Source organism: Aquabacterium sp., from assembly GCF_049317225.1.
Classification (GTDB): Bacteria; Pseudomonadota; Gammaproteobacteria; order Burkholderiales; family Burkholderiaceae_C; genus Aquabacterium.
The window spans coordinates 1-49,117 of the sequence record NZ_JBMOIR010000022.1; the positions used below are offsets into that span (position 1 = coordinate 1).

Here is a 49,117-nt window from a genome sequence, read left to right on the forward strand (position 1 = left end):
ATGATGTGGTCAAACCAGGCAACGCCGTGATCACAGCCAACCCCAAGACATCGGGCGGTGCACGCTGGGCGTACCTGGCGGCTTACGGCTACGCCCTGAAAAAGAACAATGGCGACGACACCAAGGCACGCGACTTCATCAAGAAGTTGTTTGAGCACGTCCCGGTTCTGGATTCCGGCGCTCGCGGTGCCACCGTCTCGTTCGCTGAGCGGGGCTTGGGCGACGTGCTGCTGACTTGGGAAAACGAGATCGCACTGATCAAGAAGGAGTTCGGTGACGACAAGTTCGACGTGGTCTATCCGCCTCAGTCGATCTTGGCGGAACCCCCTGTGGCCGTGGTGGACAAGGTGGTCGACAAGCGTGGCACGCGTGATGTGGCCACCGCTTACCTGCAATACCTCTACACCCCCGAAGCGCAGGACCTGATCGCCAAGTACTACTACCGCCCCATCGATCCGAAGGTGGCTGCCAAGTACGCCAAACAATTCCCCAAGATCAACCTGTTCTCGATTGATGACACGTTTGGCGGCTGGACCAAGGCTCAAAAGACCCACTTCTCTGATGGCGGCGTCTTCGATCAGATCTATCTGAAGAAGTGATTTGACGACTTACTCCCGCCTGCCACCATCCACGGCGACAGGCGACCCAAAGCGGCTTTGATGCTTCGTCGTCAAAGCCGCTTCTGCTTTGAGGCTCATCGGCAGAGTCATGCACAAAGCGCACAAGTGCATGCAAAAAGGATCGTTCTGCTTGCCGGCCCCACTCGCTATCGTGACGCCTTGATGTCTGTTCTTCCCATTCATTTGAACTTGCCATGGAACGCGTATTGACCCTGCCAGAGTCGCCAGCGGCGCCGCTCTCCATTCGCGCCAAGGCGTTGGTGTTCCACGACCCTGGTTCGCTGGATCTGCTGCAGGACGTGGAGCGCATCGCCAAGAGCGAGGCCACTGTCCTGGTGATCGGCGAAACCGGCACGGGCAAAGAACTGATTGCCCGACACATCCATGCGGAGAGCGGTCGGACCGGCCCGTTTGTACCTGTGAACTGCGGGGCCTTCAGCGAGACCCTGATCGATGCCGAATTGTTTGGGCATGAGGCGGGGGCCTTCACGGGAGCATCCCATGCGCGAGCGGGTTGGTTCGAAGCGGCCAACGGTGGCACGCTCTTTCTGGATGAGATCGGCGACCTGCCCTTGTCGCTGCAAGTGAAGTTGTTGCGCGTGCTGCAAGAGCGGCAGGTCGTGAGGTTGGGCTCGCGTCGCGGCATTCCATTGGATGTGCGACTGATTGCCGCCACCAACATTGACCTCGCACGGGCGGTGGAGGCCCAACACTTCCGCGCAGACTTGTTCTACCGGCTGAGCGTGGCAACAGTACGGCTCCCGCCCTTGCGTGATCGCCCCGCCGACATCCTGCCGTTGGCCCGGCACTTCATCGCCACATACTGTGTTCGTCTGGGGAGACCCTTGCTGTCTCTCACACCGCAAGCGCAACAAGCTTTGCTGTCGTACAGCTGGCCCGGCAACATTCGGGAACTTGAGAATGTCATCCACTATGCGCTCATCGTCTCCGGAGACGACTGCATCACCGAGCGAGACATCAAGCTGATTCCACTGTCTGGCGGTGCGCCGACAGGGCAAGATCAGAAGCTCGTCGTCGGGGGATTGGGCGCAGGGTCCCTGCGTGATGCTGCAAATGTATCTGCGCCATCCAGCGAGACACAAGCTGCATCGCTCCCTCCCCCAGCCGCCGACGAGTGGACCGCATTGGCGGAGGCATTCAGCCAGCTGTTGCGCAAAGGTGAAACCGACCTGTTCAGCAGGATCGAGGAAACGCTGATTCACACAGCCTTTGCTCACGCGGGTGAAAATCAAGTCAAGAGTGCCAAGGTACTGGGCATCACACGCAACATGCTGCGGACCCAACTCAAGCGGCACGGATTGCTCACGACAGGCGACGACCAGATCGAGCCGGTCTGACGGTCGAAAAAAGGCCGCAGCGATCAACTGCGGCCAATCTGGATCATGCTTACGTCCCTTACCAGGCCGGCGCCTTTTGCTCACCTGACGCAGCCGGGGTCGCCTGGACGGCAGGCACGTCTTCCTCAGCAGGCTTGGCATGTCCCTCATGCGCTTCAGCATCTGCCGCGCTGGACGATCCGTTCGACGCCGTGACCCACACGCCCGACGCCACATAAAGCGAGGCGGCCGACACCACCAATGAAATCGTCAAGGCGCCCCAACCCGCTTGATGGGGTGTCTTCACACTGGCTGGCACATCCTTCCAGCCCGTCACCATGGGTCGGACCAGATTGTCTTTCTTGAACCGGGTGTAGAACACGATGGCGGCCACATGCAGGGCAATCAGCCCATACAGGACCTTGACCAGTTGATGGTGCAGATTGGTCAAGGCGATGGATCGCTCTTCCGAGACCAAACTGGCAAGCGGCCCCGTGAACGAAATCTCGTCGTTGCCAAACGCGCCGGTCAGCGCCTGTGCAGCGACGACGCCCAGCAGCGCCAGAACAGACAGCGCGCCCAGCGGGTTGTGCCCCACACCTTGCCATTGCCCCTTCACATAGGCCCAGACCGTGGCAGGCCCCGGCACAAATGTGGCAAAGCGGGCGTAAGTCGAACCCAGCCCCCCCCAAACCAGGCGGAAAACGACCAAGCCCATCACGGCCAGGCCTGCCTGAGCGTGCAGACTCATCCAGCCCCCTCCCGCCAAGCCGGTGGCAATCGCTGTTCCCACCGATGCCAGCAAGCCCCAGTGGAACAGGCGTAGCGGCAAATCCCACAACCGAATCCGCTTGCGCGGCGCAGACAAGGCATCGATGACCTCGGTGCGCGTCAGGTCTGATACGTCCATCGTCTTTTCAACATCCATCTCGATGACTCCCCTCACGCGTCAGGCCGGCAAGGTCTGCACACGCTCCAGTCGTTCTGCCGGCGTGGCGTAATTGATCTCATGGCTGAATTCGCTGAGCACGTCATCCTTGATGGCCGTGAATGCCGCAGACACGCGGTCGCGAGGACGCTCCAGATCCACATCCACAACGCGCTTGATGCGACCAGGCCTGGGCTGCATGATCACCACGCGGTCGCCCAGATACACCGCCTCTTCCACGTCGTGTGTCACCAGGATGGCCGTGATGCCCTCGGCCTGCCAGATGCGTTGCAACTCTTGCTGCAGCCGCGTACGGGTCAAGGCATCCAGCGCACCAAAGGGCTCATCGAGCAACAGCACTTCAGGTCGGTTGACGAGTGCTCGGGCGATCGCCACGCGCTGAGACATTCCTCCCGACAACTGATGCGGATAGGCCTTCTCGAATCCCTTCAGCCCCACCAACGCGATGTGCTCGGCGACGTTCTTGTCCTTCTCGGACTGGGTGCCCGGTGCATTCAGCAAGCCCAGGCCAACGTTTTGCTCGACGGTGAGCCAGGGAAACAGTCTGTGCTCTTGAAACACAATCCCGCGCTCAAGGCTGGTGCCCTGAATGCGCTTGCCATCCAGCAGGATGTCCCCCTGGTACTCGCTTTCCAGACCAATCAGCATGCGCAGCAGGGTGGACTTCCCGCAGCCGCTGGAGCCCACAATGCTGATGAACTCTCCGGGCTTGATGGACAGGGAGATGTTGTCGAGGACTTTCAAGGGCTTGCCCTTGACGGTGAAATGTTTGTTGACGTTTTGAATGTCGATGGTGCCAGCGTGAGGCATGACAGACTCCTGAAAAATGAACAGTGACGGGGGGCGTGCCGGTGAAGGCCTCAGTGATGCGACACACGCCAGCGCAGCAGGCGACGCTCTGCCAGTTCTGCAAGGCGGTTGAACAGGTTGCCGACCACCCCGATGGCAATGAGCCCAAAAATAATCAACTCGACATTGAAGGCCATTCGCCCTTTGAACACGGTGTTGCCAATGCCTTGGCCGTCATTGACCAAGAGGTACTCCGCACCGATGGTGGCCAACCAGGCGTAAATCAGCCCCAGGCGCAATCCGCCCAAAATCTGAGGTGACGCCGCAGGAAGAATCAACCGTGTCAACAACTGGAGTCGACTGAAGCCATAGACCTTGGCCACCTCCAGGTGTGCAGGCGTCACGCCCTTCACGCCATCCAGCGTTCCCAGTACCACCGGATAGAACGCCGAGAACGAGATGAAGATGATCTTGGCCAGGTCGCCCGTGCCCACGATGGCAGACAAAAGAGGCAGCCACGCGAACAAGGAAATCTGTCGAGCGGTGTGAAAGGTTGGCCCCAACAGTTTGTCAGCCAAGCGTGAGACACCCAGCAAAACACCGACCGTCACACCGACGATGGCGCCAATGCCAAAGCCAGAGAGATCACGCCAGAGGCTCAGCGCGATGCCGAGGTAGAAGTCAGCCTTGACCAACTCCTGTGCCCCGGTTGTCAGCACCCCCACCGGCGGCACGATCAATTTGGTGTTCACCCAATGCAGGGCGGTCACGGCATACCAGACGGCGAGAAACAACACCGGCAAGACCAGCCCGCGCAGATCAAGCCGGCTCGAAGTGGATTTGTTTTCAGACATGGCAATCCCTCTCAAAATGCGGTTCGGCGCCAGCGCTGCAGACGTGACTCAATCAAGCGCAAAGCCAACTCAATGACAATGCCCATCACCCCGATCGCCAACATGGCCACAATCACCATGTCGATCTGGCTGAGTTGGCGGCTGTACGCCATGAAGAAACCCAAGCCTTCGCTGGATGACAGCAACTCCACAAAGATGACCGACAGCCAGGCCTGCATGACCCCCTGACGCAATCCGGTAAAGAACGCCGGGGCAGCAGCAGGCAATACGATTCGGAAAATCACTTGCAGAGGCGAGAACTGATAGACCCGTCCCACCTCCAGCAATGACTTGGGAATGTTGGCAATGCCGTTGTAGGTGCTTAGCGCCACCGGCACCACCACAGAGATGGACACCGCGGTGATCTTCAGCGCCTCATCAATCCCGACAAAGATGATCAGCAGAGGAATCCAACCCAACACCGGCAGTTGCGCCAACGCATTGAAGGTAGGTTGAACATAGGCCTTGAAGGACTGGGACAAAGCCATGCCGAATCCCAGCACGGCACCCACGCCACCACCGATCAACAAGCTCCACCCCGCGCGTGCCAGGCTGTACTTGACGTGTCCTTGAAGCTCACCAGAGTCCAGCACCAACTGCAAGGACTCCCAGACAAACGCAGGTGATGGCAGGATTTGCTCAGCAATCCAATGACGGTCTGCAGCCAGCCACCACAAGCCCCAAAGCAGAATGGGAAAAATCAGTCCTAACGCCACGGTGGAAACAAGATTCAGCCCTTGCCGTGCGGCATCCACCAATGTGGATGCCACAGGCGTCACATCGGACGTTGTTACGGCTGTCGCGGGAAAGACGTCTATATCGTCAGCGGATGAACTCATGGCACGAACTCTCAAAAATGCGCAGTTGATCCCCGGCATGCCTGCCGAGGATCGCGTTACCTAAAGCGGGTAGACGCTCAAATGAACTTGCCGGAGGCGTCCTGTCGAGGCCAGTAGTTCTCCAGCTTCAAGTCATGCAAGGCGTTGTTCAGGTACTTGCGTTCGATCCAGCCATCCAGGCTGACCTCGCGGCGCGTCAGGCGGTACTTCTTGGTCTCTTCAATCGACTTTTGAATGGAGGCCACGTAGTAGTCGTCCAGCAAAGGATTGATCCGATTTCTCAGATCCTTGACACGATCCCACTCGCGCTTGTTGTCGATGTAGGTGTTACGGCCAGAGCGAGTCCACAGTTGGTACTGTGCTTCCCGGTTTGCTTCCTGGGTACTCCAGTGCGCGACCTTGACCAGTCGTGTCACGATCCGCTGGACGATGTCGGGATACTGCTGCTCAAAGGCTTCTCCCACCCAAACCGAGCCAGGCGTTGTGATGGCCCAGTCGTCCACGATCTCGGCGACGCGACGCGCCACGCCACGAGCCTCCAGCCCCCAAGGGGTGTCGAGCACGCCCTGGATGTCACCAGTGGCCAAGGAGGCACGCTGGTCATCCAGGATCTGGCTGATGATGCGGAACTGCTTCTCGGGCTCGGTGAAGCCATATTTGCCGAGCACGCGATAGAGGCGCAACTGCGTGGCGGTCCCCTTCTGGACAGACAGGGTCTTGCCTTGCAAGTCAGCCACCGACTTGGCAGTCGACGTCGCAGGCGCCACCAGATACACATTGCCGCCACGGCTGGACGACAGCAGGATCTTGTGCTTCAAACCTGTAGAGCGCCCCACGATCAGAGGCAAGTCACCGTGCCCAAAGCAAAAGTCCAACAGGCCATTGGCAAAGCTTTCGTTCAAGGCCGGACCGGCGCCGACAAAGTACTTCCACTCCACCTTGATGCCATCGGCAGCGAACTCCTGCTCGATCTCACCGCGGAAGACCGCATTGGCGGCGAAGCCGCTATCCGGCAGGGGGCGCCCGCCCGTACCTGCACTCGGAAAGCCGATGCGAATGGTGGCTGGCTTTTTGGCCGATTGCGCAAATGCGGCAGAAGTACCCAAACCCACAAGGGCTGGCGCGCCGAGGCCCGCAATCAGGGCCGAATTAAAGGAACGACGTTTCATCTTGATGTTCTCCAAAACTGGACTGAGGTCAGAAGGTGGCGCTGAACTGGGCTTGAATGCCGTTGCTGCCACGAGGAGTGCCGGCTACGGCGGGAGCTGCCCGATAGAAGTTGTGCACGTGGACGTAATTGACCTTGAACGAGGTGGTCTCCGCGAAGAAGACGTTCAGGCCGGCCGTGGTCGTGAGCGACTTGTCATCCAGGGCAGTGGCGCTGCGGTTCGGATCTGCAGAGTCAAACCGCAGGAATGCCTGATACGACTTGGGCCAGTAGTCATCAAACTTGCCTTGTTGCTTGGAGCTGCTCAGGAACTGCTCACCCCAGGTGTAGCCAAAGTTGACGTACTGATAGACGCTGCGCTTCTCGCCATCGCCATTGAGCAGCAAGTTGGCGGCCAGTGGCTGAACGTCCTGCTTGCCATACGCCCATTCGTATGAGACCGAGAACGGCAGATGGGTCCAGTTGATGTCAAAGCCTGTGCGGTCAAAGTTGCCCTTGCGGTAGACCGCCGCGGCACTGCTGGTGGTGGCCGTGTTCAGCGTTGGGTAGCCACGATAGAACGACGCACCAATCTGCAATTGACGGAACCAGCTGGAGTAATCAACCGGCAAGGTGTAGACCAAGCGGGCAGAGAAATCTCGTGCAGAGTTGTTGTCTTGCTTGTTGCTGCCGTTGCCGTTGTAGACACCAAATGCATAGCTCAACAACGGAGCCCGGTAGTTGTTCGTGAAGTCGACATAAGGATCGATGTCCCCAGCCACCACGACCCCGATCTGACGCTTGTTGAAGCCCAAGCCACCGACGTATGTGGCGGAGCTGATGGCGGCGCGAACTTCAGGGTCCAGTGCCTGTGCATCCAAGCCGAAGGGAACGGTCTGCTGCCCCACTGTGATCGTGCCCAGCGGGTCTTCCAGATTGCCAGATGCAGGCTGGAAGCTGTAGCGCAGGTAAGCGTCGGTCGCGTTGAACTGCGAGCCATCCGCGCTGGCTGAACTCAGGTTGGTCGAGCTGCCATAGTTGGACGCCGAGCTGAAAGCCAGACGATAGGTCAGATTGCGGCCTTCCGCGTAGTCACGGTACAGGTTGCCTGTGAAGTTCAAGCCGAGCACGGGCGACGTGAACCCGTTCTTGCGAGCTTGCCCGGCTGCCTCTGCGCCAAATGCTGAGGTGTTGCCCGCAGGCACCGAAGGCCCCCAGGTTTGGTAGCCCAGAGTCAGCGACCCGCCAATCTTGGTGTTGCGGGTCACGCTGGGAATGTTGCGTTCCTGCAAGCGGGACTGGTCGTACTTGTAGTTCTCCATGTCCGCACGCAAGCCCTGGATGTCGGCTTTGCTCGCTGGGGTGCGTGCGTCCAACGCTTCCTGGCTCTCTTCTTGCCCTTCAGGCACTGGGGCGGTCGCCGCCGCTGCGCCATCTTGGCTGCGCTTGAGTTGATCGCGCAGTTCATTGAGCTGCTTGCTGAGTTCTTGCACGCGCGCCTGCTCCAAAGCAGGCGTCGCGGCAGGCTGGTTGCCCTTCTTCAGCTCTTGCAGTTGCTTGCGAAGTTCTTCAACGGTCGATTTGAGCGCTTTGATTTCGCTGCTTGCCCCGGTTGGCTGCGCATGCGCCGCCGCACCAGTCAGGGCCAGCAGAACCGCCCCCGCCAGCACTGTTCTTTTATATGTTGGATACACCTTGGTAACTCCTGGACGAATGTGGATGTGAATTTGAGCTCGACATTCACTTCGCAGAATCTGTGCCAGCTTTTTCAGGCATTTCAAGGGCACTTTCACATATATAGACACACACACTGCTGCCATATCAACAACAACCCTGCTGATAAATCAACACCTCTGCATTCCAGCCAACACACAACGAGCAAATTCACTCCACAAATAAGCCGCAACACACAACAAATATCCATACAAATCAACAACTTAACATCTCAACAAAATTTCCGCCGAGAAAAGCAAAAGCTGGCCCACAAGTTGCATCAGTGCCGCCACGCCGCTTGCACTCCGGCATTTACCTGAAGACATCCACTAATCGAATTTGAATATTGGCAAATGTCATTCAGTCAGAAGTTAATTTGAAAAACGACTATCGTATTTGAGGTAATCAGTGATGAAAAAATCGATATATCTGTCGATTCTGCTGGGAAGCTTGGCCGTCTCAAATGTGGGCGTCTCTTCTGCAGCTGAGGAAGCCAAAGCCGTGGTGGATGTCGCAAAGGCTGCGACGCGCGCCTGGTCGCCTTACCAACCCATCAGCGCGCCGGCCGCTCCAGCGGTCAAGCAAAAGAACTGGGTCCGCACGCCCATCGATGCCTTCATCCTGGCGCAGCTCGAAGGCAAGGGCCTCAAGCCTGCGAAGGAAACGGATCGCGCCACTTTCATCCGCCGCGCCACGCTGGACGCGTGGGGACTTTTGCCCACACCCGAAGAGGTGCAGGCCTTTGTGAACGACAAGTCTCCCGATGCCTACGAGAAGCTGGTCGATCGCTTGTTGGCATCGCATCACTTTGGCGAACGTCAGGCCCGCCGTTGGCTGGACTTGGCCCGCTATGCGGACAGCACAGGCTTCCAGAATGACAACACCCGCCCGAACAACTGGCGCTATCGCGACTGGGTGATCACAGCCTTCAACCAGGACAAGCCCTTCAATCGCTTCATCCAGGAGCAGATCGCTGGCGATGAGTTGTGGCCGAACGACCAAAGCGCGAGGATTGCGACAGGCTTTCTGGCCGGCTATCCGGACAACTTCAACTCCCGTGACCTGGTGCAACGCAAGTACCAGATCGAGACCGACATCACTGACCTGGTGGGGGAGACCTTCTTGTCGACCACCATTGGCTGCGCGCGCTGCCACAACCACAAGTCTGATCGCATCAGCCAGAAGGAATACTTCCAGCTGCAGGCATTCTTTGCCAACACGGCGTTCAACGAAAAAACGCCTTTGGCCAAGGGGACAGAAACCGTCTACGACGCAGAGTACGAGAAGGCTCAGGCTCACTATCAGGATGTGACCAAGGATGTTCGCGCCAAGATGAAAGCCATCTTGGACTTGGTTCGTGAGGATGGCCGCAAGTACTACAACGAGCGCTACCTGACCGACAGCCGCGACTCGATCTTCAAGCCAGAGGCTCAGTGGAACGCACTGGACAAGTGGGTGAACTGGCGCAAGCAGGCGGTGGCATCGGACAACGAGATCCGCACCTACCTGGAAGACGTCGCCACCAAGCCGACGTTCCAGTACTACAACGCAGAGCTGTTGCCCAAGTGGAAGGAATACCAGGAGCTCGAAGCTCAGCTCAAGCAATATGACAAGGTCAAGCCTGCCAAGGGCTCTGACAAGTACACCACCGCCTTTGAGCTGACCAGCACCGAAGTCCCGCCCACGTACGTCCGCTTCGGCGGCATCCACGAGCGTCCGACCGAAGCTGTGCAGCCGGCCATCCCTGCACTGTGGGGCGGCAAGGGTGAGGTCAAAGTCACACCCACGACCACATCGTCAGGTCGCCGCTCTGCCTTGGCTCAGTGGCTGAGCTCGGATGCCAACCCGCTGACCCCTCGCGTGTTCACCAACCGCGTTTGGGCGCAGTATTTCGACAAGGGCATCATCGCCACCGTTCACGACTTTGGCCGGGCAGGTACCAAGCCGACCCACCCAGAACTGCTGGACTACTTGTCTAGCAATTTTGTGAAGAACGGCTGGAGCATCAAGAAGCTGCATCGCGAGATTCTTCTTTCTGCCACCTACCGCCAATCGTCCGACGAGCGTCCAGATGCCGTCAAGGCCGATCCCGAGAACAAGCTGCTGGCGTTCTACCCGCGCAAGCGCCTGGAAGCCGAAGTGCTGCGTGACTCACTGCTCTACGCATCCGGCCAGCTGGTTGACAAGGTCGGTGGCCCCTCTGTGTTCCCGCCTGTGGTCAAAGCATCCAAGGAAGCCATCGGCGCAGCCGACTTCCAGGGCAATCGCGCCTGGACGGTTTCGGACGACAAGGAGGACTGGAACCGCCGCAGCATCTACGTGTTCACACGTCGTAGCTATGCCTACCCGATCACTCAGAACTTCGACCCGGCCAACCCGAACCAGCCGCACCACAAGCGTGATGTGACCACCACACCGCTGCAGGCCTTGACCTTGTTCAACAGCGAGATCGTCTTCGACTGGTCGCAAGCCTTGGCGGGCCGGGTGATCAATGAGGCCGGTCAGGACGAGAACGCCCAACTGAACCGCTTGTACGAAATCTTGTTCTCCCGCAAGCCGAACAAGACGGAGTTGAGCACCTTGAAGGCCTTCCTGGCCGACGAGCAAATCGCCATTCGCGAGAAGGCGCTGAGCGGCAAGTTTGAGGTCGCGCTGCCCCAAGGCCTGAAGAGCGCAAAGGCCTTTGACCCCGTCAAGTCCGCTGCATTTGTGGACTTGGTCCACACCGTCGCGAACTCCAACGAGTTTGCCTACCGCTTCTGATGCGCCCGCATCCATTCATCAAATTGAGGACATTTCCATGAGCAACGATTCCCGTCGCGACTTCCTGAACAAGTCCGGTCTGTTTCTGGGCGGCGCCGCACTGAGTGGCTTCATCCCTGGCATCGGCCCCATCTCAGCTGCGACTGCGGCTGAATTGGCTGACCCACTGGCCCCCAAGTCGCCACACTTCCCGGCCAAGATCAAATCCGTGATCTGGTTGCATCAGGATGGCGCCCCCAGCACCCTCGACCTGTACGACTACAAGCCCGAACTGGTGAAGCTCGCGGGCAAGGAGGTGCCTGCATCCTTCCTGAAAGGCATCAAGACCAGCACGCAAGGTGGCGTGGGCAAGCTCTACGCATCCAAGCGCACCTGGAAGCAACATGGCGAAAGCGGCGCATGGTTCTCCGACCTGCTGCCCAATCTGGCCCAGCACGCTGACAAGATGACCTTCATCAAGTCCAGCGTGACCGTTGGCGCCACCCACGACATTTCCATCCTCAAGCTCAACACAGGTGACGTGAACCCCGGTCGCCCCTCACTGGGCGCCTGGATCACTTATGCGCTCGGCTCGGCCAATCAAGATCTGCCTCCCTACGTCGTGCTGTACAACGGCGATCGCGAACCGCAAGCCGGATCGGTGAACTGGAGTTCCGGCTTCCTGCCTGCGGTGTACCAAGGCACGGCGTTCCGCCCCGGCGCCAATCCGATCCTGTACCTCGATCGCCCCGAACTGCGTAATGGCACTCAGCAGCGCAAGTCGCTGGACTTGCTCAAGCGTCTGAACACCTTGGGCGGCCAACGCTACCCCAGCGACACCGAGTTGCAGGCACGCATCCAGTCCTACGAACTGGCTGACCGCATGCAGGCAGCCGCACCCGCCGCCGTCGACATCAGCAAGGAATCAGAAGCCACACGCAAGCTGTATGGCATTGATGACAAGTACAGCCGCAGCTACGGTGAGGTGCTGCTGCGTGCTCGCCGCCTGGTCGAGAAGGGCGTTCGCTTCGTGCAAGTGGTGTCCTCGCTGCCCCAAGACATCGACACCGATCGTCGCAACTGGGACGCGCACGATGAGCTGGAAAAGAACCACGGGATCATGGGGCGCGTGGTCGACAAGCCCATCGCGGGTTTGCTCCACGACCTGAAAGAGCGTGGCCTGCTGGACTCCACCCTGGTCGTCTGGACATCCGAGTTTGGTCGCACGTCGTGGGGCGAAAGCGGCAGCGGCCGCGACCACAACCCCTGGGGCTACACCCAGTGGCTGGCCGGCGGCGGTCTGAAGGCGGGCTTCACCTACGGCGAAACCGACGAGATCGGTCTGCAAACAGCAGACAAGGACAAGGCCGTCGACACGTATGACTTGCACGCCACGGTGCTGCAGTTGATGGGGCTGGATCACCTGAAAACGACCTACCTCCACAGCGGCCGCTCCGAGCGACCGACCGTGGTGTACGGCAAGGTTGTCAAAGACATCCTCGCCTGATGAAAGGGCCTGCCCATCCCCGATGCGATGGGCAGGCTCACGGATAGATCGGGACAGAGATCTCGACGGAGAGAAGTCACATGAAGAAAGCAAGCATTTTGTTCGGCGTCCTGCTCGTTGTGGTCAGCGTGGCCAAAGCCGCTGGCCTGGACATGGACCTGATGCAAACCGTGGAGGACACCAACAAAAGCCTCTCGTCCAACATCGCCTTGCAAGACGCTTCGGCCAGCACCAAAGACGCACAAGAGCTGCATGAACTGTTCAAAGTGGTGGAAGGCCATTACCAAAGCAAGCCCGAAGCGCCAGACGGTCTGGAGTTGTCTCGCAAAAGCCTGCAGCTGACCGAGCAAATCATCAAGCAAGTGGGCGCCAAGGACTTCACGGGTGCATCAGACAGCTCGACCGCGCTGTCGAGAACCTGCCGCGCGTGCCACACCTTCTACAAGCAATCTTGATGAAGAGGTGCTTGGTGAAGACCGCTTTGCTCATGTTCATCACGTCGGCACTGCTGTTGGCGGCTCAGGGTGCATGGTCCGCTGAGACCAAAGGTCGCTCCACGCCTGCGCGGACGGGCAAGGCGACTGAGTCCGTTGGCAATGCGGCCATGGGCAAAGTCAAAGCCGAGTCGGAGCGCTGCATCGAGTGTCATGGTGAAGACGGCAATGGGGCGGGTCACTCCAATGGCCCCGAAGGCAAGTTCCCGAAGCTGGCGGGGCAGCATCCGGCCTACATCCTCAAGCAGATTCGCGACTTCCGATCTGGCGCGCGATTGCATGACCAGATGGCCATCATGGCCCGCAGCGTGTCGGATGAGGACGTGCTGGACATCGCCGCCTACTTCGCCAGCCAGACCACGACTGCTGGAGACGGCGCAAGCCACCCCATCGGTCAGGCCTTGTTTGAGCAAGGTGATCCAGCCAGAGGTGTGGTGGCCTGTGCGAGTTGCCACGGGCCACGTGGACGAGGGCCGACTGCATCCCCGCTGACGCCGCGACTGGGGGGACAAGAGTGGCGCTACCTGGACAAGCAACTTCAGGACTGGCGTTCCGGCGAACGTCGCAATGCCCCGGACGGGGTGATGAACAAAGTCCTTCAACCCCTCAGCGCCGCTGAGATTGAGAGCCTCACCAACTACCTGGCGGCTCAGTGAACAGATCAAGGAGAACAAGCATGAAGCATTGGATGGTCGCAGCGCTGCTGTCGAGCCTTGTCGCCGCCCCCGCGTGGGCGGCGCTGAAGGAAGGTGATGCCGCACCGGACTTCAAATTGCAGGCATCGCAAGACGGCAAGGCCTTCACGTACTCGCTGAAGGACCAACTCAAGAAGGGGCCCGTGGTCGTGTATTTCTACCCGTCGGCCTACACCGGTGGCTGCAACGTGCAAGCGCACACCTTCGCAGTGAACGTCGACAAGTTCGCGGCCGCGGGGGCGTCCATCGTGGGGGTGTCCCTCGACAGCATCGCCCGCCTGAACAAGTTCTCGGCAGACCCCGACTACTGCGCCGGCAAGATCCCGGTCGCATCGGACCCTCAAGGTGCCGTGTCCAAAGCCTTTGACTTGGCCGTGACCGATCGCCCCGGTCGCAAGGACACCCGCGGTGATGACATCGATCACGCCTTTGTGGAACGCACCACCTTCGTCGTGACACCTGACGGCAAGGTCGCCGCAACGATTGGTGGGGTCGCCCCGCTGGTCAACGTCGACCAAGCGCTGGAGGCGGTCAAAGACATCGCTACCAAGCGTGCCATCGGGTCCGGATCCTGATCCCCTGTTTCCTCACATGCCTGATGAATCGTCGGGCGTTTCTGTTCGCCAACTACGAAAGACAAGACATGAACAAGCACATTCGATGCGCCACTGCGCTGGCGCTCACTCTTGGCACGCTGATCGCCTCGACCTCGGCGCTGGCACAGCAAGGCCCGAAGCCTGAACAACTGATCAAGTGGCGCCAGTCTGCCTATCAGGTACTGGCCTGGAACACAGGCCGCATCAAGGCCAATGTGGAAGGCCAGTACAACAAGGACGAGGTGGTCAAGGCTGCCAACGCCATCGCTGCCATCGCCAACTCAGGCCTGGGTTCGCTGTTTGCCCCCGGCACAGAGACCGGCAAGGGCTGGAAGGAAACCACCGTCAAGCCTGAACTGTTCACGGACAAGAAGGCCGGCGAAATCGCCGGTCAGTTCAACAAGGAAGCCAATGAACTGGCACGCCTGGCTTCCGCTGGTGATGCGGCAGCCGTGAAGGTGCAACTGGGCAAGCTGCAGGGTACATGCAAGGCCTGCCACGACGACTTCCGCAAAAAGGACTGAGCCATGAACCACCAACCAAAAACTTTGACCTCGACCCTTGCTGGCGCCCTGGTTCTGATGGCCGTTTGCGGCAGCGCTCTGGCGCAAACGCCTGCGGCACCAGCCGCACCAGCCAACCGTGAAGTCGGCCCCTTCAGCTTCTTCGTGACCAGCGTGGGCTCGGGCAAGGGCGCAGACCTGGGCGGCCTGGCGGGCGCGGATGCACACTGCCAGAAGCTGGCGGCCGCGGCCGGCGCGGGCAACCGGACCTGGCGGGCCTATCTGAGCACGCAGTCGTGGGATGGCAAACCTCCGGTCAATGCGCGTGACCGCATTGGCACAGGTCCTTGGTACAACGTCAAGGGCGCGCTCATCGCCCGTGACGTCGCGCACCTGCACGGCGACAACGTCGAAGACGCCCGCATCGGCAACGCCATCAACTGGCAAACCGCGCTGACCGAACAAGGCAAGCAAATCAACCGTGCGGGCGACACCCCCAACGAGCACGACATCCTGACAGGGTCTCAGCCTGACGGACGCGCATTTGCCAACGACACCTCTGATCGGACCTGCAAAAACTACACCAGCAGTGCCGAAGACGGTGCCGTGCAAGTGGGTCACTTCGACCGCACAGGTGGCGTGCACACCGCCCTGTCCTGGAACTCTGCACACGCCAGCCGCGGCTGCAGCCAGCCCAAGCTGGTCAGCACCGGTGGCGCCGGCTACTTCTACTGCTTCGCTGCGAAGTAAGCCCGCTTCACGCAAGCCTGTCTGATCCGCAGGCTTGCTTCATCCCTCTTGCTCTTCTCCAGCCCCTTCGGGGGCCTTTTTCGCATGTGGATTGTTCAGGTCGCGCTGCGACGCCCCTACACCTTCATCGTCGCCGCATTGCTGATCTTGTTGGCCACGCCATTTGTGCTGCGCAAGACACCGGTGGATGTCTTCCCCGAAATCGACATTCCTGTGGTGGCCATCCTCGTCAGCTACAACGGGCTGACGGCTGAGGAGATGACCAACCGGATCACCACACCGATCGAGCGCAACCTCGCCAACTCAGTGAGCGACATGGAGCACACCGAGTCGCAGACCTTGGGAGGCGTGGGCATCATCAAGGTGTTCTTTCAGCCTCAAGTCAATCAGGCCTCTGCCATCGCACAGGTGGTGGCCAGCACACAAGCCTCACTGCGCTCCTTGCCGGCCGGGACACAGCCGCCCACCATCATCAAATACAGCGCGACCGATCTGCCCATCCTGCAACTGGGCTTCAGCAGCCCAAACCGCAGTGTGCAGGAACTCAATGAGCAAGCCTTCAACGTCTTGCGCACCAAGCTCATCACCATTCCCGGCACCGCCGTGACGGCGCCCTATGGTGGCCGCTTCCGCCAAATATCGGTGGACATCAACGGCCCGGCTTTGGCGGCTCGCGGCTTGAGTGCCGTGGATGTCGTCAACGCCCTGCAAGTCCAGAACCTGCTGCTGCCCTCTGGCAGCGCCAAATTGGGCGACCAGGAAGTGGGCATTTCGCTCAACGGCTCACCAGCAACGATTGCTGAACTGGGCGACATCCCTGTCACCACGGTCAACGGCAACACCGTCTACGTGCGTGATGTGGCGCAAGTCCGAGACGGCGCCCGCCCGCAAACCAACATCGTTCGACGCGATGGCGAGCGTGGCCTGTTGATGACCGTTCTGAAGAACGGCGGCGCCTCCACCCTGGACATCATCCACACCATCAAGGCGGAGTTGCCCAAGTACATGCTGGGCGTACCGGAAGACATCTCCGTCACCTTGCTGGCAGATCAGTCTGTCTTCGTCTCTGCTGCCATCAAGTCGGTGATCGTGGAGGCCTTGATTGCCGGGGCATTGACCGCCGCGCTGTTGCTCCTGTTCCTCGGCAACTGGCGCAGCACCGCCATCATCGCCATCTCGATCCCGCTGTCCATCCTCTGCTCGCTGATTGCCCTCCACCTGATCGGTCAGACGATCAACATCATGACGCTGGGTGGGCTCGCGTTGGCCGTGGGCATTCTGGTGGACGATGCGACTGTCGAAATCGAAAACGTAGAGCGACACCTTCACATGGGCAAGCGTGCACACCAGGCCATTCTGGATGGCGCGCAAGAGATCGCCATGCCCGCCCTGGTGGCCACCAGTTGCATCTGCCTGGCCTTCGTCCCGATGTTCTTCCTGCCCGGCGTGGCGGGCAAGCTGTTTGCACCACTGGCTCAGGCTGTGGTCTTCGCCATGGCTGCGTCCTACGTGCTCTCTCGCACACTGGTCCCGACACTGGTGATGTATCTGATGCGGCACCACTCGCCGCACGCGGCCTCAGCCGGCCAGCCCGGCTACTTCCGCCGCATTCATCTGGCATTTGAGGCTAGCTTTAGCAAGCTTCAGCACGGCTATGCCGTGGTGCTGGCCAAAATCCTGCAACGCAAGATGCTGTTCGGTGGTGCTTTCCTTGCGTTTGCCCTGCTGTCGTGCGCCTTGTTTGCAGCACTGGGCAGGGACTTCTTTCCTACGGTCGATGCCGGACAGATCCGACTGCACGTACGCGCCCCGGTTGGCACCAACATCAATGAGATGCCTGCCTTTGTGGATCAGGTCGAGCGCAAGATCAAACAGTTGCTGGGCGAATCGGAAGTCGACAGCATCGTGGACATCGTCGGTGGACCTTACACCCCCTACAACACGGTCTACAACAACAACGGCACGATCGACAGCAGTGATGTCGAGATCCTCATCTCACTGAAAGAGGGGCACGCCCAGCCCACGCAAGCGCACATTCGCAACTTGCGCGCAGCCTTGCCCCAGGCGTTTCCGGGCAATGAGTTTTACTTCCAGAGTGCCGACATGGTCAGCCAGACGCTGAACTTTGGTCTGAGCGCGCCCATTGATATCCAGATTCAAGGCAACAAGACCGCAGAGAACCTGGAGGTGGCCACATCACTGATCAACCAGATTCGACAAGTACCCGGTGCGGTCGACACCGTGCTGTACCAACGATTCAACCGTCGCGCATTGCAGTTGGACATGGACCGGTCTCGCCTGGCCCAGACTGGCCTGGTCGCCCGTGATGTGGCGCAGAACGTGATGGTGTCCTTGAGCTCCAGTTTCCAGACGGCACCAACCTACTGGCTCAATGCGAGCAATGGCACGGTCTACGACGTCGCAGTGCAAGTACCTGAACACGAGGTCAGCACGCTGGGCGACATGCTCAGCATCCCCGTGAACGCACCAGCGGGGAGCAACGGACAGCAGCGGGAACCACAGCTGCTGGGCAACCTGGTACAGGTCAAATCGGTTGCACAGCAAGCGGTGGTATCGCATTACAACATCGCGCCCGTCATCGACATCTTCACCAGTGTGGATGGGCGAGACCTGGCCGGCACATACGCCGACATTGCCCGACTGGTCGAGAAGGCGAGAGAGAAGTTGCCTCGCGGTTCGGAAATCACCGTCAGAGGGCAAATCGACACCTTGCAAAGCTCCTTCTACAACCTGACCTGGGGGCTAGGGGTGGCCATCGTGCTGGTGTACCTGCTGCTGGTTGTGAACTTTCAGTCATGGACGGATGCGTTCATCATTGTGTCGGCCCTGCCTGCCGCATTGGCCGGCATTGCATGGATGCTCTTCCTGAGTGGCACGTCGCTGTCGGTACCGGCCTTGACCGGCGCCATCATGACCGTAGGGGTTGCCACGGCGAACAGCATCCTGGTGGTGTCGTTTGCACGGCAGCGTTTGGCGGAAGGTGTCCCTGCGCTCACAGCCGCCCTGGAGGCCGGTGCCACGCGCTTGCGTCCGGTGTTGATGACTGCGCTGGCCATGATGATCGGCATGATCCCCATGGCCATTGGATTGGGCGAAGGCGGTGAACAAAACGCCCCGCTGGGCCGCGCCGTCATTGGTGGCTTGCTGTTTGCCACGATCTCGACCCTCGCATTCGTTCCGCTGGTCTTTGCCGGCATCCATCAGCGTCTGAGCAACCGTCGTCGCCTGCACGACACCGCCACCGCGGATGCCTGACCCCAGACTCGATCCATCATGACCCACTCGACCCTCCCTCCACATTCGACGTCAGACGTTGCAGCTGCCTGCCAAACCTGGCGTAACGCGCGCCTGCTGACGCTGTCGGCACTGGCGCTGCTGTTGACGGGCGCTGGCGTGCGAACCTACCTCAACGTGGCGCATGCGAAATCGGTGCAGGCCCAGTCCGCACACAATGCGCAGCGAACCGTGCTGGTCACCCAAGCGAGACCCGGGCAGGGCAATCGCACCATTGCCCTGCCTGCCACCCTTCGCGGTCAAAGCGAGGTGGCGCTGTATGCACGAACCAACGGCTATGTGAAGTCCTGGACCAAAGACATTGGGGACACGGTTCGCAAGGGTGAGGTGCTGGCCATCATTGACACGCCAGAGGTGGACCAGGATCTTGCTCAAGCCAAGGCCAATCAGGCGCAAATCAAGGCTCGCCTGGCGCTGACGCAGTCGTCGCTGACCCGCTGGGAGAGCTTGCGGGGGCGTGATGCCGTCTCGCAGCAAGAGGTCGATGAACGGCGTGCGGCCTTTCAACAAGCACAGGCCGACCTTGCTGCCTCCTCCGCCAATGTGCGACGACTGCAGCAATTGCACGACTTCGGGGTGATCACCAGCCCCATCCACGGCGTGGTGGTCAAGCGCAACCTGGAGGTGGGCAACCTGATTGCTGCAGGCAGCACCGCCAACACCAAGTCGTTGTACGACTTGGCGCAGACCGACACCCTGCGTCTGACCGTGGCTGTGCCACAGGTCTATGCCCACGACATCACGGTTGGCAAGGATGTGTCTGTCAAGTTGCTGGAGCGACCCCAGTCCCCGGGCACAGGTCGCATCACCCGCATTGCGGGAGGCATGGATGTCGCCACACGCGCCCTGCAAGTCGAAGTGAGCCTCGACAACAGCGACAAACGCTTCTTGCCAGGATCCTATGTAGAGGTGGGCCTGCCACTCTCCGGCAGCAACAAGGCCATTCTGCTGCCGCCCAATGCCCTTCAGTTCCGGCAGAGCGGGCCGCGCGTGGCCGTCGTCGACGCGGACAGCAAGATCCGCATTCGGGACATCAAGCTCGGCCGCGACCTCGGACGGGCCGTGGAAGTGGTGAGTGGCCTGGCTGCCAAGGAAACCGTGGTGCTCAACCCTCCGGACACGATTGAGGATGGCGAGCGCGTTGCCACACGACAAGCCCCGGATCCCAAGCCAGAGGGCAAAGACAAGGGCGGCAAGGCCGGGGCGCCCGAGAAAGGCGGAAAGGCATGACGTTCCTGCGTCGAATGGGTCTGGCCGCCATCCCTGCGGTACTGTGCGCGTGTGCCAGCACACCACGCACGGACACCGCGCCGCCCATCAATTGGGCAAACGCATCCTGGCAAAGCACAGCGCCTGCCATCTCTGCAGCGGATGCCAGCAGCTGGCATCCTGCCCGCCCCGGTGACCATCTCCCGAAAGAGCGTTGGTGGGACATTTACCAAGACAGCGTGCTCAGCCAGCTTGAGGACGAGGCCCTGCGAGCCAATGCCAGCGTCCAGATGGCCGCGGCACGCGTCCAGCAAGCCCGCGCGACCGCAGGCATTGCGAGCGCCAGCACCGCGCCTCGCATCGACGCCGGTCTGCGCAACACACGCACTCAGACCTCCGCCAACCGGCCAGCCAACACAGCACAAGCCTCCGCCAGCGCCAGCCTGCAAAACGACACCATCCTCAATGGCACCGTCAGCTATGAGCTGGACCTCTTCGGCAGGCTGAGACTGGCTGAACAAGCCGCTGCGCAGCAAGCAGAGCAGGCCGCAGCAGAGTTGATCAACGTGCAACTCTTGCTCAGCACGGACCTCGCCTCGTTGTACTTCCAAATCAGAAGCATCGAGTCAGAGCAGTTGGTTCTGGCACGCAGTCTGGCTGCGCAGCAACGGGCGGCCGAATTGCTGCAAGCGCGTCATGATGGTGGTCTGACGGCGGGCTTGGATGTGGCGCAGCAACAAGCGCTGATCGACACCACGCAAACCCAGATCACCTTGCTCAACAAGCAGAGCACACAGTTGCGACATGCGCTGGCCACGCTCGTCGGCAGACCCGCCAATCAATTCACGCTGCCCACTGCAAGTGCTCCAGCGGTCCCCCCCAGCATCCCGGTCGCTCTGCCTTCTGAGGTCCTGCAGCGACGCCCGGACATTGCCGCTGCGGCGCGCAGCGTGGCAGCCGCCAACTTGCAGTTGGGGGTGGCTGAACGTGCCTGGTTCCCAAGCCTGACACTGTCCGGCAGCGCAGGATGGGAAAGCAAGCATCTGTCGAGCCTGCTGGACGCCCCCAGTCTGATTTGGGCGCTCGGTGCAAGCGTCACACAAGCAGTCGTGGATGGCGGGCGCATTCAGGCCGGCCGAGACCAGGCTCGCGCCACCCGAGACCTTGCGGCCGCCAGCTACCGCGCCACCGTGCTGCGGGCCATTCAGGAGGTCGAAGATGGCCTCAGCAACCTCAACGAGCTGGAGATTGCCCGTCGCCAGGCTCAAGCTGCGATCCGAAGCGCACAGCGCGTGCTCAACATTGCAGAGGCTCGCTACGAAGGTGGTTTGGTCACGTATCTGGACATCGTGACCGCACAGCAAAACGTGCTGAACAGTCAACGGCTGCTGGCCCAACTGGATGGGCAACATCGGCAGGCCAGCACGTACCTGGTCAAGGCCATTGGTGGTGGATGGTCGCCCGACACCGTTGCCGCATATTGATCTGCAATTTCATTCGTTGGTCGTCCAAGCCTCAGCCGATAGAGTCCATCGCACACAAGCTGCGCTGAGGTTTTCACCATGACATTGCAGGCCTGCGGCCTCACCTACGCCCGAGGGCGACGCAAACTCTTTTCCGGGCTGGATTTTTCTGTTCAGCAGGGTGAAGCCTTGCGTGTGGCCGGCGGCAATGGCAGTGGCAAGACCAGCCTGCTGAGCCTGCTGTGCGGGTTGGCCGATCCACAGCAAGGCGAAGTGCGATGGAAAGGACGCCCCATCCGGCGCCAACGAGACGTCTATCACCGCGAATTGGTGTACCTGGGGCATCGACAAGGTTTGAAAGACGATTTGAGCGCGCTGGAAAACCTGCAGAGCAATGCCCTGCTGGCAGGTCGCGCCTGCAGTCGTCCGCAAGCACTTCAAGCACTGGATGCTTTGGGGCTGGCGTCTCGCGCACATCAACCCGTCCGCAGCCTGTCTCAGGGACAGCGCCGCCGGGTCCTGCTGGCACGGCTGGCCCTCAAACCTTCGTCGCCCCTGTTGATCCTGGACGAACCATTTACCGCGCTGGATCAAGAATCGGTGGACCTGCTGCTCACGGTTCTGAACCAGCACCTGCAAGACGGTGGCAGTGTGGTCTACACCACCCACCAGCCGCAGCGACTGCAGGCCAAACAGCATCATGAGCTCTTCCTGGGGCAGCGCGTGATGAGCGAGGAGGCTTGATGTGGCGAGCTTTCACCGCGGTCCTCCGACGTGACGTGCTGCTGGCATTCCGCCGCAGATCGGATGTATGGACCACGGTCTTCTTCTTCACGATGGTGGTCAGCCTGTTCCCGCTGGGCATCGGGCCTGAGCGAGCCCTGCTGCGCACCATTGCGCCTGGCGTGCTGTGGGTCGCGGCCCTGCTGGCCTGCCTGCTGTCTCTGAACCGACTGTTTGCACAGGATCACGTCGATGGCACCCTGGAGCAACTGCTGCTGTCCCCTGAGCCACTTGGGCTGCTGGTGCTGGGCAAGGTGATCGCGCACTGGTTGACCTCGGCGCTGCCCTTGGTTGTTCTGACGCCCGTTCTGGCCATCCAGTTCAACGTCTCCCCCGACAGCATTGGCATCCTGCTGGCGAGCCTCTTGCTCGGCACACCCGCCTTGAGCCTGCTGGGAGCCATTGGCGCCGCATTGACCTTGGGGGTGCGCGGTGGCGGCGTCTTGATCAGTGTGTTGGTGCTGCCGCTGTACATCCCCATTCTGATCTTTGGGGCCGGCGCCGTGGCCGCCCATGACAGCGGCCTGGGGAGCGCCGCTCACCTCTACTTGTTGGCCGGATTGTCTACCGGCTCACTGGTCTTGGCCCCATGGGCCTGCGCCGCCGCGTTGCGTGTGACCGCCGAATAAAGGGTTGTTGTTGTGTCTTCCATTGGCGCTCGTTTCTGGTCCTATGCTGCCCCCAGCAAGGCGTTTGTTCTGGCAGGCAAGCTGACGCCCTGGTGCTTGGGTGCCGCGCTGCTGCTGACGTTGTCAGGGCTGTATGTCGGCTTTTTCGTGGCCCCCACCGATCACCAGCAAGGTGAGGCCTACCGCATCATCTTCGTCCATGTGCCAGCCGCCTGGCTGTCCATGCTCATTTACCTGGCCATGGCGTTCTGGTCCATTCTCGGCTGGACCCTGAATACGCGTGCATCGGCCTTGATGGCACGCGCCTTGGCCCCAACAGGTGCGGGCTTCACGTTCCTGGCACTGTGGACCGGTGCACTGTGGGGCAAGCCAACCTGGGGCACATGGTGGGTCTGGGATGCCCGCCTGACTTCCGAACTGATCCTGCTGTTTCTCTACATCGGCTTCATGGCCTTGCAGGCTGCCATCGACGATCCCGCCAAAGGGGATCGCGCTGGTGCGGTGCTGGCATTGGTCGGCGCGGTCAACGTCCCCATCATCTACTTCTCGGTGAAGTGGTGGAACACCTTGCATCAAGGTGCCTCCATCAGCTTCAAGGCGGCCCCCACCATGGCCAGCACCATGCTGCTCGGCATGCTGCTGTGCGCACTGGGACTGTGGGCGTACGCCATCGGCGTGAGCCTGTTCCGTCTACGCACATTGATCCTGGACCGCGAGCGGGATGCAGGCTGGGTGCATCAACTGACCGCACCGCACGCACAGGAGGCCAACGCATGAACTGGCTGGCTTGGGCCGACTTTTGGGCCATGGGCGGCTACGCCCTGTACGTATGGGGATCGGTCCTGGTGACCTTTGCCTACCTTGCCATCGAATTGCTTGTGGTGCGCTGGCAGCGAAACGCCACGTTGCGCGACATCCGGAGTGAACCATGAAGCCACGTCATCAGCGTCTTGCCCTGGCGCTCTTGGGGCTGATCATCCTGGCATTGGCCGCATGGCTGGTGCTCTCGGCCTTTCGGCAAAACCTGGTCTTCTTTTTCACCCCGACACAGGTGCAAGCAGGCGAAGCCCCCATCGGGCATCACTTTCGACTCGGTGGCATGGTCGAGAAGGGCAGCTACCGCCGCGAGGCCGATGGCATCACCCATCACTTTGTGGTGACCGACACGGCACGACGTGTCGACGTGACTTACCAAGGCCTGCTGCCCGATCTGTTCAAGGAAGGCAAAGGGGTCGTGGCACAAGGCCAGCTCGACCAAGATCACCAATTTGTGGCCGATGAGGTGCTCGCCAAGCACGACGAGAACTACATGCCACCCGAGGCGGCGTATGCCATCGAGCGTGCCCAGTCACCCCAGACACAAGCCGAGCCCACACCCGCGCAACTGCTTCAGCAAGGGGGCCGTCCATGACACCCGAGATTGGTCAAATCAGCCTCATCCTGGCCTTGCTGTTGTCCGTCCTGCAGGGCTGCCTGCCGCTTTGGGGTGCATGGAAAAGCCAACAGCGCTGGATTGACTCGGCTCGCCCCTTGTCCTACGGACAGTTCGCCCTGACCGCATTGGCGTTCAGCATCCTCATCCATGCCTTCGTCGTCAAGGACTTTTCCGTGGCCTACGTCGCAGACCATGCCAACTCGCTGCTGCCCGTGCAGTTCCGCATTGCCGGCGCCTGGGGGGGGCATGAAGGCTCCTTGCTGTTGTGGCAAGTGATGCTGTCTGGCTGGACCGTCGCTGTGGCGCTGCTGAGCCGACAACTGCCAGCAGCCACCACCGCGCGTGTACTGAGCGTCCTGGGGCTGGTCAGTGTCGGCATCCTGAGCTTCACGCTGCTGACCTCGAATCCGTTTGTGCGTCTGATTCCTTCGGCCCCTGACGGACAAGACCTGAATCCCTTGCTGCAAGACCCGGGCATGATCTTTCACCCGCCATTGCTGTACATGGGCTATGTCGGGTTCTCAGTGGCGTTCGCCTTTGCGATGGCGGCTCTTCTGGAAGGACGTCTCGACGCGGCATGGGCCAAGTGGACACGCCCCTGGACCCTCGCTGCGTGGACCTTTCTGACCTTGGGCATCTTGCTCGGCAGCTTCTGGGCTTACTACGAGCTGGGATGGGGCGGATGGTGGTTCTGGGACGCCGTGGAAAACGCGTCCTTCATGCCCTGGCTGGTCGGCACGGCGCTGATCCATTCATTGTCCGTGACCGAAAAGCGAGGCAGCTTCAAGAACTGGACCGTGCTCCTGGCGATCCTGGCGTTTTCCTTGTCTTTGCTCGGCACGTTTCTGGTTCGATCCGGCGTGCTCACATCGGTCCATGCCTTTGCCGCCGATCCCAAGCGGGGCTTGTACATCCTGATCTTCCTCCTGGTAGTGGTGGGCAGCTCGCTCTCGCTGTATGCCTGGCGCGCACCGACCGTGGGCCTGGGTGGCCGCTTCTCGCTGTTCTCGCGGGAATCCCTGCTGCTGCTCAACAACGTGTTCCTTGTCGCGACGATGGGGACCGTGTTGCTGGGCACGCTCTACCCCCTGGCACTGGATGCCTTCGGTTTGGGCAAGATCTCGGTCGGGCCACCGTACTTTGAAGCAGTGTTCGTCCCGCTGATGCTGCCCCTGTTGCTGCTCACCAGCATCGGCCCTTTTGTGGCCTGGAAGGCCGGATCACTGAAAGACACATTGCACGCGCTGCGCGGGGTTGGCTTGCTCTCCGTCCTGCTGGGCGTCAGCACCGCGTTGATTCACAGTGCATCGTGGCGCGTGGCTCTGGGCGTCTTGGTGGCGTTCTGGATTCTTTCAGGCAGTGTGCTGCACGCCTGGCAGCGCCTGCAGGCGGGGGCAGATCAACGCTCGATCGCGCAACGTTGGGCCCTGATTCCTGCATCGTTTTGGGGAATGGTGCTGGCGCATGTGGGGCTGGGGGTGTTTGTCCTGGGCGCCACCCTGGTCAAGGGCACCGACCATGTTCGCGACGCGAGTCTGCAGGTAGGACAGTCCACCACCGTGGCCGACTACCGATTCGACTTCCAGTCCATCGACAAACAAAAAGGCCCGAACTATCTGGCTGGCCGCGCGACGTTCCAAGTCTACAAAGCTGGTGAGCTGATCGCCACACTGCACCCTGAAAAGCGCTACTACGTTGTCCAGCGCATGCCCATGACGGAAGCCGCCATCGACCGAGGCATATCGCGCGACGTGTATGTCTCACTCGGAGACACCGCCAAGGATGGCGCGTGGGGCGTTCGGGTGCAGATCAAACCGTTCATGTCTTTCGTCTGGCTCGGTGCACTCCTCATGGCCTTGGGCGGCAGCGTCGCTGCACTCGACAAGCGCTACCGCCGCACCAAGCGCGACACCACACCACAACATCCAAATTTGCCATGAAACGTTTTCTCCTCCCGCTGGGTCTCTTCCTCGCTCTGGTCTCTACATTGGCACTGGGGCTGAAACGTCATGACCCCGATTCGCTTCCCTCTCCGCTGATGGGCAAGGTGGTCCCAGGCTTCAGCCTGAGCACCTTGCATGACCCCGCGACCAAGGTCACACCTGTTCACTTCAAAGGCCAAGTGTGGGTCCTGAACGCCTGGGCATCCTGGTGCGTGTCATGCCGCAAAGAGCATCCTCAACTGCTTGCACTGGCGCAAAAGAAGATTGTCCCGATCGTGGGCTTCAACTATCAGGACCAGCGCGAAGCGGGCCTGGCTTGGCTTCAGAAGCATGGGAACCCCTATCAAGTGACCGTGGTCGATGAGGATGGTCGCGTTGGCATGGACCTGGGCATCATCGGCATCCCCGAAACCTACGTGATCGACAAGAAAGGCGTGATCCGCCTCAAATACGCAGGAGCCATCACGCCAGAGTGGATCGAGCAGACGCTCCTGCCCTTGGTCAAGGAGTTGCAGCGTGGCTGATCGACACCACTGGCCTCGATGGATTGCACTCGCCGTGCTGAGCCTGCCATGGATCGGCACGACGCAGCTGGTGTCTGCCCAGGCGGCCCAAGAAAGCGTCGTCCTCCGCGATCAGACCGAACTGGAAGAACGCGTCAATCAACTGGCCTCCGAGTTGCGGTGCCTGGTGTGTCAAAACCAGACCATCGCAGACTCCCATGCCGAATTGGCCATCCAGCTCAAGGATGAAGTCCGCAAGCAGCTGTCTCAAGGACACAGCGACGACGAGGTCCGTGACTTCATGGTGCAGCGCTACGGCGAATTCGTTTTGTACCGCCCCACATGGCGTGCCAGCAACCTCCTGCTATGGCTGGCGCCGATCGTCTTTTTGCTGAGCGGACTGGCACTGCTGGTGCGTCATGTGCGGCAGCCATCACGCCGTACCGATGCACCGACCTCCGCGCACCCGGAGCCCGATGACGCCGAGGACACACCATGACCCCGTTCATCCTGACCAGCAGCCTCCTCGCCTTGCTCGCTTCCGCATGTGCGGTCTATCCACTGCTGCGCAAACCAAGCTCGTCAGGTCCCTTTGACGCGCGCCCCTTGCCAGGACTCGCTGCCGGGCTCACGCTCGGCATCCTGACCCTGACCGCCGTGCTTTACAGCCTGATCGGCAACCACGATGCATGGCGGGGTCCCATCCCAGTGGCACAACTGACGCCCGAAACGTCCGGCCCGGATCGACCGGACGAGCCCACCACGGCGACGCCTCCCACCCCCGAGCAAATTGAAGCGATGGTGGGCAAACTGGCCGCGCGACTGCAAGCCGATCCTGATGACGCCGATGGTTGGCGCATGTTGGCGCGCTCCTATGAAACGTTGGGACGATTCAACGACGCTGCACAGGCCTATCAACAGCTGTTGTCACTGCAGCCCCCTGACGCCGACACACTGACCGACTACGCGGTGGTGTTGGGCATGACCCAAGGCCGCACACTGGCAGGCCCGCCTGAAGCCCTGCTGCACCAGGCATTGAAGCAAGAGCCGGGGCATGTGCAGGCGCTGGCCCTGTCTGGCAGCGCGGCATTCGAGCGTCAAGACTACAACGCAGCAGTGCAGTACTGGCAGCAACTGCTCAATGTGATTCCTCAAGGCGATGAGGCGCGGGCATCGATTGAGGACAACATTGCCAAGGCTCGGCAACTGGCCCAGCCCCAGGTGCCACGCTCGGGCCAGCACCGGTGATCCTCACCATGCGTCACCTGCTCGCGCTCACTGGCCTGTGGCTTTGCGCCCTGCCCTTCCAGGCTGTCGCAGTGAGCTGCCCCGCCTACACGTCCCTGCCTTCAGGCTGGCGCGTTGCGGCCCATGCCGGACAAGTCGAAATCCAACCGGGCTCATTCATCATGGGCACCGCCTTGGGTTATGCCGACGAGCGGCCCCCAACGCCGACAGCCGTCGGTCGTTTCTGGATTGACCGAACGGAGGTCACGAACGCTCAGTTTGCATCATTCGTTCGCGCAACAGGCTACCAGACCGATGCAGAGCGCCAAGGCGGTGGCGCTGTCTTTGTCAAACCCGACGCGTCCGCAAACAGCAAAGGACTCACATGGTGGCGCTTTGTCAAAGGCGCCAACTGGCGACACCCCAGCGGCCCCGGCAGCCACATCCAAGGTCGAGAACGGTACCCCGTCACACTGGTGACGCAGGCTGACGCGTTGGCTTATGCCAAATGGCTCGGCAGGGATCTTCCGACCGAGGCGGAGTGGGAATATGCGGCCAAAGCAGGCGCATCCGGACCTCAGTTTGAAACGACGCCACGCAACGCCAAGAACCGCCCCGCAGCCAACTATTGGCAAGGCAACTTCCCACTGCTGGACACCGCCGAGGATGGCTTTTCAGGTCTGGCACCTGTCGCCTGCTTCGACGCCAATCCCTGGGGCCTCTACGACATGGTTGGGAATGCCTGGGAGTGGACCAAAGACACCTATCGAGGCGACCACCAGGCTGGACATGCCAATGGCGACCCCGAACAAGCACGCCCCGACACCCGGCGTCGAGAGACGTCACAGCCCCCAAAAGTCGTGATCAAAGGCGGCTCCTATCTGTGCTCTCCGGACTACTGCGTGCGTTACCGCGCCTCCGCGCGTGAATCACAAGAGCCTGACATGCCGACGTCCCATGTTGGATTCCGCACCGTGTCTCGCTAACTCAACCGCCCCTTGCGTGCGTCAGGGGACTCACACTCAGATGACATGAACCATCACATGCCAACTCGATCCAAGCTACTGTTCGCACTGACGGCTCTGGCGCTGTGCGCAAGCCAGACGTTTGCTCAGACCCGTGACCAGGCGCTCAATGCCAAACGCCCAAACATTCTGCTGATTGTTGCGGACGACCTTGGCTTCTCCGACATCGGCGCCTTTGGCGGCGAGATTGATACGCCCCACCTCGATGTACTGGCACGCGAGGGGTTGCGATTGACCGACTTTCACTCCGCCGCGACGTGCTCACCCACACGTTCGATGCTGATGTCTGGCGTTGACCACCACATTGCAGGCATTGGCAGCATGGCCGAACTGCTCGTGGAGGAGCAAGTGGGCAAGCCCGGCTACGAAGGCTATCTGAATGATCGTGTCGTCGCGTTTCCAGAGCTCCTGAGACGCGCCGGCTATCACACCTACATGGCGGGCAAGTGGCATCTGGGCCTCACAGAAGAGCGCAGCCCCAAGGCAAGAGGCTTTGAGAAGTCCTTTGCGCTGCTGCGCGGTGCCGACGATCACGTCGCGCAACCTTGGAACACCACTCTCAACCCGACCGAACCTTATTACCGAGAGGATGGGCAGCTGGCGACCGTCCCTGCTGACTTTTACTCGTCCAACTTCTATGCTGACAAGCTGATTTCCTACCTGAAAACAGCCCCTCAGGATGGTCAGCCATTTCTGGGCTACCTGGCTTTTACTGCGCCCCACTGGCCGCTTCAGGCGCCTGAGGATGTGATCGCCAAGTACGAAGCCCGGTATGCCGCTGGCTATGAGGCCATCCACAGCGCACGCATACAGAAACAGAAAGCGCTTGGCATCCTGCCCAACGATTTTCTGCCTGCCAAACGTTTGTCTCTCTGGCCTCAATGGCATCGTCTCAGCGAGGCCCAGCGCAAGCAGGAAACTCGTCGCATGGCCACCTATGCTGCCATGGTGGACATCATGGACCGCAACATTGGCAAGGTCATTGAGCAGCTCAAAGAATCCGGCCAGTACGACAACACGCTCATTCTCTTCATGTCCGACAACGGGGCAGAGGGCGCCAATGTGGGCACTCGCTACAGCGCCATCCCCCGAGACAACCGATTGGCCAACATTGGCAAAGCGTCGTCATACGTCTCGTATGGTCCGAACTGGGCTCAAGTGAGCGCCTTGCCGTTCAATATGTTCAAGGGATACAGCTTCGAAGGCGGCATCACGGTCCCCACCATCGTTCGCTATCCCACCAAGCTGGGACAGGGGCGCATCTCTGCAACACCTGGGCATGTCACAGACATCGTGCCCACCTTGCTGGAGTTGGCCCGAGCCAGTTACCCCAAGGAGCTCAATGGGCGAGCGCTTACCCCACTACAAGGTCGATCGCTCCTGCCCGTCCTGACTGGACAAGCGCCTTCCCAAAGTGCACGATTCGACAAGGGCTGGGAACTATTCGGGCAGAAGGCGTACCGCCAAGGCGACTGGAAAATTGTCTACTCCGTCCCACCGTATGGCACCGGCACCTGGCAGTTGTTCAACCTGAAAAACGACCGAGGTGAACAACAGGATCTGGCGACACAACACCCCGAGAAACTGGCCGAATTGGTCACAGCCTACAAGGTATACGTTCATCGCAATGGCGTTCAAGAGGTCCCCAAACTGGCCGAACGTGTCGCACAACGCTACAGCAGCCAAGCGTACTTTGAAGGGTTGGTTCCACCCTCAGAAAAATAAGCGTTCATCGCATCGAGCAGATTGGCATCGCCATATCTGTTTGACATCGGAGCACATGCGAAAGCATCAGTTCCACTGGCCAGTCACAACTTCTATGGTTGCGTCATGGCAGCGAAAGCCGCGCCGTGTCGGACACCGCGCGGCTTTTGTTTCGCTGCCCGGATCAACCATCAAAAGGAAGTTTGAATCATGGCCCTCCAACCTCTTCACGACCGCTTGATCGTCAAGCGCAAAGAGCCAGAACTGAAGACCGCGAGTGGCATCGTCATTCCCGACACCGCCGGCGAAAAGCCCGAGCAAGGCATCGTCCTGGCTGTTGGCCCCGGTCGACGCAATGACAAGGGCGATTTCATCGCGCTGGTTGTCAAGCCAGGCGACACCGTGCTCTTCGGCAAGTACACCGGCCAAACCGTCAAGGTGAACGGCGAGGACTTGCTCGTCATCCGTGAGGACGACGTCCTCGCCATCATCCAGAACTGATCTCGATCACTGACTGCAACAGGAGAACTCGAACATGGCAGCCAAACACGTTGTATTTGCGGATGACGCCCGCGCCAAGATTGTTCGCGGGGTCGATGTCCTCGCCAACGCGGTCAAAGTGACGTTGGGCCCCAAGGGGCGCAATGTGGTGCTGGAGCGCGCCTATGGTGCCCCCACCGTGACCAAAGACGGTGTCTCGGTCGCGCAAGAAATTGAGCTCAAGGACAAGTACGAAAACATCGGCGCCCAACTGGTCAAGGAAGTCGCATCCAAGACCTCGGACAACGCGGGCGATGGTACGACCACCGCCACGGTATTGGCGCAAGCCATCGTGCGAGAAGGGTTCAAGTACGTCGCGGCGGGACTCAACCCAACCGACCTCAAGCGCGGCATCGACAAGGCCGTGCAAGCGCTGGTCAGCGAGGTCAAACACATCGCCAAGCCAACCACCACCTCGAAGGAGATTGCACAGGTTGGCGCCATCTCGGCCAACTCCGATTGGGACATTGGTCAGATCATTGCTGATGCCATCGACAAGGTCGGCAAGGAAGGCGTCATCACTGTGGAAGACGGCAAGTCGCTCAACAATGAGTTGGACGTGGTGGAAGGCTTGCAGTTTGACCGTGGCTACCTCTCACCTTACTTCATCAACAACCAGGACAAGCAACTGGTGGAGTTTGATGATCCCTTCCTGCTACTGGTCGACAAGAAGGTCAGCGCCATCCGTGAGCTGCTCCCGGTACTGGAGCAGGTCGCCAAATCGGGACGTCCGCTGCTGATCATCGCGGAAGACCTGGAAGGCGAGGCCCTCGCTGCGCTGGTGGTCAATGCCCTACGCGGTGTCCTGAAAGTGGCGGCGGTGAAAGCACCCGGCTTTGGCGACCGCCGCAAGGCCATCCTGGAGGACATCGCGATCCTGACGGGCGGCAAGGTGATTGCAGAAGAGGTCGGACTCACACTCGACAAGGTGACCCTGGCAGAACTGGGCCAAGCCAAGCGTGTGGAAATCGGCAAGGAGCACACCACGCTGATCGACGGGGCAGGCGAAGCCACACACATCGAGGCGCGGGTGAAGCAACTGCGCGTCCTCATCAGCGAAGCCACCTCCGACTACGACCGCGAGAAATTGCAGGAACGGGTGGCCAAACTGGCGGGCGGCGTGGCCGTCATCAAGGTTGGAGCGGCAACCGAGGTTGAACTGAAAGAAAAGAAGGCGCGCGTCGAGGACGCCTTGCACGCCACCCGCGCAGCGGTCGAAGAAGGCATCGTGCCGGGCGGCGGCGTGGCGCTCTTGCGGGCGCGTCAAGCTGTCGGGACACTCCAAGGCGACAATGCCGATCAGACCGCCGGGATCAAGCTGGTGCTTCGCGCCATTGAAGAGCCCTTGCGCCAAATCGTGGCCAATGCCGGCGGCGAACCATCGGTCGTGATCAACCGTGTCCTGGAAGGGCAAGGCAACTTTGGATTCAATGCCGCCAACGACAGCTATGGTGATCTGGTCGAGCAGGGTGTCCTGGACCCTGCCAAAGTGACACGCACGGCCCTGCAAAATGCTGCCTCTGTGGCCAGCCTGATTCTCACCACCGAAGCCATCGTGGCAGAGATTCCCGAACCCAAGGTAGCAGCGGCCCCGCACCATGACGAGGGCGGCTTTGGTGGTGGCAGTCCCTTCTGACCCCCACGCGGTCTGAAACCCATGAGAAAGCCCGGCATGGCCGGGCTTTCTATTTGGGGGAGGACTCAGAGGATCACGTCCCCGGTCGGGCACCACCGGACGTCTTCACCTCATATCGCCAGAGCTTCCAGCACCCTGCATCGGGCTTGAAGTGAAAGGCAACGACAGAATCATTCCCATCCTGATAGACCTCCAGAACGGCCGCCTGCACACGCTGATCGCTGATGCGTGAGAGCAAGTCTCGGCTCTGCATGTAGTCATTCAACGTAGGCCACTGAAAGTACTCTTTGGCCGACAGGTACGAGCGCTCGGGACCTTTCAATGGTCGACCATCGGCATCCACGCCCTCTCGCCACAACACCATGGGCAAAGGCAACACGGTTCGCTGAAGCGCAAATGATTTGGTCGACAAAAAGCGCGGCAGGAATTCGACGAATTTTTCCGGATGAGCGACTGTGCACGTGGGCGCCGCCCACGTTGCCAGGGGGCAGCACAAGGCCGATAGCCCCATCAGCGACCACATCGAAGAAAGACGAAGATACTTCATGGCCATGCTCCAAGAATGAGAGGCTTCAGCGAGACGGCGCAGCCTGATCGGCATCCAGGATGGTCGCCACCACATTGCCTGGCGTCAGGATTTGGGGCAGCACAACAGGTTGACTGCTTCGTCCGGGAGGAAAGTAGACATACAAGGGGACCCCACTGCGACCAAAGCGACGTAGCACTGCGGTGATGGTGGCGTCCTGTCGGGTCCAGTCGCCCTTCAAGTACGCCACACCACGCTCTTGAAACACCTCTTGCACTTCAGGCTGGCTCAAGGCGACGCGCTCGTTCACCAGGCAGGTGATGCACCACGAGGCGGTGAAATTCAAGAACACCGGCTTGCCCGCTCTGCGCAAGGCCTCGAACGAGTCCTCGGAATAGGGCTGACTGGCCCAGCCGCTCTCCGCGCGGGATGCCGCATCTGGTGCGGCGGACAGCGCCCCCAAAGAGGCATGACTGCCCGTCATCACCAGCACCAGCCCTAACGCAGACATCCCCGACACGACATGGCGCACAGCATCGCGCGCCTGTCGCGAACGGTCATAGGCCCATGCGATGAATGCGATGACCACCATCCCGGATAAGCCAATGGCTGCCGCATCTGCACCAACCTGCCTCGACAGCACCCAGATCAGCCACGCCGCTGCCCCGTACATCGGGAACGCCAGCCCTTGCTTGAGATGCTCCATCCAGACACCCGGCCTCGGCAGCCACCGCTGCGCCGCGGGCCAGATGCTGAGAATCAGATAAGGCAAGGCCAACCCCAAGCCCAAGCTCAAAAAGATGGCCAGCAACACCCAGGATGACTGGGTCAGAGCAAAGCCCATCGCCCCGCCCATGAAGGGCGCCGTGCACGGTGTGGCAACCACCGTGGCCAACACGCCCGCGAAAAAGCTCCCCACCCACCCCGACCGGCTCGCCAGCCCCTGTCCGAGCCCCGTCGCCGATGCGCCCACCGACACCACACCTGACAAGCTCAAGCCCACCACAAACATCAGGTAGGCCACCATCAATACGAACAAGGGCGAATGGAACTGGAATCCCCAGCCCACCTGACGCCCTCCGGCCTTCAAGATGATCAACACGGTGGCCAGCAACGTGAAACTGCTCAACACCCCTGCGGTGTAGGCCACCCCTTGCCACTTGACCTGACGGGGCGCCTGGACACTCTGCTGCAACAGTGCCAGCGCCTTGATCGACAGCACGGGAAACACACAGGGCATCAAGTTGAGCACCATCCCGCCCAGCAAAGCCAACAGCAGCGCAGCGGGCAAGTCGATCCTTGACGATGACATCTCGGGGGCAGCATTCCCCTGACCGGCATCCCCAATCTGGGGTCGACTCGGCGTGCGGCCTTGCACCGCATAGGCCGTCTGCAGGGCCCTGTCGCCGGAGGGGGCCTGCAATACCAGCACCCCTTCCAGCACGCGACCGTCTTGCCAAGGCTGGTCTGAGCGCGGCATCGTCACAGTCCACCCCGTGGCATCTGGCTGCATCCGTTGCGGCCCACCATGAACGATGGCATCCCCTGCCGTCGGAAAGAAGTATCCCTTCGGGTCAGGAGTCCTAACCATCTCCTTGGGAATGTGCAGCAACCAACTCGCATCAGTCTGCGTCACGGTCACCCGCCCCGACACAGGCATGGGCAACTGTTCCCTGGCTTGTGCAATGCGTGCGTCTGGCACGCCCACTTCATCACGAGAGGACACCACACGCACCTGCGTGTGCAGGCTCGCTTTTTGGGGAATGCAGAGGTCACGACACACCAACCAACTGACATCCACCTGGAGCGGCACCACCGACCCAATTGGCAGAGATGCCGGCAGCACGATGTCACTGAGCAAGGTCACCTGCTCCGCGTAGCCGTAGTTGATCACCCCATCCACGTCGAACCGCTGCGGGACGGGCCACTGAATCTCGCCCGCGTCCACCTTTGGCGGGAGCTGCCATGACAGGCGCGTGGGCATACCACTGTCACCCGGGTTGCGCCAGTACGTATGCCATCCGCTTGCGATCCGCTGGCGCACCCCCACGGTCAAGCGTCCACCCGCAACGACCGCCTCGGTTTCAGGAATCAGCTGAACCTCAACCTGCTCCGTTCGGGCATGGTTCTGCCCGCCCTCAAGGGCCACAGCCCAGCACGGCCCCACCCACACAGCCAGACAGCACCAAGCCACCCAACGCCACAGGCGGGCGCGATCACACCAACAGAACATGAATGCAATAAAGAGCAAAGTGAATACGTGCGAGGCGCTTACAGCGCCGCAATGGCCACCTCAGTCGACTTGACCAAGGCGATGACCTCTTTCCCCACGACCAAATCCAGATCCTTGACAGACCGCGTGGTGATCACCGAGGTAACGATCAAGCCAGACGGAGTTTCAACGTCGATCTCGGACACGACCGGACCTTCGATGATCTCTCTGACTTTTCCGCGAAACTGATTCCGCACATTGATGGCCGTGATGCTCATGGCTAACCTCCTTGTTTGAATCAGAGTCCATCAGACCGCAAAGTGCAGTTCCAAAGGACTGGCGTTGGCAATCCGGCGCAGGCGATACTGGTCCCGAATCAGCTCATCCACCTTGGCGCGCACCCAAGGCCAGGCACCAAAGCCAGACTCGGCATTGATGTGTCCCGCCCGTCCCAGATTGATGAATCGAGAGCCCCACAACTCAGCCCATGACTGCGCACGGTCCAACGGCATCCAGGGATCGTTTTCACTGCCGATCATCTGCGTCGGAATGCCCAATCCGGATTGCGGCAAGCGATGAACCACGTTGAACTTCACCGGGTCGGCGGGCGCGACCAGCAGCGCAGCCTGAATGCGGCCACCTGCACCCAAGCCCCTGTCTCGGCGGGACGCCAGTTGATCCAGGTAATGCGCCAAAGCCAGGCAACCAAAGCTATGGGCCACCGCAACCCAGATGGTGCCGGGTTTTGCCGACTGAACGGTGCGCGCGATTTGCTCCGACCAGGCCAGCAAATCGGGCTCGGCCCAATCGTGCTGCTGCACACGCTTTGAATGTCGATACTGAGTACCCAGCCAGGTTTGCCAATGATCTTCGCCACTGTTGTTCAACCCGGGAATGATCAGTGTTCGCACCGGGCTGCATGTTGGGGCAAATGGTGAATCCATCCGGGACTCCTTTCCAATCTTCAAGCGATCACAGAGTGATCCTGTGATGCAGTCTTTCATGCATCACCGCAAAGAGGAACAAATCAATTCGACTTTGCATATGCAAGGACAGATCAGAAAAAAGGGGTGCCTGTCACGGCACCCCTTTCCAAGACGGGCATTCAACCCTGTCGATAATCAGACCCGGTTCTGACGTCCACTCAATTTGTGCAAGGTCGACACGAGGGCATCAATGTCTGCACAGTTGTTGTAGAACGCCAGAGAAGGCCGCACCGTCGCCTCCACGCCAAAGCGACGCAAGATCGGCTGGGCACAGTGGTGCCCCGAACGCACGGCAATGCCTTCCTTGTTCAGTGCTGCCCCCACCTCTTCGGTCTTGTAACCCTGCAAGGTGAACGACAGCACGGCCGCCTTATCGGGTGCCGTCCCGATCAGACGCAAGCCCGGTACGTCCTTGAGCAAACGTGTGGCGTACACCAGCAACTGGTGCTCGTAGGCGCCAATTGCCTCGATGCCAAACTGGTTGACATAGTCGATGGCCGCCCCCAAGCCAACGGCATCGGCGATGTTGCCCGTACCAGCCTCAAACCGCCCCGGTGCCGCGTGGTACTCGGTGTGCTCGAAGGTCACGTCCTTGATCATGTTGCCGCCGCCCTGCCATGGTGGCGTCTCATTGAGCAAGGCTTCCATGCCATACAAAACGCCAATGCCCGTCGGCCCGAACACCTTGTGGCCTGAAAAGACAAACCAGTCGCAGTTCAGGTCCTGGACGTCGGCGCGCATGTGTGACACCGATTGCGCCCCGTCCACCAGCACCTTGGCACCGGCGCTGTGCGCCATCGACACCATTTTCTTGGCCGGCGTGATGGTGCCCAGTGCATTGGAGACCTGAGTGAAGGAGACAATCTTCGTGCGCGGCCCCAGCAACTTGGCGTACTCGTCCAGGATGACCTGACCGTCGTCATCCACCGGAATCACACGCAACTTGGCCCCTGTCACAGCACACAGCTGTTGCCAAGGCACGATGTTCGCGTGGTGCTCCAGATGGCTGACGATGATCTCGTCGCCCTCACGCACGTTAGCCTGCCCCCAAGTCTTGGCCACCAGGTTGATGGCTTCGGTGGTGCCCCGCACAAAGACGATCTCGTTGACCGATCGCGCATTGACAAAGCCACGCACCTTCTCTCTCGCAGCCTCATACGCGTCTGTGGCCCTCGCCGCCAGCTCATGCGCAGCGCGGTGAATGTTCGAGTTCTCGTGCTCGTAAAAGTACGAAATTCGATCGATCACCGACTGGGGCTTCTGCGTGGTGGCCGCATTGTCCAGCCAGATCAAGGGCCGACCATTCACGCGCTCACGCAGGATGGGAAAGTCCCTGCGGACGAGGTTCACATCGAAGGGTGGTTTAAAGCCAGGTTGAGCCAGAACCGGATGGGCTTGCGCCAATCCTGGGGTGTTCAAGCCCGGTTGCCCCAACCCCACGTGCTCGAGGAAGTAGAAGCTGGGCGTAGCACCCGCCAAGGCCTGTCCAGTTACTGGGAGGCGATTGGGCGAGCGCAAGGCCACGAGATCCGACAAATCCGCATCCGTTGGCAGCCCCCAATCCGTTGGATTGAGCGTCAGTGCAGGTTGCAGCAAGCCAGTCCAGCCGGCTGGATTGCTGGCCGCCTGGCGCTCCAAAGGCACATCCCCGGAAAAGCCATTGGGCACGGGCGTCGCCGACGCCGGCACGGCGCCAGGGAGTGGCACATCCGGGATGTTGGCCGGTGCAATGCGCGCATCCGGCGTGGGGGAAGGCGCAGGCTGCGCGCCAATCACGTTGGACACGGCAAAGGGATGCCCAGACTGTGGATTGCCCACATGCGACAGCCCCGGCGGCAGTCCACCGCCTACGCCATGCGACGTCGGCTCGCTACCGGGGAGCGCCGTGAAAAACTGATTTGCCAACCTGGCCAGCGCCTCCACATCCGGCACGCCGAGTTGGGTGAGGTCACTTGTACTCATGGTAGTTGTCGATCACGACGTCTTCCAGCACCGCGATCGCATCGTCCGTCAGGACCGCCAGCGAGCAGTACAGCGATACGAGGTAGGACGCAATCGCCTTGTGGTTGATGCCCATGAAGCGAACGGCCAGACCTGGGCTTTGTTGCCCCGGCAGATCGGGCTGATACAGGCCCACCACGCCTTGACGGCTTTCACCTGTGCGAATCAACAAAATCTTCGACTTGTTGTTTTCGATCTTGATCTTGTCGCAAGGGATCAGCGGAATGCCGCGCCAGGTGATGAACTGAGACCCGAACAACGAGACCGTGGGTGGCGGCACACCACGTCGCGTGCACTCACGACCAAAGGCTGCGATCGCCAGTGGGTGTGCCAGGAAGAAGCCAGGCTCCTTCCAGACCTTGGTCAGCAACTCGTCCAGATCATCGGGCGTGGGCGGGCCATTGCGTGTTTTCAAATGCTGATGCGGCGCGATGTTGTTGAGCAGACCGTACTCGCGGTTGTTGATCAACTCAGATTCCTGACGCTCTTTGATCGTCTCGATCGTCAAACGCAGCTGTTCGGAAATCTGGTTGTAAGGCTTGGAATACAAGTCCGACACACGGGTGTGCACATCCAGCACCGTGTTCACGGCCGAGAGCAGATACTCGCGCGGATTCTCGATGTAGTCGACAAAGGTCTGGGGCAGCTCACGTTCGTCGCGGCCGGAGCAATCCACCGTGACGCTCGACGCATCCTTCACCTTGTTGACGCGATAGATACCGGCGTCAACAGGGACCCATTGCAGCAAGTGCGTCAGCCAGCGTGGCGTGATCGTGCCCATCTGGGGCACGGTACGCGTGGCGATGGCAAGTTGCCGGGCGGCAATGTCACCCAATGCCGTGCTTTGTTCGTGGGTATTGGCCATGGGCCTTTTCTCCTGTCAGTCGTGGGGTTGGAAAAACTTTGCGAGGCGCTGCCTTACTCACTGAGCCGGCTTTGGGCTTGCGTGATGTTGCTGCCGGGCGGCACGCTGTGTGTCAACCAGACGTTGCCGCCGATGGTCGATCCCTGACCAATCGTGATGCGCCCCAAAACCGTTGCGCCGGCATAGATCACCACGTCGTCTTCCACAATCGGATGACGTGGCTGTCCCTTCAGCAACTGGCCCGACTCGTCGGTTGGAAAGCGTTTGGCCCCCAGCGTCACGGCTTGGTAAAGGCGAACACGCTCACCGATGACCGTGGTCTCGCCGATCACAACACCGGTGCCGTGATCAATGAAGAATGCGGGGCCAATCCGGGCGCCCGGGTGAATATCGATCCCCGTTCGAGAGTGCGCGATGTCCGTGATCAACCGAGCGAGCAGAGGTGCCCCCAATCGATACAGCGCATGAGCCATTCGGTAATGAATGATGGCCGTCATGCCGGGGTAGCACAGCAAGATCTCCGAAATGCTGGTGGCAGCAGGATCCCCTTGGTAGGCAGACTGCAAGTCACTCACGAGCAGGGCACGTATGCTCGGCAACTCCGACGCAAAGGCCTGCGTGATGGAACGGGACTCCTCGGCGAGCAAGTGGTCGTCCGGGTCGGCGTCGGGATGGACGAACAGCAAGCCTCGCCGTACCTGCTCGACCAACTCCTGCAGCACACTGTGAAGGGTATAGCCGACGAAGTAGTCGATGCTGTCATCACTCAAGTCGGGGCGACCGTAATGCGTCGGGAACAGGGCCGACGACAACCCCAACACGATCCGGGACAGAACTTCACGAGCAGGCAACTCCCGCAATCGCCCTTTGTGACGCACATTGTGGGTCACCTCTCGGGACTGGCGAAGCTCAGCCACGATGCGACCGAGCTGCCACGATGAGCCGTGCTCTGATTCAACCGAAGGGAATAGCTGCGTGATCGACATGGCAGAGGTTCATGAGTGGACCTCTGCAGTCTGACGAGGAAGGCGAATACAGCAAAATGAGTTTTTTGATCTCACGCTCACCCATATGCAAATCACGCATATGTGCGTGTCAGCAAATCACCTAGCCATGGATACCGCATCATCAGCACTCATGGCATCGGTTGCAGGTAGCGGACGTTCGCTGGAAAACGCCGAACGTCTTAGCTCAGCCTAAAGGAGTCGTGAAGAACACAAATACGCTTGCACCACTGACGGCGTAGACCCATGGTCGTTGCCGTTGTGAATGCAAATTCCACGGGCACAAGCAAGGCACGCCATGGGCACAGCCTGGGCACAAAAGAAAAAAGGCCCTCCGAAGAGGGCCTTTTCAAGGGCTTGGTTGCGGGGGCCGGATTTGAACCAACGACCTTCGGGTTATGAGCCCGACGAGCTACCAGACTGCTCCACCCCGCGCCAGATGCGGTGTCCGGATACGATGTCGTCACATCGAAACCGGGTGGAAAAAGGTCAGTGAAAAACCAACCATTTTTCTCAAATTTTGGTTGCGGGGGCCGGATTTGAACCAACGACCTTCGGGTTATGAGCCCGACGAGCTACCAGACTGCTCCACCCCGCGACTGAGAAATAGATTATGGCATACAAACCAACAATATTGCAAGTCTGTGTACACAAATAAAAAAGCCCGCTTACGCGGGCTCTTAGAAAACTGAAAAAGTTTTCAGCTTATTCAGCAGCGGCTTCAACAGCAGCTTCTTCCGTGCGCTCAACCAGCTCCATGTAAGCCATGGGCGCGTTGTCACCAACGCGGAAACCCATCTTCAGGATGCGGGTGTAGCCGCCAGGACGCTTGGCGAAGCGGGGACCCAGCACGTTGAACAGCTTGACCACGTTGTCGCGGTTACGCAGGCGGTCGAAGGCCAGACGCTTGTTCGCAACGGTTGGCTCCTTGGCCAGGGTGATCAGCGGCTCGACAACGCGGCGCAGCTCCTTAGCCTTGGGGACTGTGGTCTTGATGGCTTCGTGCTCAATCAGCGAGTTCGCCATGTTGCGCAGCATCGCAGCGCGGTGAGCAGAAGTACGATTCAGTTTACGGAGACCGTTTCCGTGACGCATGGTGCTAGTCCTTTCTTTATTTAACCGACGGCCGGATAAAGGTACCGCCGGGTGCACCGCGTGGCCCCAAGGGCCACGCACTCAAAATTAACGCTTGTCCAGACCTTGAGGTGGCCATGCTTCCAGGCGCGAGCCCAGAGCCAGACCACGAGACGCCAGCACTTCCTTGATTTCGTTGAGCGACTTACGACCCAGGTTCGGGGTCTTCAGCAACTCGGTCTCGGTGCGCTGGATCAGATCGCCGATGTAATAGATGTTCTCAGCCTTCAAGCAGTTCGCGGAACGAACCGTGAGTTCGAGCTCATCGACTGGGCGCAGCAGGATCGGATCGAAGTTCTGGGCAGACTTGCTCGGTGCCTCGCCGAAGGCGGCGATTTCGCTACCTTCCAGCTGAGCGAACACAGCCAGTTGCTCAACCAGAATCTTGGCCGATGCACGGATCGCTTCCTCTGGCGAGATGGCGCCGTTGGTTTCGATTTCCATGACCAGCTTGTCCAGATCGGTACGCTGCTCCACGCGGGCGCTCTCAACCGTGTAGCTCACGCGACGAACGGGCGAGAACGAGGCATCCAGAACGATGCGACCGATGGCCTTGCTCGACTCTTCGCCATAACGACGAATGTTGCCGGGCACATAACCACGACCCTTTTCGATCTTGATCTGCATGTCCAGCTTGCCGCCTTGCGACAGGTGGGCGATCACGTGACCAGGGTTGACAATCTCAACATCGTGAGGAGTCTGAATGTCGGCAGCCGTAACGGGACCTTCACCATCCTTACGGAGAACCAGCGTCACTTCGTCGCGGTTATGCAGACGGAACACGACGCCCTTCAGGTTCAACATGATGTGAACCACGTCCTCTTGCACGCCGTCGATCGACGAGTATTCGTGCAACACGCCAGCGATGGTGACTTCAGTAGGTGCGAAACCGACCATCGACGAGAGCAGCACGCGACGCAGTGCGTTGCCCAAGGTATGACCATAGCCACGCTCGAAAGGCTCGAGCGTAACCTTGGCGCGGTGACCGCCGAGCGGTTCCACCTGGATGGCTTTGGGTTTCAGCAAATTCGTTTGCATGAGGTCTTCCTGTCAATACCCTCGGCTCGTTACACCGATAAGGCTGCTGGACCAACCGGAGCAAATGCCCCGGCCCTTGAGTACAAATGCAGCAAACCGAGCTGCCAGCAACCTTGCAGGCAAACTCGGTAACGCAACATTAACGAGAATACAGTTCGACGATCAGCGATTCGTTGATGTCGGAACCAAACTCATCGCGGTCAGGCGACTTCTTGAAGACGCCTTCCAGCTTGGCGCCGTCAACTTGAACCCAACCTGGCAGACCGATGGACTCGGCCAGCTTGAATGCTTCTTGAACGCGAACTTGCTTCTTGGCCTTTTCGCGGACGGCAACGGTGTCACCCGACTTCACCAGGAAGGAAGGGATGTTCACCACTTGACCGTTCACCACGATACCCTTGTGACCGACCAGCTGACGAGCTTCGGCGCGGGTAGAGGCAAAGCCCATGCGGTAAACGACGTTGTCCAGACGGGACTCGAGCAGACCCAGCAGGTTTGCACCGGTGCTGCCCTTGCGACGCTCGGCTTCAGCGAAGTAACGACGGAATTGCTTTTCCAGCACGCCGTACATGCGCTTGACCTTCTGCTTTTCACGCAGTTGCAGACCGAAGTCGGAGGTGCGCGAGCCGGAGGTGCGGCCGTGTTGACCAGGCTTGGTGTCAAACTTAGCCTTGTCGCTGATGGGGCGACGGGCGCTCTTCAGGAAAAGGTCGGTGCCTTCGCGGCGGGCCAGTTTGGCCTTAGGTCCGAGGTAACGTGCCACTTTCGTGTCCTTGAGTTATCTAACGCCAGCACATGACTGACGCGAGTCTGCCGCGAGAACGCGCAGACGGTGGGCTTCAAATAACGGCAAACGCGACGCACCACAAGGCAACGCCGCAACTACCGCAGAAAACTTGCCATTATAGCAAGCGCGGTTGCTCACTTGACAAACAAACAAGTCATTCGTCTTTGCGAAACAACAAAATCACCTCGCTCACTGCATGCAGTGTACGCGAGGTGCGTGCCTGACCTGCAAACCAGGCCAGTCAAACCAACATCAGATGCGACGGCGCTTCTGAGGGCGGCAACCGTTGTGAGGAACCGGCGTCACATCGGAGATCGATGCGATACGGATACCCAACGAAGCCAAGGCGCGAACCGACGATTCGCGACCAGGACCTGGGCCCTTGATCTCGACGTCGAGGTTCTTGATGCCTTGCTCTTGAGCAGCACGACCAGCCACTTCGGCAGCGACCTGAGCAGCAAAGGGAGTCGACTTACGCGAACCCTTGAAGCCCTGACCGCCCGACGAAGCCCACGACAGCGCGTTGCCTTGACGGTCGGTGATGGTGATGATCGTGTTGTTGAACGAAGCGTGCACGTGGGCAATACCGTCTGCAATGTTTTTGCGGACCTTCTTGCTAACACGACGGGCAGCGCTGTTCGCAGGTGCTTTAGCCATATTAATTTCTCTCAGTCAAAGACGCCTGATTACTTCTTGCCGGCGATCGCCTTGCGCGGCCCCTTACGGGTACGAGCATTCGTGCGAGTGCGCTGACCGCGCAGCGGCAGGCCGCGACGGTGACGGAAGCCGCGGTAGCAGCCCAAGTCCATCAGTCGCTTGATGTTCATTGTGGTTTCGCGGCGCAGGTCACCTTCAATGGTGAGCTTCGCCACTTCATCACGAATCTTTTCCAGGTCGCCGTCGGTCAGGTCCTTCACTTTCTTGTCGAAAGCGATGCCTGCAGCCGAGCAGATTTTCTGCGCGGTTGTGCGACCAATGCCGTAGATCGAAGTCAGACCGATTTCGGTATGCTTGTGCGGCGGAATGTTGATGCCAGCAATACGTGCCATAACTGTCCTCTGAACGCGTGTGTCGTCGCCGGGTCAGGCGATCAGCCTTGACGCTGCTTGTGACGTGGGTCGGTGCAGATCACGCGAACCACGCCCTTGCGGCGAATGATTTTGCAATTACGGCACATCTTCTTGACGGATGCCGAGACTTTCATGGTCTTCTCCTGAACCGTTGACTACACAACGGAAAATCGCCCACGTTTCCGGGGTTCACCAAAACTTCAGCTCACTTCGCCCGGAACGCGATGCGAGCACGACTCAAATCGATCGGCATGCGTACGCAGACACCCATTCACCCGGGGAAAAGCGGGATTGTAATACAACTACCCGCCCACGGGAAGGGGCTGACCTGCAGGCCGTGTCAAACTGATTACATCTGGCTGCAATGCCCAGCCTGTACAACCTGGCTCACAGCACGCTGGAGCCTGATCGAACGAAGATCAGTTCGACTTGAAATTCGCCTTCTTCAGCAGAGAGTCATACTGCTGAGACATGACGTAGGACTGAACTTGTGCCCAGAAGTCCATCGTGACAACCACGATGATGAGCAGCGAAGTTCCGCCAAAATAGAACGGTACGTTGTACTTGAGCACGAGGAACTCGGGCAGCAGGCACACCGCAGTGATGTACACGGCACCAACCAAAGTGAGGCGGGCCAAAATCTTGTCAATGTATCGAGCGGTTTGATCGCCAGGACGGATACCAGGCACAAACGCGCCGCTCTTCTTCAAGTTGTCTGCTGTCTCACGGCTATTGAACACCAGCGCCGTGTAGAAGAAGCAGAAGAATACGATGGCCACCGAGTACAAAATGACGTAGATCGGTTGACCTGGCGACAGCATGCCTGCGATGTCCTTCAGCCAACGCATGCTGTCACCTGTTGCAAACCAGCCCACAGCCGTGGTCGGCAACAGAATGATCGACGACGCAAAGATCGGGGGAATGACGCCCGCCATGTTGATCTTCAGGGGCAGGTGCGAGGATTGACCACCGTAAACACGGTTACCAACCTGACGCTTAGCGTAGTTCACCAGAATCTTGCGCTGACCGCGTTCCACGAACACGACCAGATAGGTAACCACCCCGATCAGGGCTACGATGAAAATCGCAGCGGGAATCGACATGGCGCCGGTGCGGATCAGCTCGAACAAACCACCCAGCGCAGAGGGCAGGCCTGCAGCGATACCACCGAAAATCAGAATCGAAATACCATTGCCCAGGCCACGCTCAGTGATTTGCTCACCCAACCACATCAGGAACATCGTGCCAGCCGTCAGGCTGATCACAGTGGTGATGCGGAAACCGAAACCTGGATTGATCACCAGACCCGCGGTACCTTCCAGCGCGACGGCAATGCCGAACGACTGGAACAGGGCCAAGCCCACGGTGCCATAACGCGTGTACTGCGTGATCTTGCGACGCCCTGCTTCGCCCTCTTTTTTGAGCGCTTCCAGCGAAGGCAACACATAGCCCATCATCTGCATGATGATGGACGCAGAAATGTAGGGCATGATGCCCAGCGCAAACACGGTGAAGCGCGACAACGCCCCGCCAGAGAACATGTTGAACAGGCTCAGAATGCCGCCTTGCTGGCCCTTGAACAACTGCTGCAGCTGCGTCGGATCGATACCAGGCACTGGAATGTGTGCGCCAATACGATAGACGACCAGCGCCAGGAGCAGGAAAACCAAGCGACGTTGAAGGTCGCCATACTTTCCGCTTTGAGCCAGTTGAGAGGGAGAAGTAGCCACGCTGAGTCCTGTTCAGTCTGACGTTCTTGCTTGCGCGCCTGGCTTATTCAGCCAGGGAGCCGCCGGCGGCTTCGATGGCAGCCTTGGCACCAGCGGTTGCGCCGATACCCTTCAGGACCACCTTCGAGGTCAGTTCACCCGACTTGATCACCTTGACAACCTTGGCGATCTGAGGGATCAGGCCAGCTTGCTTCAGAGTGATCACGTCGACTTCCGTTGCACCCAGGGCTTGCAGTTCGCCCAGAGTGATCTCGGCGTTGAACTTCAGCAGGTGCGACTTGAAGCCGCGCTTGGGCAGACGGCGTTGCAGAGGCATTTGACCGCCTTCGAAGCCGACTTTATGGTAGCCGCCCGAACGCGACTTCTGACCCTTGTGACCGCGACCTGCGGTCTTACCCAGGCCGGAGCCAATGCCACGGCCCACGCGACGCTTAGCGTGCTTGGCGCCAGAGGCAGGCTTGATGCTATTGAGTTCCATGGTTTTCCCCATTAGTCAGGCGCTTACAGCACCTCGACCATGTAGCGGACCTTGTTGATCATGCCGCGGACTGCAGGCGTGTCTTCCAGAACAGCGGTGCTGTTCAGACGACGCAGACCCAGGCCCTTCACGGTGGCGCGGTGATCAGCCTTGGTGCCGATCACGCTGCGAACCAGCTTGACGGTGACGGTTTTCTTTTCGCTCATGCTCATCTCCCGATCAGTTGAAGATGTCTTCAACAGTCAGACCGCGCTTGGCAGCGACTTCGGCAGGCGTCGTCGACTTGCGCAGGGCGTCGAATGTGGCGCGAACCATGTTGTAAGGGTTCGACGAACCGAGGCTCTTGGCCACGATGTCGGTGATACCCATGACTTCAAACACAGCGCGCATCGGGCCGCCGGCGATGATGCCGGTACCAGCAGGTGCGGGTGCCAGCAGAACCTTGGCAGCGCCATGCTCACCGGTCACGTTGTGATGAACGGTACCGTTCTTCAGCGAGACCTTCAGCATGTTGCGGCGAGCTTGGTCCATGGCCTTTTGCACAGCCAGAGGCACTTCGCGAGCCTTACCCTTGCCCATGCCGATGCGGCCATCGCCGTCACCAACCACGGTCAGGGCTGCGAAACCCATGATCCGACCGCCCTTGACCACTTTGGTCACGCGGTTCACCTGGATCATCTTTTCGCGCAGACCGTCGTCGCGACCTTCGTCTGCTACTTTGGGTTGAAACTTAGCCATTTGAAATTCCTTCCCGGCTTAGAACTGCAGACCGGCTTCACGCGCGGCGTCAGCCAGAGCCTTGATACGACCGTGGTACTGGTAACCAGCGCGGTCGAAAGCGACCTTCTCGACGCCAGCAGCCTTCGCCTTCTCGGCGATGCGCTTGCCGATCAGGGTGGCAGCTGCCACGTTGCCACCAGCTTTTTCCAGCTGGTCGCGAACTTCCTTCTCGGCGGTCGAAGCGGTAGCCAAAACCTTGGTGCCGTCGCCAGAAATGACGCTGGCGTAAATGTGCAGGTTCGAACGGGTAACCGTCAGACGCACGGCGCCTTGCAGAGCGATACGGGCACGGGTTTGACGTGCACGACGCAGGCGCTGTTCCTTCTTGCTCAATGCCATGATGAATCAGCTCCTTACTTCTTCTTGGTCTCTTTCAGGACCACGCGCTCGTCGGCATAACGAATGCCCTTGCCCTTGTAAGGCTCAGGCGGACGGAATGCGCGCACTTCAGCGGCGATCTGACCAACGACTTGACGGTCAGCACCCTTGATCAGGATTTCAGTTTGAGACGGAGTCTCAACCTTGATGCCGGCAGGCATTTCCTTCTCGACGGGGTGCGAGAAACCGATTTGCAGGTTCAGCTTCTGACCTTGGGCCTGAGCACGGAAGCCCACGCCAACCAGGGTCAGCTTCTTCTCGAAGCCCTTGGACACACCGTTAACGGTGTTGGCCAGCAGAGCGCGGAAGGTGCCGGACATGGCATTGGCTTCTGCGGATTCGTTAGCTGGAGCCACCTTCAGGGTGCCGGCTTCGTTAGAAACCGTCACCAAGCTGTTGGCCGGCAGGCTCAGGGAACCGAGACCACCCTTGACGGTGATGGCTTCGGCAGTGATCGTGACGTCCACACCTTGAGGGACGGCGATCGGCATTTTTCCAACGCGGGACATTGCGATTGCTCCTCAAGTATTAGGCGACGTAGCAGAGCACTTCGCCACCGATACCGGCAGCGCGGGCCTTGCGATCAGTCATCACACCCTGTGGGGTGGTCACGATAGCGACGCCCAAGCCATTCATGACTTGAGGGATGTCGTGACGGCCCTTGTAGATGCGCAGACCAGGGCGAGATACACGCTCGATGCGCTCGATAACCGGGCGACCTGCGTAGTACTTCAACGAAATTTCCAGTTGGGGCTTTGCAGCCTCACCGGTGACGGCGAAACCGTCGATGTAGCCTTCGTCCTTCAGGACCTGGGCAATCGCGACTTTCAGCTTGGACGACGGCAGTGCAACGCTGGTCTTGTTAACCAGTTGTGCGTTGCGAATGCGTGTCAGCATGTCGGCGATGGGATCACTCATGCTCATGGGAAAACTCCTGTTCGTGCCCTGCTGGGATTACCAGCTCGCCTTGGTGACACCGGGGATGTCGCCAGCGAAAGCCAATTCACGGATCTTGGTACGACCCAAGCCGAATTGGCGGAACGTGCCACGGGGACGACCGGTCAGGTTGCAGCGTGCGCGCAGACGGGTCGGGTTGGCGTTGCGAGGCAGCTTTTGCAGCTCAAGACGGGCGGCGTAACGCT

The 49,117-nt window shown here is 60.0% G+C and carries 52 protein-coding genes and 2 tRNA genes; 25 read left to right on the plus strand and 29 right to left on the minus strand.

Features of this window, described 5'->3' with window-relative positions; all coding sequences use genetic code 11:
* Positions 1 to 599 (plus strand): sulfate ABC transporter substrate-binding protein (locus ACOYNB_RS12270; protein ID WP_422839334.1); only part of this gene is annotated, 599 nt, incomplete at its 5' end.
* 215 nt (positions 600 to 814) lie between these two features.
* Positions 815 to 1,978, plus strand: a complete 1,164-nt coding sequence (locus tag ACOYNB_RS12275) for a sigma-54 interaction domain-containing protein (protein WP_422839335.1) — start codon at positions 815 to 817, stop codon at positions 1,976 to 1,978.
* A 58-nt stretch (positions 1,979 to 2,036) separates the two neighbouring features.
* On the opposite strand, the gene ACOYNB_RS12280 is transcribed toward ACOYNB_RS12275, so the two are convergent.
* From ACOYNB_RS12280 to ACOYNB_RS12305, 6 genes are all read right to left on the minus strand, one after another.
* On the minus strand, positions 2,037 to 2,867 hold the full coding sequence (locus tag ACOYNB_RS12280; RefSeq protein ID WP_422839336.1) for a cytochrome b/b6 domain-containing protein: 831 nt from the start codon (positions 2,865 to 2,867) through the stop codon (positions 2,037 to 2,039).
* A 39-nt stretch (positions 2,868 to 2,906) separates the two neighbouring features.
* Positions 2,907 to 3,716 carry an ABC transporter ATP-binding protein gene (locus tag ACOYNB_RS12285; protein WP_422839337.1) on the minus strand — a complete coding sequence of 270 codons (810 nt, stop codon included), beginning with the start codon at positions 3,714 to 3,716 and terminating at the stop codon, positions 2,907 to 2,909.
* Positions 3,717 to 3,766: 50 nt separating this feature from the next.
* Positions 3,767 to 4,549, minus strand: a complete 783-nt coding sequence (locus ACOYNB_RS12290; protein ID WP_422839338.1) for an ABC transporter permease — start codon at positions 4,547 to 4,549, stop codon at positions 3,767 to 3,769.
* Between the two features lie 11 nt (positions 4,550 to 4,560).
* Positions 4,561 to 5,427, minus strand: a complete 867-nt coding sequence (locus tag ACOYNB_RS12295) for an ABC transporter permease (protein ID WP_422839339.1) — start codon at positions 5,425 to 5,427, stop codon at positions 4,561 to 4,563.
* A gap of 77 nt (positions 5,428 to 5,504) precedes the next feature.
* Entirely contained in the window at positions 5,505 to 6,596 is a 1,092-nt protein-coding gene (locus ACOYNB_RS12300) for a TetR family transcriptional regulator (protein ID WP_422839340.1), read from the minus strand.
* 28 nt (positions 6,597 to 6,624) lie between these two features.
* Complete coding sequence (locus ACOYNB_RS12305) at positions 6,625 to 8,244, minus strand: hypothetical protein (protein ID WP_422839341.1); 1,620 nt, start codon at positions 8,242 to 8,244, stop codon at positions 6,625 to 6,627.
* Between the two features lie 454 nt (positions 8,245 to 8,698).
* On the opposite strand from ACOYNB_RS12305, the gene ACOYNB_RS12310 reads away from it, so the two are divergent.
* From ACOYNB_RS12310 to groL, 23 genes are all read left to right on the plus strand, one after another.
* Positions 8,699 to 11,050, plus strand: a complete 2,352-nt coding sequence (locus ACOYNB_RS12310; protein WP_422839342.1) for a DUF1549 and DUF1553 domain-containing protein — start codon at positions 8,699 to 8,701, stop codon at positions 11,048 to 11,050.
* Between the two features lie 37 nt (positions 11,051 to 11,087).
* Entirely contained in the window at positions 11,088 to 12,536 is a 1,449-nt protein-coding gene (locus tag ACOYNB_RS12315) for a DUF1501 domain-containing protein (RefSeq protein ID WP_422839343.1), read from the plus strand.
* An 80-nt stretch (positions 12,537 to 12,616) separates the two neighbouring features.
* Positions 12,617 to 12,991 carry a hypothetical protein gene (locus tag ACOYNB_RS12320; protein ID WP_422839344.1) on the plus strand — a complete coding sequence of 125 codons (375 nt, stop codon included), beginning with the start codon at positions 12,617 to 12,619 and terminating at the stop codon, positions 12,989 to 12,991.
* 14 nt (positions 12,992 to 13,005) lie between these two features.
* Entirely contained in the window at positions 13,006 to 13,686 is a 681-nt protein-coding gene (locus ACOYNB_RS12325; RefSeq protein ID WP_422839345.1) for a c-type cytochrome, read from the plus strand.
* 20 nt (positions 13,687 to 13,706) lie between these two features.
* The gene (locus ACOYNB_RS12330) at positions 13,707 to 14,300 is read left to right on the plus strand and encodes a peroxiredoxin (protein ID WP_422839346.1); all 594 of its coding nucleotides are present in this window, start codon (positions 13,707 to 13,709) and stop codon (positions 14,298 to 14,300) included.
* Positions 14,301 to 14,368: 68 nt separating this feature from the next.
* The gene (locus ACOYNB_RS12335; protein ID WP_422839347.1) at positions 14,369 to 14,845 is read left to right on the plus strand and encodes a c-type cytochrome; all 477 of its coding nucleotides are present in this window, start codon (positions 14,369 to 14,371) and stop codon (positions 14,843 to 14,845) included.
* A gap of 3 nt (positions 14,846 to 14,848) precedes the next feature.
* Positions 14,849 to 15,574, plus strand: a complete 726-nt coding sequence (locus ACOYNB_RS12340) for a lectin (protein WP_422839348.1) — start codon at positions 14,849 to 14,851, stop codon at positions 15,572 to 15,574.
* Between the two features lie 84 nt (positions 15,575 to 15,658).
* On the plus strand, positions 15,659 to 18,850 hold the full coding sequence (locus ACOYNB_RS12345; protein WP_422839349.1) for an efflux RND transporter permease subunit: 3,192 nt from the start codon (positions 15,659 to 15,661) through the stop codon (positions 18,848 to 18,850).
* Between the two features lie 18 nt (positions 18,851 to 18,868).
* Entirely contained in the window at positions 18,869 to 20,119 is a 1,251-nt protein-coding gene (locus tag ACOYNB_RS12350) for an efflux RND transporter periplasmic adaptor subunit (RefSeq protein ID WP_422839350.1), read from the plus strand.
* Positions 20,116 to 21,582 (plus strand): efflux transporter outer membrane subunit, encoded by a 1,467-nt coding sequence (locus tag ACOYNB_RS12355; RefSeq protein ID WP_422839351.1) that lies wholly within the window; start codon positions 20,116 to 20,118, stop codon positions 21,580 to 21,582. The genes ACOYNB_RS12350 and ACOYNB_RS12355 overlap by 4 nt, the downstream gene beginning before the upstream one ends.
* A gap of 78 nt (positions 21,583 to 21,660) precedes the next feature.
* Positions 21,661 to 22,305, plus strand: a complete 645-nt coding sequence (gene ccmA, locus ACOYNB_RS12360) for a cytochrome c biogenesis heme-transporting ATPase CcmA (protein WP_422839352.1) — start codon at positions 21,661 to 21,663, stop codon at positions 22,303 to 22,305.
* On the plus strand, positions 22,305 to 22,973 hold the full coding sequence (gene ccmB, locus ACOYNB_RS12365; RefSeq protein WP_422839353.1) for a heme exporter protein CcmB: 669 nt from the start codon (positions 22,305 to 22,307) through the stop codon (positions 22,971 to 22,973). The genes ccmA and ccmB overlap by 1 nt, the downstream gene beginning before the upstream one ends.
* Before the next feature lie 12 nt (positions 22,974 to 22,985).
* Positions 22,986 to 23,750: a heme ABC transporter permease CcmC gene (ccmC, locus tag ACOYNB_RS12370; protein WP_422839354.1), complete on the plus strand. Its 765-nt coding sequence runs from the start codon at positions 22,986 to 22,988 to the stop codon at positions 23,748 to 23,750.
* Positions 23,747 to 23,905, plus strand: a complete 159-nt coding sequence (gene ccmD, locus ACOYNB_RS12375) for a heme exporter protein CcmD (RefSeq protein WP_422839355.1) — start codon at positions 23,747 to 23,749, stop codon at positions 23,903 to 23,905. The genes ccmC and ccmD overlap by 4 nt, the downstream gene beginning before the upstream one ends.
* Complete coding sequence (ccmE, locus tag ACOYNB_RS12380) at positions 23,902 to 24,384, plus strand: cytochrome c maturation protein CcmE (protein ID WP_422839356.1); 483 nt, start codon at positions 23,902 to 23,904, stop codon at positions 24,382 to 24,384. Before ccmD ends, ccmE begins: the two co-directional genes overlap by 4 nt.
* Complete coding sequence (locus ACOYNB_RS12385) at positions 24,381 to 26,348, plus strand: heme lyase CcmF/NrfE family subunit (protein WP_422839357.1); 1,968 nt, start codon at positions 24,381 to 24,383, stop codon at positions 26,346 to 26,348. The genes ccmE and ACOYNB_RS12385 overlap by 4 nt, the downstream gene beginning before the upstream one ends.
* On the plus strand, positions 26,345 to 26,875 hold the full coding sequence (locus ACOYNB_RS12390; protein WP_422839358.1) for a DsbE family thiol:disulfide interchange protein: 531 nt from the start codon (positions 26,345 to 26,347) through the stop codon (positions 26,873 to 26,875). Before ACOYNB_RS12385 ends, ACOYNB_RS12390 begins: the two co-directional genes overlap by 4 nt.
* Positions 26,868 to 27,353: a cytochrome c-type biogenesis protein gene (locus tag ACOYNB_RS12395; protein WP_422839359.1), complete on the plus strand. Its 486-nt coding sequence runs from the start codon at positions 26,868 to 26,870 to the stop codon at positions 27,351 to 27,353. Before ACOYNB_RS12390 ends, ACOYNB_RS12395 begins: the two co-directional genes overlap by 8 nt.
* Positions 27,350 to 28,102 carry a tetratricopeptide repeat protein gene (locus tag ACOYNB_RS12400; protein ID WP_422839360.1) on the plus strand — a complete coding sequence of 251 codons (753 nt, stop codon included), beginning with the start codon at positions 27,350 to 27,352 and terminating at the stop codon, positions 28,100 to 28,102. Before ACOYNB_RS12395 ends, ACOYNB_RS12400 begins: the two co-directional genes overlap by 4 nt.
* 8 nt (positions 28,103 to 28,110) lie before the next feature.
* Positions 28,111 to 29,067: a formylglycine-generating enzyme family protein gene (locus ACOYNB_RS12405; RefSeq protein ID WP_422839361.1), complete on the plus strand. Its 957-nt coding sequence runs from the start codon at positions 28,111 to 28,113 to the stop codon at positions 29,065 to 29,067.
* Between the two features lie 57 nt (positions 29,068 to 29,124).
* Positions 29,125 to 30,831, plus strand: a complete 1,707-nt coding sequence (locus ACOYNB_RS12410) for an arylsulfatase (protein WP_422839362.1) — start codon at positions 29,125 to 29,127, stop codon at positions 30,829 to 30,831.
* Between the two features lie 189 nt (positions 30,832 to 31,020).
* Complete coding sequence (locus ACOYNB_RS12415; RefSeq protein WP_422839363.1) at positions 31,021 to 31,311, plus strand: co-chaperone GroES; 291 nt, start codon at positions 31,021 to 31,023, stop codon at positions 31,309 to 31,311.
* Between the two features lie 34 nt (positions 31,312 to 31,345).
* The gene (groL, locus tag ACOYNB_RS12420; RefSeq protein ID WP_422839364.1) at positions 31,346 to 32,986 is read left to right on the plus strand and encodes a chaperonin GroEL; all 1,641 of its coding nucleotides are present in this window, start codon (positions 31,346 to 31,348) and stop codon (positions 32,984 to 32,986) included.
* A 73-nt stretch (positions 32,987 to 33,059) separates the two neighbouring features.
* On the opposite strand, the gene ACOYNB_RS12425 is transcribed toward groL, so the two are convergent.
* From ACOYNB_RS12425 to rpsN, 23 genes are all read right to left on the minus strand, one after another.
* Positions 33,060 to 33,533, minus strand: coding sequence for a hypothetical protein (locus ACOYNB_RS12425; protein ID WP_422839365.1), 474 nt, complete (start codon positions 33,531 to 33,533; stop codon positions 33,060 to 33,062).
* 25 nt (positions 33,534 to 33,558) lie between these two features.
* The gene (locus tag ACOYNB_RS12430) at positions 33,559 to 35,745 is read right to left on the minus strand and encodes a protein-disulfide reductase DsbD family protein (RefSeq protein ID WP_422839366.1); all 2,187 of its coding nucleotides are present in this window, start codon (positions 35,743 to 35,745) and stop codon (positions 33,559 to 33,561) included.
* 38 nt (positions 35,746 to 35,783) lie between these two features.
* Positions 35,784 to 36,002: a TOBE domain-containing protein gene (locus tag ACOYNB_RS12435; protein ID WP_422839367.1), complete on the minus strand. Its 219-nt coding sequence runs from the start codon at positions 36,000 to 36,002 to the stop codon at positions 35,784 to 35,786.
* A gap of 30 nt (positions 36,003 to 36,032) precedes the next feature.
* Positions 36,033 to 36,668, minus strand: coding sequence for an RBBP9/YdeN family alpha/beta hydrolase (locus tag ACOYNB_RS12440; protein WP_422839368.1), 636 nt, complete (start codon positions 36,666 to 36,668; stop codon positions 36,033 to 36,035).
* 177 nt (positions 36,669 to 36,845) lie between these two features.
* Complete coding sequence (locus ACOYNB_RS12445; RefSeq protein WP_422839369.1) at positions 36,846 to 38,672, minus strand: family 2A encapsulin nanocompartment cargo protein cysteine desulfurase; 1,827 nt, start codon at positions 38,670 to 38,672, stop codon at positions 36,846 to 36,848.
* Positions 38,659 to 39,576, minus strand: a complete 918-nt coding sequence (locus ACOYNB_RS12450) for a family 2A encapsulin nanocompartment shell protein (RefSeq protein WP_422839370.1) — start codon at positions 39,574 to 39,576, stop codon at positions 38,659 to 38,661. Before ACOYNB_RS12450 ends, ACOYNB_RS12445 begins: the two co-directional genes overlap by 14 nt.
* 53 nt (positions 39,577 to 39,629) lie before the next feature.
* Positions 39,630 to 40,562 carry a serine O-acetyltransferase EpsC gene (epsC, locus tag ACOYNB_RS12455; protein ID WP_422839371.1) on the minus strand — a complete coding sequence of 311 codons (933 nt, stop codon included), beginning with the start codon at positions 40,560 to 40,562 and terminating at the stop codon, positions 39,630 to 39,632.
* Positions 40,563 to 40,938: 376 nt separating this feature from the next.
* Positions 40,939 to 41,015 (minus strand) — tRNA-Met (locus ACOYNB_RS12460).
* Positions 41,016 to 41,101: 86 nt separating this feature from the next.
* A tRNA-Met gene (locus ACOYNB_RS12465) sits at positions 41,102 to 41,178 on the minus strand.
* A 107-nt stretch (positions 41,179 to 41,285) separates the two neighbouring features.
* Positions 41,286 to 41,675: a 50S ribosomal protein L17 gene (gene rplQ / locus ACOYNB_RS12470; protein WP_374256197.1), complete on the minus strand. Its 390-nt coding sequence runs from the start codon at positions 41,673 to 41,675 to the stop codon at positions 41,286 to 41,288.
* A gap of 87 nt (positions 41,676 to 41,762) precedes the next feature.
* The gene (locus tag ACOYNB_RS12475) at positions 41,763 to 42,752 is read right to left on the minus strand and encodes a DNA-directed RNA polymerase subunit alpha (RefSeq protein ID WP_374256199.1); all 990 of its coding nucleotides are present in this window, start codon (positions 42,750 to 42,752) and stop codon (positions 41,763 to 41,765) included.
* A gap of 139 nt (positions 42,753 to 42,891) precedes the next feature.
* Positions 42,892 to 43,515 (minus strand): 30S ribosomal protein S4, encoded by a 624-nt coding sequence (rpsD, locus tag ACOYNB_RS12480; protein ID WP_374256200.1) that lies wholly within the window; start codon positions 43,513 to 43,515, stop codon positions 42,892 to 42,894.
* A gap of 276 nt (positions 43,516 to 43,791) precedes the next feature.
* Positions 43,792 to 44,196: a 30S ribosomal protein S11 gene (gene rpsK, locus ACOYNB_RS12485; protein WP_339582318.1), complete on the minus strand. Its 405-nt coding sequence runs from the start codon at positions 44,194 to 44,196 to the stop codon at positions 43,792 to 43,794.
* A 29-nt stretch (positions 44,197 to 44,225) separates the two neighbouring features.
* Positions 44,226 to 44,588, minus strand: coding sequence for a 30S ribosomal protein S13 (rpsM, locus tag ACOYNB_RS12490; protein WP_374256201.1), 363 nt, complete (start codon positions 44,586 to 44,588; stop codon positions 44,226 to 44,228).
* A gap of 41 nt (positions 44,589 to 44,629) precedes the next feature.
* A complete protein-coding gene (gene rpmJ / locus ACOYNB_RS12495; protein WP_035036301.1) occupies positions 44,630 to 44,743 on the minus strand; it encodes a 50S ribosomal protein L36 in 114 nt (37 codons plus the stop codon).
* A gap of 285 nt (positions 44,744 to 45,028) precedes the next feature.
* Entirely contained in the window at positions 45,029 to 46,339 is a 1,311-nt protein-coding gene (gene secY / locus ACOYNB_RS12500; protein ID WP_374256202.1) for a preprotein translocase subunit SecY, read from the minus strand.
* 43 nt (positions 46,340 to 46,382) lie between these two features.
* Positions 46,383 to 46,817: a 50S ribosomal protein L15 gene (gene rplO, locus ACOYNB_RS12505; RefSeq protein ID WP_374256203.1), complete on the minus strand. Its 435-nt coding sequence runs from the start codon at positions 46,815 to 46,817 to the stop codon at positions 46,383 to 46,385.
* 23 nt (positions 46,818 to 46,840) lie between these two features.
* Complete coding sequence (rpmD, locus tag ACOYNB_RS12510) at positions 46,841 to 47,023, minus strand: 50S ribosomal protein L30 (protein WP_374256204.1); 183 nt, start codon at positions 47,021 to 47,023, stop codon at positions 46,841 to 46,843.
* A gap of 13 nt (positions 47,024 to 47,036) precedes the next feature.
* Complete coding sequence (rpsE, locus tag ACOYNB_RS12515) at positions 47,037 to 47,555, minus strand: 30S ribosomal protein S5 (RefSeq protein ID WP_374256205.1); 519 nt, start codon at positions 47,553 to 47,555, stop codon at positions 47,037 to 47,039.
* A gap of 18 nt (positions 47,556 to 47,573) precedes the next feature.
* Positions 47,574 to 47,936 carry a 50S ribosomal protein L18 gene (rplR, locus tag ACOYNB_RS12520; protein WP_374256207.1) on the minus strand — a complete coding sequence of 121 codons (363 nt, stop codon included), beginning with the start codon at positions 47,934 to 47,936 and terminating at the stop codon, positions 47,574 to 47,576.
* Positions 47,937 to 47,950: 14 nt separating this feature from the next.
* Entirely contained in the window at positions 47,951 to 48,484 is a 534-nt protein-coding gene (rplF, locus tag ACOYNB_RS12525; RefSeq protein ID WP_374256209.1) for a 50S ribosomal protein L6, read from the minus strand.
* 19 nt (positions 48,485 to 48,503) lie between these two features.
* A complete protein-coding gene (rpsH, locus tag ACOYNB_RS12530) occupies positions 48,504 to 48,899 on the minus strand; it encodes a 30S ribosomal protein S8 (protein ID WP_374256210.1) in 396 nt (131 codons plus the stop codon).
* 30 nt (positions 48,900 to 48,929) lie between these two features.
* Positions 48,930 to 49,117: 30S ribosomal protein S14 (gene rpsN / locus ACOYNB_RS12535; protein ID WP_422839372.1), on the minus strand; the 188-nt coding region annotated here is incomplete at its 5' end.

Coding starts and splice junctions, on each gene's coding strand:
- rpsE (WP_374256205.1), bottom strand. CDS start 47,555: ATGGCTAAGTTTCAACCCAAAGTAGCAGACGAAGGTCGCGACGACGGT.
- groL (WP_422839364.1), top strand. CDS start 31,346: ATGGCAGCCAAACACGTTGTATTTGCGGATGACGCCCGCGCCAAGATT.
- rplQ (WP_374256197.1), bottom strand. CDS start 41,675: ATGCGTCACGGAAACGGTCTCCGTAAACTGAATCGTACTTCTGCTCAC.
- rpsK (WP_339582318.1), bottom strand. CDS start 44,196: ATGGCTAAAGCACCTGCGAACAGCGCTGCCCGTCGTGTTAGCAAGAAG.
- ACOYNB_RS12350 (WP_422839350.1), top strand. CDS start 18,869: ATGACCCACTCGACCCTCCCTCCACATTCGACGTCAGACGTTGCAGCT.
- ACOYNB_RS12425 (WP_422839365.1), bottom strand. CDS start 33,533: ATGAAGTATCTTCGTCTTTCTTCGATGTGGTCGCTGATGGGGCTATCG.
- ACOYNB_RS12355 (WP_422839351.1), top strand. CDS start 20,116: ATGACGTTCCTGCGTCGAATGGGTCTGGCCGCCATCCCTGCGGTACTG.
- rpmJ (WP_035036301.1), bottom strand. CDS start 44,743: ATGAAAGTCTCGGCATCCGTCAAGAAGATGTGCCGTAATTGCAAAATC.
- ccmA (WP_422839352.1), top strand. CDS start 21,661: ATGACATTGCAGGCCTGCGGCCTCACCTACGCCCGAGGGCGACGCAAA.
- ACOYNB_RS12445 (WP_422839369.1), bottom strand. CDS start 38,672: ATGAGTACAAGTGACCTCACCCAACTCGGCGTGCCGGATGTGGAGGCG.
- ACOYNB_RS12435 (WP_422839367.1), bottom strand. CDS start 36,002: ATGAGCATCACGGCCATCAATGTGCGGAATCAGTTTCGCGGAAAAGTC.
- ACOYNB_RS12295 (WP_422839339.1), bottom strand. CDS start 5,427: ATGAGTTCATCCGCTGACGATATAGACGTCTTTCCCGCGACAGCCGTA.
- epsC (WP_422839371.1), bottom strand. CDS start 40,562: ATGTCGATCACGCAGCTATTCCCTTCGGTTGAATCAGAGCACGGCTCA.
- rplF (WP_374256209.1), bottom strand. CDS start 48,484: ATGTCCCGCGTTGGAAAAATGCCGATCGCCGTCCCTCAAGGTGTGGAC.
- ACOYNB_RS12300 (WP_422839340.1), bottom strand. CDS start 6,596: ATGAAACGTCGTTCCTTTAATTCGGCCCTGATTGCGGGCCTCGGCGCG.
- ACOYNB_RS12430 (WP_422839366.1), bottom strand. CDS start 35,745: ATGTTCTGTTGGTGTGATCGCGCCCGCCTGTGGCGTTGGGTGGCTTGG.
- ACOYNB_RS12285 (WP_422839337.1), bottom strand. CDS start 3,716: ATGCCTCACGCTGGCACCATCGACATTCAAAACGTCAACAAACATTTC.
- ACOYNB_RS12320 (WP_422839344.1), top strand. CDS start 12,617: ATGAAGAAAGCAAGCATTTTGTTCGGCGTCCTGCTCGTTGTGGTCAGC.
- ACOYNB_RS12450 (WP_422839370.1), bottom strand. CDS start 39,576: ATGGCCAATACCCACGAACAAAGCACGGCATTGGGTGACATTGCCGCC.
- ACOYNB_RS12440 (WP_422839368.1), bottom strand. CDS start 36,668: ATGGATTCACCATTTGCCCCAACATGCAGCCCGGTGCGAACACTGATC.
- ACOYNB_RS12340 (WP_422839348.1), top strand. CDS start 14,849: ATGAACCACCAACCAAAAACTTTGACCTCGACCCTTGCTGGCGCCCTG.
- ACOYNB_RS12385 (WP_422839357.1), top strand. CDS start 24,381: ATGACACCCGAGATTGGTCAAATCAGCCTCATCCTGGCCTTGCTGTTG.
- ACOYNB_RS12405 (WP_422839361.1), top strand. CDS start 28,111: ATGCGTCACCTGCTCGCGCTCACTGGCCTGTGGCTTTGCGCCCTGCCC.
- ACOYNB_RS12400 (WP_422839360.1), top strand. CDS start 27,350: ATGACCCCGTTCATCCTGACCAGCAGCCTCCTCGCCTTGCTCGCTTCC.
- ACOYNB_RS12290 (WP_422839338.1), bottom strand. CDS start 4,549: ATGTCTGAAAACAAATCCACTTCGAGCCGGCTTGATCTGCGCGGGCTG.
- rpmD (WP_374256204.1), bottom strand. CDS start 47,023: ATGAGCGAAAAGAAAACCGTCACCGTCAAGCTGGTTCGCAGCGTGATC.
- ACOYNB_RS12410 (WP_422839362.1), top strand. CDS start 29,125: ATGCCAACTCGATCCAAGCTACTGTTCGCACTGACGGCTCTGGCGCTG.
- ACOYNB_RS12415 (WP_422839363.1), top strand. CDS start 31,021: ATGGCCCTCCAACCTCTTCACGACCGCTTGATCGTCAAGCGCAAAGAG.
- ccmB (WP_422839353.1), top strand. CDS start 22,305: ATGTGGCGAGCTTTCACCGCGGTCCTCCGACGTGACGTGCTGCTGGCA.
- rplO (WP_374256203.1), bottom strand. CDS start 46,817: ATGGAACTCAATAGCATCAAGCCTGCCTCTGGCGCCAAGCACGCTAAG.
- rplR (WP_374256207.1), bottom strand. CDS start 47,936: ATGGCATTGAGCAAGAAGGAACAGCGCCTGCGTCGTGCACGTCAAACC.
- ACOYNB_RS12345 (WP_422839349.1), top strand. CDS start 15,659: ATGTGGATTGTTCAGGTCGCGCTGCGACGCCCCTACACCTTCATCGTC.
- rpsM (WP_374256201.1), bottom strand. CDS start 44,588: ATGGCACGTATTGCTGGCATCAACATTCCGCCGCACAAGCATACCGAA.
- ACOYNB_RS12335 (WP_422839347.1), top strand. CDS start 14,369: ATGAACAAGCACATTCGATGCGCCACTGCGCTGGCGCTCACTCTTGGC.
- ACOYNB_RS12475 (WP_374256199.1), bottom strand. CDS start 42,752: ATGCAAACGAATTTGCTGAAACCCAAAGCCATCCAGGTGGAACCGCTC.
- ACOYNB_RS12390 (WP_422839358.1), top strand. CDS start 26,345: ATGAAACGTTTTCTCCTCCCGCTGGGTCTCTTCCTCGCTCTGGTCTCT.
- ccmD (WP_422839355.1), top strand. CDS start 23,747: ATGAACTGGCTGGCTTGGGCCGACTTTTGGGCCATGGGCGGCTACGCC.
- ACOYNB_RS12315 (WP_422839343.1), top strand. CDS start 11,088: ATGAGCAACGATTCCCGTCGCGACTTCCTGAACAAGTCCGGTCTGTTT.
- rpsH (WP_374256210.1), bottom strand. CDS start 48,899: ATGAGCATGAGTGATCCCATCGCCGACATGCTGACACGCATTCGCAAC.
- ACOYNB_RS12275 (WP_422839335.1), top strand. CDS start 815: ATGGAACGCGTATTGACCCTGCCAGAGTCGCCAGCGGCGCCGCTCTCC.
- ACOYNB_RS12280 (WP_422839336.1), bottom strand. CDS start 2,867: ATGGACGTATCAGACCTGACGCGCACCGAGGTCATCGATGCCTTGTCT.
- ACOYNB_RS12310 (WP_422839342.1), top strand. CDS start 8,699: ATGAAAAAATCGATATATCTGTCGATTCTGCTGGGAAGCTTGGCCGTC.
- ACOYNB_RS12330 (WP_422839346.1), top strand. CDS start 13,707: ATGAAGCATTGGATGGTCGCAGCGCTGCTGTCGAGCCTTGTCGCCGCC.
- ccmE (WP_422839356.1), top strand. CDS start 23,902: ATGAAGCCACGTCATCAGCGTCTTGCCCTGGCGCTCTTGGGGCTGATC.